At 56.9% G+C, this 50,280-nt stretch carries 46 protein-coding genes and 1 tRNA gene (1 of these 47 cut by a window edge); 28 read left to right on the forward strand and 19 right to left on the reverse strand.

Going from position 1 to position 50,280, the window contains the following annotated elements; all coding sequences use genetic code 11:
- Positions 1–520, reverse strand: partial view of a bifunctional alpha,alpha-trehalose-phosphate synthase (UDP-forming)/trehalose-phosphatase gene (locus tag HMPREF0183_RS01020; protein ID WP_005881829.1) — the 5' portion only. It extends 1,754 nt beyond the left edge of the window; 520 of the gene's 2,274 nt are visible here — the first part of the coding sequence; its start codon is at positions 518–520; the stop codon falls past the left edge of the window.
- Between the two features lie 61 nt (positions 521–581).
- Here HMPREF0183_RS01020 and HMPREF0183_RS01025 point away from each other — a divergent pair, with 61 nt between their 5' ends.
- The 5 genes from HMPREF0183_RS01025 (at position 582) to HMPREF0183_RS01045 (ending at position 6,221) form a co-directional block, all read left to right on the forward strand.
- Positions 582–2,357: a serine/threonine-protein kinase gene (locus tag HMPREF0183_RS01025; RefSeq protein ID WP_005881831.1), complete on the forward strand. Its 1,776-nt coding sequence runs from the start codon at positions 582–584 to the stop codon at positions 2,355–2,357.
- Positions 2,358–2,441: 84 nt separating this feature from the next.
- On the forward strand, positions 2,442–3,323 hold the full coding sequence (locus HMPREF0183_RS01030) for a DsbA family protein (protein ID WP_005881833.1): 882 nt from the start codon (positions 2,442–2,444) through the stop codon (positions 3,321–3,323).
- An 89-nt stretch (positions 3,324–3,412) separates the two neighbouring features.
- Positions 3,413–3,486, forward strand: a tRNA-Thr gene (locus HMPREF0183_RS01035).
- Between the two features lie 192 nt (positions 3,487–3,678).
- Positions 3,679–4,719, forward strand: coding sequence for an SPFH domain-containing protein (locus HMPREF0183_RS01040; RefSeq protein ID WP_005881835.1), 1,041 nt, complete (start codon positions 3,679–3,681; stop codon positions 4,717–4,719).
- A gap of 50 nt (positions 4,720–4,769) precedes the next feature.
- A complete protein-coding gene (locus HMPREF0183_RS01045) occupies positions 4,770–6,221 on the forward strand; it encodes an NCS2 family permease (RefSeq protein ID WP_005881837.1) in 1,452 nt (483 codons plus the stop codon).
- Between the two features lie 28 nt (positions 6,222–6,249).
- Here the strand turns inward: HMPREF0183_RS01045 and HMPREF0183_RS01050 are convergent, their stop codons facing one another.
- Positions 6,250–7,077, reverse strand: coding sequence for an SGNH/GDSL hydrolase family protein (locus tag HMPREF0183_RS01050; protein WP_005881839.1), 828 nt, complete (start codon positions 7,075–7,077; stop codon positions 6,250–6,252).
- 280 nt (positions 7,078–7,357) lie between these two features.
- Here HMPREF0183_RS01050 and HMPREF0183_RS01055 point away from each other — a divergent pair, with 280 nt between their 5' ends.
- Complete coding sequence (locus HMPREF0183_RS01055) at positions 7,358–8,956, forward strand: threonine/serine exporter family protein (RefSeq protein WP_005881841.1); 1,599 nt, start codon at positions 7,358–7,360, stop codon at positions 8,954–8,956.
- Here the strand turns inward: HMPREF0183_RS01055 and HMPREF0183_RS12375 are convergent.
- Positions 8,883–9,560, reverse strand: coding sequence for a uracil-DNA glycosylase (locus tag HMPREF0183_RS12375; RefSeq protein WP_005881843.1), 678 nt, complete (start codon positions 9,558–9,560; stop codon positions 8,883–8,885). The two genes, HMPREF0183_RS01055 and HMPREF0183_RS12375, sit on opposite strands and share 74 nt — an antisense overlap.
- Before the next feature lie 130 nt (positions 9,561–9,690).
- On the opposite strand from HMPREF0183_RS12375, the gene HMPREF0183_RS01060 reads away from it, so the two are divergent.
- The 8 genes from HMPREF0183_RS01060 to HMPREF0183_RS01095 all read left to right on the forward strand — a co-directional run bounded on the left by HMPREF0183_RS01060 (position 9,691) and on the right by HMPREF0183_RS01095 (position 16,450).
- Positions 9,691–11,157: an aldehyde dehydrogenase family protein gene (locus tag HMPREF0183_RS01060; protein WP_005881845.1), complete on the forward strand. Its 1,467-nt coding sequence runs from the start codon at positions 9,691–9,693 to the stop codon at positions 11,155–11,157.
- Positions 11,158–11,317: 160 nt separating this feature from the next.
- Positions 11,318–11,569, forward strand: a complete 252-nt coding sequence (locus HMPREF0183_RS01065; protein ID WP_005881847.1) for a DUF3263 domain-containing protein — start codon at positions 11,318–11,320, stop codon at positions 11,567–11,569.
- A 3-nt stretch (positions 11,570–11,572) separates the two neighbouring features.
- Entirely contained in the window at positions 11,573–12,181 is a 609-nt protein-coding gene (locus tag HMPREF0183_RS01070) for a LytR C-terminal domain-containing protein (protein ID WP_005881849.1), read from the forward strand.
- Positions 12,182–12,462: 281 nt separating this feature from the next.
- Positions 12,463–12,666, forward strand: coding sequence for a cold-shock protein (locus tag HMPREF0183_RS01075; protein WP_005881851.1), 204 nt, complete (start codon positions 12,463–12,465; stop codon positions 12,664–12,666).
- A gap of 194 nt (positions 12,667–12,860) precedes the next feature.
- Positions 12,861–14,489: a chaperonin GroEL gene (gene groL / locus HMPREF0183_RS01080; RefSeq protein WP_040347628.1), complete on the forward strand. Its 1,629-nt coding sequence runs from the start codon at positions 12,861–12,863 to the stop codon at positions 14,487–14,489.
- Between the two features lie 69 nt (positions 14,490–14,558).
- Positions 14,559–15,311, forward strand: coding sequence for a sulfite exporter TauE/SafE family protein (locus HMPREF0183_RS01085; protein ID WP_040347591.1), 753 nt, complete (start codon positions 14,559–14,561; stop codon positions 15,309–15,311).
- Between the two features lie 111 nt (positions 15,312–15,422).
- The gene (locus HMPREF0183_RS01090) at positions 15,423–16,235 is read left to right on the forward strand and encodes a hypothetical protein (protein WP_005881858.1); all 813 of its coding nucleotides are present in this window, start codon (positions 15,423–15,425) and stop codon (positions 16,233–16,235) included.
- Positions 16,235–16,450, forward strand: a complete 216-nt coding sequence (locus HMPREF0183_RS01095; protein ID WP_005881860.1) for an RNA-binding S4 domain-containing protein — start codon at positions 16,235–16,237, stop codon at positions 16,448–16,450. The genes HMPREF0183_RS01090 and HMPREF0183_RS01095 overlap by 1 nt, the downstream gene beginning before the upstream one ends.
- On the opposite strand, the gene pspAB is transcribed toward HMPREF0183_RS01095, so the two are convergent.
- From pspAB to HMPREF0183_RS01135, 8 genes are all read right to left on the reverse strand, one after another.
- The gene (gene pspAB, locus HMPREF0183_RS01100; protein ID WP_005881862.1) at positions 16,447–17,025 is read right to left on the reverse strand and encodes a PspA-associated protein PspAB; all 579 of its coding nucleotides are present in this window, start codon (positions 17,023–17,025) and stop codon (positions 16,447–16,449) included. The two genes, HMPREF0183_RS01095 and pspAB, sit on opposite strands and share 4 nt — an antisense overlap.
- A gap of 69 nt (positions 17,026–17,094) precedes the next feature.
- A complete protein-coding gene (htpX, locus tag HMPREF0183_RS01105) occupies positions 17,095–18,006 on the reverse strand; it encodes a zinc metalloprotease HtpX (protein ID WP_005881864.1) in 912 nt (303 codons plus the stop codon).
- 21 nt (positions 18,007–18,027) lie between these two features.
- The gene (pspAA, locus tag HMPREF0183_RS01110; RefSeq protein ID WP_005881866.1) at positions 18,028–18,312 is read right to left on the reverse strand and encodes a PspA-associated protein PspAA; all 285 of its coding nucleotides are present in this window, start codon (positions 18,310–18,312) and stop codon (positions 18,028–18,030) included.
- Positions 18,309–19,085: a PspA/IM30 family protein gene (locus HMPREF0183_RS01115; RefSeq protein ID WP_005881868.1), complete on the reverse strand. Its 777-nt coding sequence runs from the start codon at positions 19,083–19,085 to the stop codon at positions 18,309–18,311. The genes pspAA and HMPREF0183_RS01115 overlap by 4 nt, the downstream gene beginning before the upstream one ends.
- A gap of 135 nt (positions 19,086–19,220) precedes the next feature.
- Positions 19,221–19,511 (reverse strand): WXG100 family type VII secretion target, encoded by a 291-nt coding sequence (locus HMPREF0183_RS01120; protein WP_005881870.1) that lies wholly within the window; start codon positions 19,509–19,511, stop codon positions 19,221–19,223.
- A 164-nt stretch (positions 19,512–19,675) separates the two neighbouring features.
- Entirely contained in the window at positions 19,676–21,115 is a 1,440-nt protein-coding gene (locus HMPREF0183_RS01125) for a S1C family serine protease (RefSeq protein WP_005881871.1), read from the reverse strand.
- On the reverse strand, positions 21,112–22,755 hold the full coding sequence (locus HMPREF0183_RS01130; RefSeq protein ID WP_005881873.1) for a sensor histidine kinase: 1,644 nt from the start codon (positions 22,753–22,755) through the stop codon (positions 21,112–21,114). The genes HMPREF0183_RS01125 and HMPREF0183_RS01130 overlap by 4 nt, the downstream gene beginning before the upstream one ends.
- Before the next feature lie 95 nt (positions 22,756–22,850).
- On the reverse strand, positions 22,851–23,609 hold the full coding sequence (locus HMPREF0183_RS01135; RefSeq protein ID WP_005881875.1) for a response regulator transcription factor: 759 nt from the start codon (positions 23,607–23,609) through the stop codon (positions 22,851–22,853).
- Between the two features lie 171 nt (positions 23,610–23,780).
- Between HMPREF0183_RS01135 and HMPREF0183_RS01140 the strand changes: the two genes are divergently transcribed.
- Positions 23,781–24,863 (forward strand): EamA family transporter, encoded by a 1,083-nt coding sequence (locus tag HMPREF0183_RS01140; RefSeq protein WP_005881877.1) that lies wholly within the window; start codon positions 23,781–23,783, stop codon positions 24,861–24,863.
- A 12-nt stretch (positions 24,864–24,875) separates the two neighbouring features.
- On the opposite strand, the gene HMPREF0183_RS01145 is transcribed toward HMPREF0183_RS01140, so the two are convergent.
- Both HMPREF0183_RS01145 and HMPREF0183_RS01150 read right to left on the reverse strand, forming a co-directional pair.
- Positions 24,876–26,504 carry a DNA repair helicase XPB gene (locus tag HMPREF0183_RS01145; protein ID WP_005881878.1) on the reverse strand — a complete coding sequence of 543 codons (1,629 nt, stop codon included), beginning with the start codon at positions 26,502–26,504 and terminating at the stop codon, positions 24,876–24,878.
- Positions 26,501–28,501, reverse strand: a complete 2,001-nt coding sequence (locus HMPREF0183_RS01150) for a helicase-associated domain-containing protein (protein WP_005881880.1) — start codon at positions 28,499–28,501, stop codon at positions 26,501–26,503. Before HMPREF0183_RS01150 ends, HMPREF0183_RS01145 begins: the two co-directional genes overlap by 4 nt.
- A 227-nt stretch (positions 28,502–28,728) precedes the next feature.
- Between HMPREF0183_RS01150 and HMPREF0183_RS01155 the strand changes: the two genes are divergently transcribed.
- The 5 genes from HMPREF0183_RS01155 to HMPREF0183_RS01175 all read left to right on the forward strand — a co-directional run bounded on the left by HMPREF0183_RS01155 (position 28,729) and on the right by HMPREF0183_RS01175 (position 32,155).
- Positions 28,729–28,983: a hypothetical protein gene (locus tag HMPREF0183_RS01155; protein ID WP_005881882.1), complete on the forward strand. Its 255-nt coding sequence runs from the start codon at positions 28,729–28,731 to the stop codon at positions 28,981–28,983.
- 55 nt (positions 28,984–29,038) lie between these two features.
- Positions 29,039–29,401, forward strand: a complete 363-nt coding sequence (locus HMPREF0183_RS01160) for a cold-shock protein (protein WP_005881884.1) — start codon at positions 29,039–29,041, stop codon at positions 29,399–29,401.
- Positions 29,401–30,261: a DUF3027 domain-containing protein gene (locus HMPREF0183_RS01165; protein ID WP_005881886.1), complete on the forward strand. Its 861-nt coding sequence runs from the start codon at positions 29,401–29,403 to the stop codon at positions 30,259–30,261. The genes HMPREF0183_RS01160 and HMPREF0183_RS01165 overlap by 1 nt, the downstream gene beginning before the upstream one ends.
- Before the next feature lie 81 nt (positions 30,262–30,342).
- Entirely contained in the window at positions 30,343–31,617 is a 1,275-nt protein-coding gene (locus HMPREF0183_RS01170) for an MFS transporter (RefSeq protein ID WP_005881888.1), read from the forward strand.
- 43 nt (positions 31,618–31,660) lie between these two features.
- The gene (locus tag HMPREF0183_RS01175) at positions 31,661–32,155 is read left to right on the forward strand and encodes a DUF456 domain-containing protein (RefSeq protein WP_005881889.1); all 495 of its coding nucleotides are present in this window, start codon (positions 31,661–31,663) and stop codon (positions 32,153–32,155) included.
- A 44-nt stretch (positions 32,156–32,199) separates the two neighbouring features.
- On the opposite strand, the gene serC is transcribed toward HMPREF0183_RS01175, so the two are convergent.
- Positions 32,200–33,327, reverse strand: coding sequence for a phosphoserine transaminase (gene serC, locus HMPREF0183_RS01180; RefSeq protein ID WP_005881891.1), 1,128 nt, complete (start codon positions 33,325–33,327; stop codon positions 32,200–32,202).
- Between the two features lie 81 nt (positions 33,328–33,408).
- Between serC and pdxH the strand changes: the two genes are divergently transcribed.
- Together pdxH and HMPREF0183_RS01190 are read left to right on the forward strand one after the other, a co-directional pair.
- Positions 33,409–34,062, forward strand: coding sequence for a pyridoxamine 5'-phosphate oxidase (pdxH, locus tag HMPREF0183_RS01185; RefSeq protein WP_005881893.1), 654 nt, complete (start codon positions 33,409–33,411; stop codon positions 34,060–34,062).
- A gap of 107 nt (positions 34,063–34,169) precedes the next feature.
- Positions 34,170–34,856, forward strand: a complete 687-nt coding sequence (locus HMPREF0183_RS01190) for an iron-dependent transcriptional repressor DtxR (protein WP_040347599.1) — start codon at positions 34,170–34,172, stop codon at positions 34,854–34,856.
- Here HMPREF0183_RS01190 and HMPREF0183_RS01195 read toward each other — a convergent pair.
- Genes HMPREF0183_RS01195 through HMPREF0183_RS01210 form a run of 4 tightly spaced genes read right to left on the reverse strand, consistent with a single transcriptional unit; the run spans position 34,843 to position 41,635 of the window.
- Positions 34,843–37,938 carry an acetyl-CoA carboxylase family protein gene (locus HMPREF0183_RS01195; protein ID WP_005881896.1) on the reverse strand — a complete coding sequence of 1,032 codons (3,096 nt, stop codon included), beginning with the start codon at positions 37,936–37,938 and terminating at the stop codon, positions 34,843–34,845. The genes HMPREF0183_RS01190 and HMPREF0183_RS01195 overlap by 14 nt on opposite strands.
- Positions 37,938–39,620 (reverse strand): AMP-binding protein, encoded by a 1,683-nt coding sequence (locus HMPREF0183_RS01200; protein WP_005881898.1) that lies wholly within the window; start codon positions 39,618–39,620, stop codon positions 37,938–37,940. The genes HMPREF0183_RS01195 and HMPREF0183_RS01200 overlap by 1 nt, the downstream gene beginning before the upstream one ends.
- Positions 39,621–39,628: 8 nt before the next feature.
- Positions 39,629–40,831, reverse strand: coding sequence for an acyl-CoA dehydrogenase family protein (locus tag HMPREF0183_RS01205; RefSeq protein WP_005881900.1), 1,203 nt, complete (start codon positions 40,829–40,831; stop codon positions 39,629–39,631).
- A gap of 3 nt (positions 40,832–40,834) precedes the next feature.
- Positions 40,835–41,635, reverse strand: a complete 801-nt coding sequence (locus HMPREF0183_RS01210) for an SDR family oxidoreductase (protein ID WP_005881902.1) — start codon at positions 41,633–41,635, stop codon at positions 40,835–40,837.
- Between the two features lie 116 nt (positions 41,636–41,751).
- Here HMPREF0183_RS01210 and HMPREF0183_RS01215 point away from each other — a divergent pair, with 116 nt between their 5' ends.
- On the forward strand, positions 41,752–43,266 hold the full coding sequence (locus HMPREF0183_RS01215; protein ID WP_169309646.1) for an AMP-binding protein: 1,515 nt from the start codon (positions 41,752–41,754) through the stop codon (positions 43,264–43,266).
- Between the two features lie 96 nt (positions 43,267–43,362).
- Here HMPREF0183_RS01215 and HMPREF0183_RS01220 read toward each other — a convergent pair whose 3' ends face one another.
- Entirely contained in the window at positions 43,363–44,787 is a 1,425-nt protein-coding gene (locus tag HMPREF0183_RS01220) for an MFS transporter (protein WP_005881905.1), read from the reverse strand.
- Positions 44,788–45,228: 441 nt separating this feature from the next.
- On the opposite strand from HMPREF0183_RS01220, the gene HMPREF0183_RS01225 reads away from it, so the two are divergent.
- From HMPREF0183_RS01225 to HMPREF0183_RS01245, 5 genes are all read left to right on the forward strand, one after another.
- On the forward strand, positions 45,229–46,053 hold the full coding sequence (locus tag HMPREF0183_RS01225) for a C40 family peptidase (RefSeq protein ID WP_005881907.1): 825 nt from the start codon (positions 45,229–45,231) through the stop codon (positions 46,051–46,053).
- A gap of 366 nt (positions 46,054–46,419) precedes the next feature.
- Complete coding sequence (locus HMPREF0183_RS01230) at positions 46,420–46,941, forward strand: HNH endonuclease (protein ID WP_005881909.1); 522 nt, start codon at positions 46,420–46,422, stop codon at positions 46,939–46,941.
- Between the two features lie 201 nt (positions 46,942–47,142).
- The gene (locus HMPREF0183_RS01235) at positions 47,143–48,150 is read left to right on the forward strand and encodes a universal stress protein (protein WP_245527074.1); all 1,008 of its coding nucleotides are present in this window, start codon (positions 47,143–47,145) and stop codon (positions 48,148–48,150) included.
- 101 nt (positions 48,151–48,251) lie between these two features.
- Complete coding sequence (locus HMPREF0183_RS11935) at positions 48,252–49,811, forward strand: polysaccharide deacetylase family protein (protein WP_156798025.1); 1,560 nt, start codon at positions 48,252–48,254, stop codon at positions 49,809–49,811.
- Positions 49,812–49,955: 144 nt separating this feature from the next.
- Complete coding sequence (locus HMPREF0183_RS01245; protein WP_005881914.1) at positions 49,956–50,243, forward strand: GlsB/YeaQ/YmgE family stress response membrane protein; 288 nt, start codon at positions 49,956–49,958, stop codon at positions 50,241–50,243.
- Positions 50,244–50,280: the final 37 nt, after the last annotated feature.

Here is a 50,280-nt window from a genome sequence, read left to right on the forward strand (position 1 = left end):
CAATTTTGAGGTCCGGGCGTTTCGCCCGTAATAGAAGGGGAACTAACAAGAGCTGGTAGTCGTTGACCCAGACGGTTGCACCTTCAGCTGCGACTTCAGCTGCCCGGTAGGCAAAGCGTTCATTGACGTCGCGATACGCGTCCCACCACGTGCGGTGGTATTCGGGAGGCACAATGACATCGTGAAACAAGGGCCACAAAGTGGCGTTGGAGAACCCTTCGTAATAGCGTCGGACCTCGGTTGCTGTAAGAGTCACGGGAACAATGTGGATTCCGTCTTTGTCGAACGGGTCGAGATCTTCATCTGGTTGACCAGCCCATCCGACCCATGCACCATGGGTGCGTGACATGACGGGGTCCAGCGCTGTGACGAGCCCGCCGGGGGACGTGCGCCACGCAGGCGGATCGACCGAGGTATCCCGGTCGACCGGAAGGCGGTTGGCAATGACGACAAAGTCAGGGCCAGACTGGGGCGGGTCGATACGTTTTGATTGATACTTACCTTCAGCTAACCGTTCCATGTGTCCCTTTCGGAAAGTACGCTCAAAACTTATTTTAAGGTGTTGGCTTAGGCTGGTATGGATGGCTGTTGAACAGTTAGGCAAATATCGCCTAGTAGAGGAACTTGGTTCAGGCGGCATGGGCGTGGTCTACCTTGCGGTAGATCCGGACAACAGGCCCGTTGCCGTCAAGGTGTTGCACCCTTCTATCGCTAATGACCAAACAGCCAGAATGCGCCTTGCGCGTGAGGTGCGCACCCTTCGCCGGATCCAGCACCCGCGTATCGCCGCAGTGCTCGACGCGGAGTTGGAAACCGAAACACCCTACGTGGTGACCGAGTTTGTGGACGGTCTCACGCTGTCCGACGACGTGCGGGAGAACGGTCCGTTTGCCGAAGACGAACTTGTCCACTTTGGCCACGCACTTCTTGACGCCCTGACTGCGGTCCACAACGCCGGTGTGGTGCACCGCGACCTCAAACCGGCCAACGTCATGATCATGGACGGCGAACCCATGGTGATCGACTTTGGTATCGCCCAAGCAGCCGACGAAGTCAAGGTGACAGTCACCGGCTTGGTCATGGGAACGCCGGGGTACTTGAGCCCTGAAATTGTGGACGGTAAGCAGTCCAATGAAAAGACCGACTGGTGGGGATGGGCCGCCACCATGGCCTTTGCAGCAACCGGGCACAACCCATACGGATCAGGCGGCATCGAAGCTGTTATTGCACGCGTTGCTTCTGGGCGCGCCAACCTGCAAGGTGTCCCGGAACGATTCGTACCACTTCTTCGCGCTTGCCTAGACCCCAAACCTGAACGCCGTCCGTCGGGTCAGATGATCCTGGAAGCGCTTGTTGAAATCGAATCGGGCCAAATGCCCAGCCTGGGTGGCGCCGTCCCGGCACCTCCACCCGCGCCCCACCTCGGCGACACCATGGTAGGTGGGCCAAATGTGCCGGCCCCTCCTGACAACAACATTGCCGGTTATGCCGGGCAACCAGCGTTCGAGAACGGGCCCGCGCTTGCTGGCATCGACCTCGGCGCACATAGCCAAGACCGGCACTCTGCTATGGGGCTTATGGGGAGCCCACGGCCAGGAGGGCATCCGGTTCAACAGCACGTGCCACCGGCGAACATTCAGCCACCCCCGCAAGATTTCACCCAGCAGCCCGCATACATGTCGGGACCGGTGGGCACGCCGTATCCTCAGTACGGCTCGCAACACCACTACGAACATTATGAACAGCCCGTAACGCTGGGACCACCAGCTGGTGCGTCCAAGCTGTCGGCTCTGACTGTGCTTGCTTTGGTGCTTCTGTCCATTGCGCTAACCGCTTTGGCGCCGCTGATCACTTTGGGCGCGGTAGTTGTGTGGCAGATTGTTGCGCGCACGGTGGGAACCATGGTGAGGAGTCACCGTGAACGCCTTGTGGCGACTGGAAAAGCGAGCACGTCAGGCACTGTCGCGCGCACGCCCGTTGCGATTGTGACAGCTGTGCTGTTCACTGCTGTGGGGCTTATTTTGCCGTTGATCGCAGCCTGTGCTGTGGCGCTTATGACGTGGTTGGACGTCGCCGGGATCGTGCCGCGGGGTTATCGCGAAGAAACGGCCTTGATCGCTGCTGCCTGTGCAGGTGCAGTTGTCATGTGGTTTGGTCCCACGTCGTCCAATCTACGCCGAGGTTCGCGCCAGATTGCGGCCGTGGCAGTTGGCAAATCGACAGTGGGGCATTGGTTGGCGATCGGGTTGCTGAGCGTGCTCGCCCTGTTAGCGTTTTTGACGGTTGTTGGGGGAGTCGGCGTCACGTGGTGGCCGGCCCAAGACAGTCCGCTTGATCTTTTGCCGGTAAGTGACTAACTCGAGAAGTTGAGCCTTCAACCGTTGTGATAATGTGCCCACGAGAAAACGTGACCTCCTGGGCAAAACCATAGAAGAGGAAAAATGGCCAAAGACCAAGTTGAACGCAGGCAAGCTGCGCGCGAAAAAGCTCGTCAGATTGCACAAGCGCAGGCCAACCGAGAGAAGCGTGCCAAGACCATCCTCTGGTCCGGAATCGCTGTTGTTGTGGTTGCCGTTATCGCAGTGATCGTTGTGTTGATTGTGCATTCGTCGCGACCTGCTGTTGGCCCGGCCACTATGGTCAACGGTGGGGTTACGTTAACGCAGGGCGAAAAGGGAACCACAGTCGTTGCCCACCCATCAGATAAAGAAAACGTCCCAGACGGCCTGCCGGCATATGATTCTGGAAAACAAAAAGAGAACGCAGCTCACGTAGACGTGTACCTGGATTTCCAGTGTCCGGCGTGCAAGAGCTTTGAAGACACCAACGGTGCCGCGCTCACCAAACTCATGGAATCTGGCGACATCACCGTGACGTACCATCCCGTTTCTATCCTCGATGGAGCTTCGGGAGGAAACAAATTCGCGACCCGTGCCGCTAACGCTTTTATGTGTGTCGCTGATGCGAAGAACGATGACAAGCTCGTCGACGTGATCCAGAATATCTTTGCGCAGCAGCCTGAAGAAGGTGGCAGCGGAATGGAAGACGATCAGCTTCTGGGCATTCTCGAAAAGTCCGGAGTTGACTTGGACGCTAAGACGACAGTTCTTGAGGAACAGCCCACTGTGCGCGACTGTGTAACGAATGTGTCGTTTGAGAAATATGTGCAACAGGCCACCAAAACTGCACAAGACCGTGATCTGAAGGGCACACCACGCATTCAGGTTAACGGCAAGGACGTAGAGCCCAAAGTGTGGGCCAACCCTCAGTCGTTTGGGCGGACCTTGCTTGAGGCGACCGGCCAGATCGGTGGCCAAAAGTAGTGCCAGGTTGAACGAGGAGCCAAATGTGACTTTGGGACCGGTATTCGGCTAGACTGAATTGGCTTCAGATCGATGAGGTCTGAAGCAGTGCCTCCTTAGCTCAGATGGCCAGAGCATCCGCCTTGTAAGCGGAGGGTCGTCGGTTCGAATCCGACAGGGGGCTCTCTCAAAGCCCTTCACCAGAAACACCCTCCCTGGTGAAGGGCTTCTGCGTTCTTGAAATGAGTGCTTGTGTTATAACCCGTGCGTGGCCTGTGAACCGTTACAGAACCGGCACACGGTTAATCCCTAGATCAGACGGCCGAATCGTTAGGATAAGTAGAAGAATCAAACAAACACGAAAGGCCCGACTCACATGGGATTGCTTGAAGGATTGGGGACAGCACTCGTTGTCTTCGTAATTTTCATCATCGTTATTGCGGTTCTTCTTTTTGGTGGCCTTCGCACCAGCATCTTCTTCACCGTGCGAACTCAGGAAGCCGTCATCGTCGAACGATTTGGGCGTTTTAAGAAGGTGTGCGAAGCAGGTCTGAACACCAAGATGCCGTTCATCGAAACCACCACAAAGCCTATTTCACTGCGCGTCCAGCAGCTGGAAGTCAACATTGAAACCAAGACCCAGGACAACGTGTTCGTCATGGTGCCAGTGGCTGTGCAGTACGTGGTGAGCCAACATTCGGTGCGCGAGGCTTACTACAGCCTGGCCAACCCAGAAGAACAAATCCGGTCATACGTCTTCGACACTGTGCGTTCGGCGCTCTCGACTCTGACGCTGGACTCCGCATTCGAATCCAAAGACGACATCGCATACAGCGTTGAACAGCGACTGTCCGAATCCATGGCCCGTTACGGATTCCGCATCGTCAACACGCTCGTCACCGACATCTCACCAGACTCCCGCGTGCGCGACTCCATGAACTCGATCAACGCGGCGCAGCGCGACCGCGAAGCCGCCCAGGCCCTCGCGGAAGCCGACAAGATTAAGCTCGTGACACAGGCAGAAGCCGAAGCCGAGTCCAAGCGCCTCCAAGGTGTGGGTATCGCTGCTCAACGTAAAGCAATCGCAACCGGTATTGCCGAACAGTACGAGCTTCTGCGTGAAGTGGGAATTGAAGACACAGCTGAACAGCTCCTGCTCATGACCCAGTACTTCGATACCATGCAAGACGTGGCACGTAATGGACGCTCAAACGTACTCCTCCTGCCTAACAACCCAGGCCAGTTGGGTAACCTGAGCGAAGAAATCCGCACCACTCTTCTGCAAGTCAACGCAGTACGAGAAGCTAATGAAGACGCAGAGAAGCGCGCACCTCGGACGCGGAAGGAAGTCCGCCAAAAGTGGGAGAACTACTCTGATGACCTTCCCGACCTCCCGCCGTACAACCCAGAGTCGTAGATCACATTAAACTGATCCAGTGACTGTTTCACTGGACTTTAGGAGGGACGTTGGCCCGCGAAGCGCTTGACCGATTTTTTGAGATCTCAGCTCGCGGATCAACGGTAGGTCGTGAAGTGCGTGGAGGACTCTCCACGTTCTTTGCAATGAGCTACATTGTTGTGCTCAACCCGCTCATCATTGGAGCCGCCGCCGACTCCACCGGCAAGTTCCTGGGCGGGGGAGCCGAACCAAACTTCGCAGCGATCGCGGCTGCCACCTCGCTCATATCCGGTGTTCTGACAATCCTCATGGGGCTCATTGGTAACTTCCCCATGGCGGTGTCGTCATCCCTGGGTATGAGCGCTTTTATTACCTTTGGAATCATTGTGATTCCGGGAATGACCTGGGCTGACGCAATGGGGCTCGTGGTCATTGAAGGCATTATTCTTCTGATCCTCGTTCTCACGGGATTTCGGCAAGCGATTTTCAACGCCGTCCCCGATCAACTGAAAACCTCCATTTCAGTTGGTATTGGAATGTTTATCACGCTGATCGGAATGATCAACGCTGGGTTTATCGCCAACGCCGGCGGCAACGCACTGCAACTGGGCAACAACGGCTACCTTGTGGGCTGGCCCATGCTGGTGTTCATCGTCACGCTCTTCGTGCTGTTTGTGTTGCACAGCAAGAAAGTGCGTTCGGCGATCCTTGTGTCGATTCTGGGCGCCACCGCACTCGCCCTCATTGTCGAAGCTATCTTTAAGCCCGGCCCCAAAGTATCCGGTGGTGAAGCCATCAACCCGAACGGGTGGCAACTCACCGTTCCCACGCTTGACCAAGAGTGGCTGAGCCTCCCAGACCTATCGACCCTGGGTCACTTCAACCTGCTGGGCTCCTTCAGCTCCGTGGGCATCATTACGGGAGTGCTTATCGTTTTCACGCTGCTCCTCACCAACTTCTTCGACCTCCTGGGCACCATGATGGCCGTGGCAAACACAAGTGGCCTTGCGAATGAACACGGGCAGATCCCGCACTCCAAACGGATCATGGTCGCCGACGCGATAGGCGCGATCGGCGGTGGGCTGGGGGCCACCTCGGCGAACTCCGGGTTTATCGAGTCAACCGTGGGTGCCGGGGACGGCGCCCGCACCGGGCTGGCAAATGTGGTGACCGGTGTGCTTTTCTTAGCGACGATCGTGCTCTCACCACTGGCCTCAGTGATCCCGTCTGAGGCGGCCGCACCCACCCTGGTGCTCGTGGGCTTCCTCATGATGCAACAAGTGGTCAAGATCGACTGGGCCAATCCTGAAATCGCAATCCCGGCGTTCCTCACGATCGTTCTCATGCCGTTTTCGTACTCGATCACGAACGGTATTGGGGCGGGATTCGTCACGTTTGTGGTGATGAAGGTGGCGCGCGGAAAGTACCGGGACGTTCACCCACTCATGTACCTGACAGCCGGAATGTTTGTGCTGTACTTTGTTTCCGGGCCACTGCAAGACGCCCTCGGTGGCGCGTAAGGATGTCGCGAGAGCGTCGCTTTTGCGCCTACCGGATTTGGGAAACGGGAACGTAGTCAGGGTATTTAGGGGTAACTGAGTCCCCAGAGCTCACGCCCTGAATCCGCCTACCTACCCACGGCACAAAGTGCTCACGAACCCACAAGGCTTCGTGTGCGATTCTTTCGCGCACGGGTTTTGCTGGCTGTTTGGGAATTTTGAAACCGCTCTTCTCCGCGGAACGATTCAGCAGGGTCGACAAGGCTTTTTCCGCTACCACAGCGTGCCCCTCGCTGCTCAAGTGAATTCGATCTTCGGCCCACATCTGTGCCCGGTAGAGCCCGCGCGTTCCCCACAGGTCCAGCATGTAGCACCCGTGGCGCTGGGAAATGGTCCACAAGTGCGAGTTGTAGATGGCAACGCGTGACCGCAATGCGCGTAAAAGAGGGGACGCCGCCGAGGTGTCATACCCGTTGCCCATGAGAACCTGGATGCCTTCCCTACGGAGGGCGACGATCGAGTTTTCAACAACCGATGCGAGCTCATCAACCTTGGCGCCAGGCCGCATACAGTCGTTACCACCGGCAACGAATGACACCAGATCAGGTTTAGTGTCTAGAGCAAACGTCAGCTGCTCGTCTACGACTTGGTGGAGCACCTTTCCCCGTACCGCCAAATTCGCGTACTGCAATTCCGGAGTCGACAGCGGGCTGTCGCTTAACGCGATTGCGAAATGGTCGGCCCACCCTCTAAATGTGTCGCCCTCACCGTCCATCAGGCCTTCGGTAAATGAATCCCCCAGTGCCGCATAGCGGTGGATGAGATCGGCTTGCGGTTCTACTTCGTGTGGAGCAGAGTCACGGGTGGGATCTGACATGTTTCCTCAACCTGTTGGGGCGCGTGTTGTGCCCTCATAATACGACTTTTCAGCAGTAATCTGCCCTCACAGCCTTCCACACATGAGACCCTCATATGATGCTCACCTCCCGTCTAGACCTCGTACAGACAGCGAGTAACGTAGGAGTGTACGATCTGAGGCGAAGACGCTCACACACCCCGCCAATCCACGAAAGGAGCACAGTGAACGCTCACCGTCTGCAACTTATGAGACTCACGCATTCATTGAGCTTCAACGGTGCAGAAAGTGTGGCGGCAGCGTGAGCGAACAGAAGCCAACAACTCAACCAACAACGCGTGGAGCGGCTCTTCCGCAGTCAGCGTTAAAAACCCAACCTGTTCCGCAACCTGAACGAAAGTCCCGGGCCCGGAAACTGTTGGCAACCACCTCGGCGCCTCTTCGTAAATCAACCCGCAAACGCGCAGAGGACATTGCCCGCCGCACTGTCGAAAAAATCGTCTCTGACCCTTCTCCACCCACCCAACCGGTCCCCATTGTGGCCATGCTCAAAGGGACGCCCTACCAGGAACCTGTCGAAGCCCGCGCAAAAACCGAAGCCGAAGCACGTCTCATTTTGGATCTCGCTGTGGACCTGGGGGCAATCATGTTGCGTGCAGGAGCGTCGAGTGCTGAAACTGAGCTCGCCGTTATTGCGACCTGTTCAGCCATGGGACTACCCAACGCTGAAGTTGACCTCACAGCTACTTCGCTGACGGTTCACTACTCCGACCCCGACGGCAAACTCCTCACAGTCATGCGCGTGGTGCGGGCGCTGTCCTTGCACTTTGCCAAACTGTCCTCGGTGCATTCGCTCGTCGCTGAAATGGCCAACGGGAAGATCGACTACGAAGAAGCACGCTCTCGGATCGACGCAATCCGCAACCAGAAACGCCCATACGCCGAATGGGTCGTGACCCTGGCTTGGGGAGTGCTGGTCATGTGCTTCATCAACCTGGTGGGCGGCAACGGAGTCGCTTCAATTCTGGGTTTCGTGATTGCCATTGCTTCTGACTGGTTCGGGAAAGTTCTCTACCGAGTTAACGTCCCGCCATTTTTTGTCATCATGGCTCAGTCGACTGTCGCGACTCTCGTGGCAATGGTGACCTACTCATTTGGCCTGATCTCAAGTCCGCAGTACATGGTCGCCGGGGGAATCGTTTTGTTGCTCCCTACGGTGAGCCTGATTTCTGCTGTCCAAGACGCGCTGACGGACTTCCCGCTCACGGCAGCGGCGAGGTCAGTCACCCTGTTCATGTCCTTTGCGGGAATCGTATCTGGAATTGCTGCGGGCTTGTACATTGGGCGTTTGTTGCACCTGCGTGAAATTGACGTGATTGTCCGCTCCGGTGGGATCGACGCGCTTACAACAATCGTTGCCCTGTTCGCTGCTTTTCTCGTTGCCGCGTGTGGCGCGATTGGGTATCAAGCTGCCAAACGAACCGTTGTGGTTGCCGGGGTTATTGGGCTGGTCGGTTTTGTGATCCTCGTGGGGCTCATGGTGCTGGGCGTGGGAAACATTCTGGCGTGTTTCGTCGCATCAACCGTGGTGGGATTCCTGTGCCGCCCAGCCGCCTTTAAACGCGGTGCACCAGTGATTGTGCTGATGATCCCCACAATTTTCCCGTTGCTCCAAGGCCTGTCGATCTTCTCATCGGTGTACAAAATTGTGGAACCAGAAGAAGCAGTGAGCCTCGCAAACGGTCTGTCTGCCCTGTTTGCGGCGTTAACTGCAAATGCTGCAATAGGTGTGGGGGCGATTCTGGGCGACTTTATTGTGCGCCCGTTTATGAAGCGTCGGGTAAACGCCAAACAACAGGCTCAGAACCCTGATCTCGCAGAATCTGGTTCGCCCGACTAAACGGCTTAGACCCAAAAAATCCGCGAGAAGCTGACAACGGCGACGGGTGCGCCGACTCAATCCGGGGAACCTCGCCAAGCTCTCGTGCCAACGCCTGCGCTTGCCGACCCCACAAAATCGCAACCAGGGGGCCACCTCGGCGTGCCAAAACCCGGATCGCGTGATCCGTGATGTCCTCCCAACCCGCGCCTCTGTGTGACCCAGGGCTACCCGGCGACACCGTGAGAACCCGGTTGAGGAGCATCACCCCCTGGCGCTGCCATGCCCGTAAGTCTCCGTGTGTGGCAGGTCCAACGCCGAGGTCGTCGTAAAGTTCGCGGTAAATGTTGGCAAGTGAACGGGGGAGTGGGCGCACGTCAGGGTTCACAGCGAACGACAGCCCAATGGGATGGCCCACTGTGGGATACGGGTCTTGTCCCACAATGAGGACCTTGACATTAGCCAAAGGCTCTTCAAACGCGCGGAAAACTGCGTTGCCGACAGGCAGATAACCACGACCTTGGGCAATCTCAGCGCGCAAGAAGTCGCCCATGTGCGCAATCTTGTCTGCAACAGGTTCCATCGCTTGTGCCCAGTCGGGGGCCATGATGTCAGTCAGAGCCATAATCCCGAGCCTAGTGCAGGGCGCACAGCCGATGTGCGATTTTTGCATGTGACGGACCATGGACTGATGTGTCGAGCATCACGCAGTATCGCTATGCTGGCTGGGAGGTTTATCCAACGAAAGGATCGACATGGCTGATTTCCCTCAGGCGCAAGACTGGAAGATGTTCATCGGTGGCGAATGGGTTGACGCGGTTGACGGAAGCCGCGCAAACGTCATCACTCCAATCGACCGCAACCAGGTCATCGCAACTGTTCCGAACGGAAAAGCTGAAGACGCTGACGTGGCCGTCAAAGCAGCCCGCGCTGCCTTCCCAGCATGGTCGCAGCTGCACTTCAAGGAACGCCAGAAGTTGCTCACCCAGTGCGCCGATGCACTGGCAGAAGCGTCTGAGGACCTTGCTCAGCTCACTGCCCTGGACACAGGGAACGCGGTCCGCACCCAGGCGCGCCCAGAAACCAACATTCTGGTCGACCTGTTCCGCTACTTTGGTGGAGTCGCGGGTGAAGTGAAAGGCAACACCCTGCCAACCGGGCCAGACCAATTGCAGTTCACCAAGCGCGTGCCACTCGGTGTGGTGGCCGGTATTCTGCCGTGGAACTCACCACTCATGATCGCAGCGTTCAAAACTCCTGCTGCCCTGGCTGCAGGAAACACCATCGTTCTCAAGTGTGCCGAAGACGCGCCGCTCACTATTTTGCGGATGGCCCAGATTATTGGCGACATCCTTCCTGCCGGAGTTCTCAACGTTGTGACCGGTAAGGGATCGGTGATCGGTGAAGCCCTGACCCAGCACCCAGACGTTGACAAGGTGTCGTTCACTGGCTCCACCGGCGTTGGTCGCCACGTGGCCAAGGTGGCAGGCGCCCGGCTCGCTCACTCCTCCATGGAGTTGGGCGGTAAGAGCCCCAACATTGTGTTCCCGGACGCAATGTCTGATGAGGTTCTGGACCAAGTGCTTCTGTCTACCCGGTTTGCACGTCAGGGGCAGTCTTGCACCATGGGGTCGCGTCTGTTCATCCACGCAGCCATTTACGACGAATTTTTGGGCAAGCTCGTTGAGCGCATCAAGGGCATGAAGGTCGGTGACCCACGCGATGAGTCGTCCGACATCGGCTGTGTCATAAACGAAAAGCAGTACAACCAGATTGCGCAGTACATTGAAATCGGCCGCTCCATGGAAGGCGTGGACGTCGCATATGACGGCAGCGATGCCCTCGAAGTTGGGGAACCTGGTTTCTACCACGCACCTGTTGTGTTCGCTAACGCGAAGAACGACTGGCAAACCAGCCGCGAAGAAATCTTTGGTCCAGTTCTTTCGGTGATCCGATTCGAAACCGAAGAAGAAGTCATCGCCATGGCAAACGACTCCGACTACGGCCTTGCCGCATACGTGTTCACCAAGGACATTGACCGCGCACTGCGGGTGGCCAACGCAATCGAATCCGGTTGGGTCCAGGTCAACCAGGGTGGTGGCCAGCAGGTTGGGCAGTCCTACGGTGGTATGAAGACCTCCGGTTTTGGGCGTGAAGCCTCACTGGAAGGAATGCTGGAAGGTTTCACCCAATTCAAACAGATCAACGTAGCGATTCGCTGAACCTGACCCGCGGACACCTGCCCTTTGAGAGGCGGGTGGGAACGACCTCGGCGTGATAGAAACGGGAGTGCACAGCGCTCCCGTTTCTGCTTCCCTCGAAGTGTCTGAAACGCTGGAAGGGTAATGGTGGGTAGAATAGCGCGCAGTGAAGGAAGGTGACATGGAATCTGAACAGCTAAGCGAACTCGAGCAGAAAGTGCTCGAATTTGAGCGGCAGTGGCACACCCTCGGCGGTGTTAAAGAACACGCGATTCGTGAACAGTTCAACCTGAGTTCGACCGGATACTTTCAGATTCTCAACTCGCTTTTAGACAACCCGCATGCCTATGCGCAAGACCCTATTTTGATCAAACGTCTCCGTCGGATCCGTGACGGACGCCAACGTGATCGAGCCCAGAGGATGGCCCGTTAAAACATGACCAAGTACCCACCAGACGAATTCGACTCCATCGTTCCGTCGGGACGTAAAGGAGCGCACCGTCGCCAATCGAGTGGTATGAGTCAGACCGCGGCGATTTCGCTGATCGCCGTTCTGGCGGTCGTTGCTGTTGTTTTAGTGATCGGGGTGGTGCGGATCATTGGATCTTCTGCGGTTGACCCAGAGGAACAGGTCGCTGGTCCTGGAAATAGCGAAACCGCAACCCCACAGCCGTCGGAGACTTCGGTCAATGTGAAGGAGCGTTCGGGAACCGTGCAGGTTCTCAACGCTTCAGGCGTGACCGGAGCGGATACGACGGTTGCAAAGAAAATCGAAGACGCCGGTTGGTCCGATGTGAAGACGGAACGTGGGCGGTCTTCGTCATCTACTTCAGTTGTGTACTACGCGGATGGTTTTAAAGACGAAGCTCAAGCTCTCGCCGAGGTCGTTGGTGCAGAGGACGTGAAGTCTAGTCCCAAGTACAGCACTGACATCACGCTGTTGCTGAACTCTGATATTGCAAAGGGTTTGGCGTCAGATGAGCCCAGTGCCGAGGCGACTGACGGAGCCAGTAAAAACAGCGAAGAAAGTGGCGCTAGCGAATAAACGTCATGGATGTGTGCTGTAGATGCACACGCCGTGTTAAAAAAAGTTTTCCTGTGCATTTTCCTACGAAGATCGGCATTAAATGGTGTGATTGCGTGGAAAATCGTGGTTTTATTGTTGTTTTGCGTCTTTGGTGGTGTGTTTTTTGAGTGCACGCTTATGAGTGCGTGAACTGACGCAACATAAATACGCTGCGACCTGCAAAAACATGCGTCAAAGCTCGGTAGGATCGGGAGTGCTACACATGTACGCAACGATGCAATACACAACTGGAGAAGATAATGACGCAGGGAACGGTCAAGTGGTTCAACGCTGAAAAGGGCTACGGATTTATCACCGTTGACGGCAGTGACCAGGACATCTTCGTGCACTACTCGGAGATCCAGATGGATGGATACCGTTCGTTGCAAGAAGGCCAGCAGGTTGAATTTAATGTGGGCCAGGGAGACAAGGGGCCGCAGGCTGAAGGCGTTACGCCACTCTAAAGAGAATTTCACGCGCCTAAGGCGCTCTGCATTTGCACTCGATGGTGGAGAGTGCTAAATCTAGACGTGGCAAGCACTGAGTGCAGATGAGGGTTTGTTGAACCGAAGAAGGGAATCGGTTGAGTAAGCCCCGCCGTCGCGGGCTCTGTACAACGTGAACACAAGCCACCCGCACAGGGAGGATGCTCGCCACTATGGCAAAGCTCATTGCATTTGACGAAGAAGCTCGTCGTGGCCTCGAGACAGGTTTGAACACCCTGGCTGACGCAGTCAAGGTGACGCTGGGACCTCGCGGCCGCAACGTTGTGCTGGAAAAGAAGTGGGGCGCACCGACGATTACCAACGACGGTGTCTCCATCGCTAAAGAAATCGAGCTCGAAGACGCGTACGAAAAGATCGGCGCCGAGCTGGTTAAAGAAGTAGCTAAGAAGACTGACGACATTGCCGGTGACGGAACCACTACCGCTACCGTTCTCGCTCAGGCTCTGGTTCGCGAAGGTCTGCGCAACGTCGCAGCCGGTGCTGACCCACTGAGCCTCAAGCGCGGAATCGAAAAGGCTGTCGACGCAGTTACCTCGGTTCTTCTTGAAAACGCTAAGGACGTCGAAACCAAGGAGCAGATCGCTGCTACCGCTGGTATTTCGGCTGGTGACCCTGCAATCGGTGAACTGATCGCTGAAGCTATCGACAAGGTCGGTAAAGAAGGCGTTGTCACCGTTGAAGAATCCAACACCTTTGGTCTTGAGCTCGAACTCACTGAAGGTATGCGCTTCGACAAGGGATACATCTCCGGATACTTCGTCACTGACGCTGAACGTCAGGAAACGGTCTTGGAAGACCCGTACATCCTGATCGTCAACTCCAAGATCTCGAACGTGAAGGACCTCTTGCCGGTTCTCGAGAAGATCCAGCAGTCCGGTAAGCCACTGCTGATCATCGCCGAGGACGTTGAAGGTGAAGCGCTCGCAGTTCTGGTTGTGAACAAGATCCGCGGGACCTTCAAGTCGGTTGCTGTTAAGGCTCCTGGCTTTGGTGACCGTCGTAAGGCTCAGCTGGCTGACATTGCGATCCTGACCGGTGGTCAGGTCATCGCAGAAGAAGTGGGCCTCAAGCTCGAAAACGCAACCCTGGACCTCCTGGGTACCGCACGCAAGGTTGTTGTCACCAAGGACGAAACCACCATTGTGGAAGGTGCCGGAGACTCCGACGAAATTGCTGGTCGCGTAGCTCAGATCCGCCAGGAGATCGAAAACTCGGACTCCGACTACGACCGCGAGAAGCTGCAGGAACGTCTGGCGAAGCTCGCTGGCGGTGTTGCAGTTATCAAGGCTGGCGCTGCTACCGAGGTTGAGCTCAAGGAACGTAAGCACCGCATTGAGGACGCTGTCCGCAACGCAAAGGCTGCCGTTGACGAAGGTATCGTCGCCGGTGGTGGTGTTGCTCTGATCCAGGCCGGCAAGAAGGCGTTTGACTCGCTCTCACTGGAAGGTGACGAAGCAACCGGTGCGAACATTGTGAAGGTTGCTATTGACGCGCCTCTCAAGCAGATCGCAACCAACGCAGGTCTGGAACCAGGCGTTGTAGCTGAAAAGGTCCGCGGTCTGGAAGACGGCCACGGCCTCAACGCAGCAACCGGCGAATACGTCGACTTGCTCGCTGAAGGAATTAACGACCCTGTCAAGGTGACGCGTTCGGCACTGCAGAACGCTGCATCGATTGCAGGTCTGTTCCTCACCACCGAAGCAGTTGTGGCTGACAAGCCTGAACCGGCTCCTGCGGTTCCGGCTGACCCAACCGGTGGCATGGGCGGCATGGATTTCTAATCTAGTCGCTTAGCTCAAATGTGGCCCTCTGCCGTACGGCAGAGGGCCACATTGGGTTACAGTGGGCAAATGACTCTCGCCATATTTGTGATCTGCACTACCGCTTTTGTGGGTGCTCTTCTACAGCGGATGGCAGGTATGGGATTTGCGCTAGTTTCTGGACCTTTTATTGTTCTTGTTTTGGCGCCGATTCCCGGTGTTGTCCTGGTGAATATTTTGGGCGCGGTGTCGTCCGTGATTGTTTTTGCCCGTACGTGGCGCAATGTGCATTGGAAACAGGCAGGCGTGCTCATTGCTGGGGCTTTAGCGGGCACGTTTCCGGGTGCTCTGTTGGCGAGTAGCATGCCCACTGCGTGGCTCAACGTATTCATTGGCGTGCTGATCGTGGGGTCGCTTGCGACGTCCTTGTATTTAAGTCGGATCTTTGACCCCATCAAGTTTTGTTCTCGCAATGCGTTCCTGTTTGGGCTGGGCTCGGGTGTCATGAATGCGTCGGCCGGCATGGGCGGGCCGTTTTTGAGTTCGTACGCAGTTCTCTCCAGGTGGCAACAGGTGGCGTTTGCCGCGTCAATCCAGCCAGTTTTCATCACGATTGGAGCAGCTTCGGTTGCGAGCAAACTGGTTTTGGAAGAGGCAGCGTGGCCGCAAATGGCGCCCGAGGTGTGGGTTGCGGTGGCTGTGTCTTTGCTGGCGGGTCAGGTGGCAGGTGATTTCGGTGCGCGTAAGGTTCCGGTGCAGCTTTCTCGTGTGGTCATGTTGTCATTGGCGATGCTGGGCGGAATTCTCACGATCATTAAGGGCGTGAGCGAGTTAGCGGGCTAGGCCGCACAGTCAGCTACTAGGCGAGACTTCCGGTGGGACTCAGCTGGTATTCAGAGTGATTCGCGATAATGGTGGCGCTCAACAAGGGTTTTACCCCGTGAAAGGTTTTGAATGCTTTTCGTGTTTCTTATCGTGCTTGCTGTGACTTTTGCAGGCGCGTTTATGATCCAAAAATCCAATAGACAGCAGGAACAGGCTCGTGCGCAGGCAGCTTTAGAAGCAGTAAAGAAAACAGCTCACGAAGATGTGACTGAGTTTGGTGAAGAAGTGGCGTACTTGGACACTATTACTGCTGGTGTTGAGTTAGATGAAGGCGGTCGTCAGGACTACCAACGCGCTTTGAACGCGTATGAAACGGCAAAAGAAACCTTGGACCGGGTGAAGGATCCGGACGCGATTAAACATGTCACGGAAGCACTCGAAGACGGCCGGTACGCGGCTAGTTGCGTGCGGGCGCGCGTTGATGGGAAGCCTCTTCCTACCCGCACCCCGCCATGCTTTTTCAACCCCCAACATGGCCCCAGCGTCGAGAACGTCGATTGGGCGCCCGTGGGAGGGCAACCTCGGCCTGTTCCGGTGTGCGCCGCTGATGCAGAACGTGTTGCGGTGGGCGCGGAGCCTGCAGCTCGCAAGGTCACCACGGCAGATGGCTACACGCGCCGGAACTACTGGGAAGCTGGTCCGTCTTATGTCGCGTATAACCGGGGGTACTTCAATTCTTATGCGGGTTCCGGGTTGCTTCCGGGAATGCTCTTGGGTGCTATGATGTTTGGTGGCGCTCATAATTTTGACGGTTCGTACGCGGACGGTTTCAACGACGCGATGAATGGTGACGCCGGTGGCGCAGATGCCGGCAGCGACTTCGGGGGTGGCGACTTCGGAGGAGACTTTGGTGGCGGCGACTTCGGAGGCTTTGACTTCTGATGGAGAAGCTAGAGATTCGCGACGACACCATCAAACTTGGTCAAGCCCTCAAACTGCACGGGGTCGCTGAGGACGGCTTTATGGCCAAAGAGATGATCCAGGGTGGGGACGTGACGGTGAACGGTCAGGTTGATACCCGCCGAGGTGCCACCCTGCGGATCGGCGATGTGGTGAGTGTCGCTGGGGTTGAGTTCGAGATCTCGGGGCGCGGTTAACTGTCTGTCATCCCGGGAGCGTCCCACAGGGGCGACCATTTGGACGTGTCGTTTTCCATGGGAAGATCAGAACCGATTGCCGCTTTGAGGTTGAACTCTACAGCCGTGTCTCGAACGTTTTTCCCTGTTTGGACGAACGGGTAGAAGGTTCCTCGTTTATATAAGTACACGATTGTGGCGTTCTGGCCGTTTGAGTCGCGGAAATACGTGGAAGAGCACAGCAACATGGGCCCGAACCCTTGGTTTTCGAGTGCTGAGTTGATGGCGTGCACGTTTGTCATAAGCCGCGACATGTCACGGTCTTCATCGCGTACCACTTGCCACGTGTACCCGAATTCGTCTGTTTCTTGCCGAACGCTGGTGGCGTTGTCCATTTTGATGAGGTCGACACTTTCGCGTTCTGCTTGCGCAATTGCGGCACCCTCCATGGCGCGGAATGCGACAGCTGCGACGCCAGTGGGTCTGAAGTTGGTTGACACTTCGAGTGTGAGTGCTGCGCCTGGAACTGCGAAGAGGTTGTCGAGCTGTGGCTTTTTGGGCTTGCTGCGGCCCATGAGAGCGTCAAAGAATCCCATATGTTGCCCTTATCTTGGTTGCGATCGAGCGAGTGCTGTGTGCGCTGTTCATGCGGAGCGTGTTCGTGCTTAGTGAGGGCGTGACAGCTGTGTCGAAATCTTGCTCAGCTGTTCAAGGCGCTGTTCAAGTGACGGGTGGGTGGAGAACAGTTGCTTCACCGATTTACCGTTGACCGCCGGCAGGAAGGCCAAGTGGTTCGCGGCTCCTTGCGCACGGAGGTCCTGTGTTGGCACGGTGGTCATCTGTCCACTGAGTTTCGTCAGGGCCGAGGCGAGGGTCGACGGGGCGCCGGTGAGAAGAGCGGCCGCGCGGTCGGCTGCGAGTTCGCGGTATCGGGAAAGAACCCGAATGAGGAAGAAACTGAGCACGTACACGATGGCACCTACGGCCATCAGACCCAGGAGCACTAAAGCGCTGTTGTTGTTATTTGAACCGCGGTAGCGCGTGTAGAAGCCCATGCGGACCAAGAGCCCTGCAACCACACCCGTCACACCTGCGATCGTCATGACGGTGACGTCGCGGTGAGCCACGTGGGACAGTTCGTGAGCTAGAACCACTTCGACTTCTTTGGGTTCAAGTGTTTGTAACAACCCTTGCGTGACACAGACTACGGAGCGTTGTGGGGAGCGCCCTGTAGCGAAGGCGTTGGGCACAGGCGAGTTCGAATATGCGACGCGTGGTTTGGGGGAGTCGGCCAGCTGGCACAGCCGGTCAACGATCGCGTGCAGTTCTGGTGCTTCCTGTTCTGAAACGACGCGTGCGCGCATGGCGCGTAGCGCGATGGAGTCAGAGAAGTACCACTGGAAAAAGAAGGCTCCCACACTGATGACAAGGGCGAATACAACACCGGCTGGGCTACGTCCTAGGACGTACCAGATGCCTAAAATCAGAATGACGTAGATGAGCCCGTTGAGGAACAGTGCCGTGCCCATTCTGAAGTTCAGACCACGGTCTTTGACAAAGCGCCCACGCGCAGACACGGGAGCCTCCTTTATGTGGTTTTAGGACAGGTCGGGGATGAACCCTTCGCCTGTCAGTAGTTCGTCGATGTCTTCGAGGTTTGCGTCGGCGTAAGGAATCACGATGTCAGATGGTCCCAAATAGTCTTCGTCTACTGGGGTGGCGTGTTCCAAAACGAATTCACGCAAGCGTGTGAGCGCGTCCTGCACATGTGCGAGGTCCTTGTCGGCGACTGCTTTTTCTACTTCGTTGTCATAGGTTTGAAGTTGTTCTTCGTCGACGTCGGCCACATTGAACTGGCCTTCGCCCATTACGCGGATAATCACTTCTGTTCTCCCTCAACGTCGTCGACCTGAGCGTCCTGTGCTTCTTCCAACTGCGGGCGTGCCGAGTTGTTGGAAGCTGGCAACGAGTCGCGCATCCGAGCGAGTTCAGATTCGACATCCGAGTCGCTCGACAGCTGAGCAAGCTGACGGTCAATGTCGTCGTTAGGCCCTGCGGTCACGTCGTCGAGGGCACCGCTGGCGATGAGTTCGTCAACGGCTCCAGCCCGCGCCTGCAGTGCTGCCGTCTTGTCTTCAGCGCGCTGAACAGCGAGTCCAACGTCACCGAACTCTTCAGAGATTCCGCTGAATGCTTCACCGATCTTGCTTTGAGCTTCAGCCGCGTTGTAGTTGGCCTTGATGGTTTCTTTGCGGGTGCGGAAGGACTCCACCTTGCTCTGTAGGCGCTGCGATGCGTTGACGAGCTTCTGTTCTTCAGCCTGGAGGTTCTGGTGCTGAGACTGGAGGTCGGCAATTTGCTGGTTGAGGCCAGACTTGCGAGTCAAAGCCTCACGAGCCAAGTCTTCACGACCCATTTCCATCGCCTTTTGCGCCTGGCCCTGCAGTTTGTCCTGTTGCTGTTCGAGCTGGCCAATCTGCAGTTCCAAACGCTTACGGCTTGTTGCAACATCGGCTACTCCGCGACGAACCTTTTGGAGCAGTTCGAGCTGTTTTTGGTATGAGTAGTCAAGTGTTTCGTTAGGGTTTTCGGCCTTGTCCAAAGCCTTGTTGGCTTTAGCGCCGAAAATCATCGCGATGCGCTTAAAGATGCTCATGAGTGGATGTCTCCTTGGTCACCAGTTTGACCGTTAATATGGTCGATTCGTCCATCTCTAACCCTACTGGGTTCGGCTGTGAATTTCTTTAGTGAGATGACCAAGAAGACATGCCACAAGCGCATGTAGCACGCGCTAGGCGCTGAACATTCTCATGTTGGAATTTTCCACATCTGAGTACTGGGTTCCTGCTGTTTGGAGTGCGTCGCGAATCTTCCCAAGGGATTCGTGAACGCGTCGCTGAACGCCTTCCCACTCTTTTGCAACCGACTGAAAGTTCTGAGCAGCACCACCCTTCCAGCTGTCTGCAAGAGAGTTCAAATGAGCCATCAGGGCGTCAGTTTCAGTGCTGAGGGTCTCTACACTTTTGTTCGCCATGCCGGCAGCAGAGATGACCCGTTCTGAATCGACTTCGAAGTATGACATTGTGTTCCTTTCTGGAGTTCACGCCTTTGTGAAACCGGCGTCTTTTCACAATGAACCGCAATCGACACAAAAGAAACGGGGGAGAGGAGGCGTGTGGATAAGCGCAAAGCGTCCACAGAACAGTAACCACTCAGTGACGAGCGTTATCCACAGCGCTCCTGCACCTATTTCGAGGCGAGGGTGACGTGAATGTCTGTGGGGTGACCACCTCGGACGATGGTGAGTTTGACCGTGTCACCCTCCTTTTTTGAACGTGTGAGGGCTTGGAGGCTCACCGCCCCGTTGACCGGGGTGTCGTCGAAAGCAACGATGTGATCACCCTTGTTGAGCCCACCTTGGTCAGCTGGAGACCCGCTTTCCACATCGTCAACGACAGCTGAACCAACCGTCACACCGCTCCTGGACACCTCGCCGGAAGTAATTTTGACGCCCAAGAACGCGTGTTGTGCATGACCCGATTCAATGAGTTGGTCAGCAATCCAGGTAGCCTGGGCAATCGGAATGGCGAACCCAATGCCGATCGAACCTGCCTGACCGCTTTCGGCAGTGCCCGGCAGGGCGGCCGCGGAACTGTTGACGCCAATGACTTTTCCGGCCCCGTTGACCAGCGGACCGCCCGAGTTACCAGGGTTAATCGCCGCGTCGGTTTGGATCGCGTTTGTGATCGTAGCGACTTCAGGCTCGTCGCTCCTGCCAGGGTTGGAGGTGGCTACCGGCCGGTTGAGGGCGGAAACAATCCCTGTTGTCACGGTGTCGGCCAGCCCTAGCGGGTTTCCCAACGCCATAACGGGTTCGCCTACTTTGAGTGCATCCGAATTGCCCACCGGCAGTGCGTCTACACCTCGGGGGACATCTTTCATTTTCAGAACGGCCACGTCGGTTTCTGGGTCGCGACCAACAATGCTTGTGGCGACGGTAGCACCGCTGCGGAATACTGCTTTGACTTCGCCACCTGCGGAGTCTCCGCTTGCAACAACGTGGTTGTTAGTGATGATGAACAGGTCGTCGCTGTTCTTGTGCTTGTACACGAACCCGGAACCAAGCTCGCTGATTTTTCCGTCGCGACCCACCTGAATGGCTACGACACTTTTCGCTGCGTCGGCAGCGATCGTGGCCCAGTCGGGAACTTCGGTGGTCTTGATTTTTTCGTCTGCGGTGGAGGTCTCTTGTGTCGAAGACGAGCTCTGCAACGACTGGAGGGCGTACGTTGCGCCGGCGCCCAGGCCACCAGCAAGAAGGGCCGCTACTGCTGCGATCGCAATAACGCCGCCCCAGGAGGGTCCCTTGCGCTGTTCTTTGGCCGGTGTGGTGGCCGAGGTGGCCCACGGTTGGGGTGTGGGGGCTGTTGGCGCGGGGGTGGGTCCAGTAGCTATGCCGTAGGAGTTCTGGTGACCGTACGTGTCATAGCCGTAGCTTGCAGTTCCAGATCCGTAGGTGTCATAGCCCGAACTCTGCTGAGACGTTGGGGCCTGCTGGGATTGCGGCTCCGTGGGTTGGGGCTGTTGCTGAGGTGCCGTGGGCTGTTGAGGCTGCGGTTCCGCCGGTGGAAACGTGCGCGGGAACGATGGGTCGTCAGAGCCTGAACCGAATTGGTTGTTACTCACTGTTGTTCCTTTCTGGGTTCTTCCGGCGGGATGGGGAGGTCGACGCGGAACGTTGCGCCGCCACCTGGTGTGGGCTGAACCGAAATTTTTCCGTGGTGGGATTCGACGATTGCTTTGACGATCGAGAGCCCTAGGCCGGACCCTCCTGTGTCGCGGGTGCGAGAAGCGTCGAGACGGTAGAACCGTTCAAAGATGCGTGGAACGTCCTCTGAGTCGATTCCGTCGCCGTGGTCTCGGACTTCAAAGCGCACACGCCCGGCTGGGAAGCCCTTGAGGCTGTCGGACACCTGCACGCCCATCGTGTTGACGTCAGGGGTGATGGCGTGGTCGGACTGGTCGGTGAGTGGTTCGCGTTTGAGAATGCGGTTGGTGAGCGCTTTTGTGCGAGCGAGTTGGGTGGGTTTTTCCTTCCCGGTCTTTTCTTTTCCTGCCTTGTCCTTGTTGCCTTTGTCGACGGCGTGTTCGGGGCCGGGCACGGGAATGCCCGCGGTTCCTACAGCGAATTCGATCGCAGTGCCGGGTGGCGTGTGACGGACCGCGTTTCCTGCGAGGTTGACGATGACTTGACGCAGTTTGGATTCTGCGCCGTAGATTTTAGGAACGGGTTTTGCGTCGGTGCCGTCCAAAGCGATGAAACTGATGTCGCGGTCGGGTGCTTGCGCGGCTGCGTCGGCAGCCGCGTCGCGCACAATATCGCCGAGGTCGACCCAGCCGGTCTCGACCTGTCGCCTTTCGTCGAGGCGGGCCAGCGTGACTAGGTCTTCGACGAGAACCCCCATGCGTTTGGCTTCAGCTTCGATTCGGCTCATGGCCTGGCCAATCATTTCGGGATCTGTCACGGCACCTTGTCGGTACAGTTCGGCATATCCGCGAATTGTGACGAGCGGGGTGCGTAGTTCGTGGGAAGCGTCAGAGACGAATTGGCGGATTCGGTTTTCGCTCCGGCGACGACTGTCGAACGAGTCTTCGATGTGCCCCAGCATGGTGTTGAGGGCAGCGGAGAGGCGCCCCACCTCGGTGTTGCGAGGATATTCGGGAACACGTTGGGAGAGGTCCCCGTCAGCGATGCGTGAAGCTGTTTTTTCGATTTCTTTAAGAGGCCGGAACGTATTGGTGATGGCGAAGTAGCCCACGCCGGCCACAATTGCTAGCGCCAGCATGCCGATACCCACGATCGTGTTCTGAGTGTATTCGCTAATGCCGTCAATGTCGCGGTCAAAGGGCACAGCAATTGCTACGACAATGTCGGAGTCTTGGACATGAAGAGCCAGGACACGCCACTGTGACTGAGTGCCCGGAACGCTGAACGGTTGGCCCTGCATTTCGCTGACTTTTTGCTCATCGATGGTGGGCAGGATGGGCACATTGGTTTCGGACGGCGCTAGGGGTGATCCGATTTCTTGACCGTCGTGGGTAAAGAACTGCACGTAGTAACTACCTGGCAGGAGTTTGCGAACTGACTCGCTCGTTTCTGACCGGGGTTTGATGGGAGATGGCGTCAACACCTGTTCGGCGGCCTGAATGGCAAGGGCCTGCGAGGCGTTGACGAGCCTCTCATCTGTGCGTTCAATAAGGCTGGCGCGCAAGTTCTCTAGGGTCCACGCCCCTGTTCCCGTGAGGACAAGGGTCATGAGGGTCATCATGATGGTGAGCAGTTTGGTCGTGAGTGACCAACTGTCCCAGAAGGGCGCTTTGCCTGAGGTGCTGTGGCGTGCCGTGGGAGACGGTGCCACGTTTATTTAGATTCGGGTGTCCGAAGCATGTAGCCGACCCCACGTTTGGTCTGGATCATGGGGGTCCATTCCATGTCGATAGGGTTGCCAGCTTCGTCGGTTTCTGGCGCGACGTCGATCTTGCGGCGCAGGTACGAAATGTAGGATTCGACGATTCCGGTGTCTCCGCCGAAGTCGTATTCCCACACGTGGTCCAGAATCTGTGACTTGGAAAGCACGCGGTTGGCGTTGAGCATGAGGTAGCGCAACAGCTTGAATTCGGTGGGGGAGAGGTCGATGTAGATGCCTGCGCGTCGAACTTCGTGTGTGTCGTCATCGAGTTCGAGGTCTCCAGCGTTGAGGACAGCGTCATCTTCTTCGTCGAGTGCGTGGGTGCGGCGAAGGACAGCGCGAATGCGTGCGACAACCTCTTCGAGGCTGAACGGTTTGGTGACGTAGTCGTCGCCACCTACCGTGAGCCCGGTGATCTTGTCCGAGGTGTCATCGCGTGCGGTGAGGAAAACAACCGGCATGTGCTTGCCGGCTTGGCGCAAGCGCCGTGTGACGGTGAATCCGTCCATGTCGGGGAGCATGACGTCGAGAACCAGAAGATCTGGGTCGTTTTGTTCGGCCAGGCGCAGCGCGTCTGCACCGTTGGCGGCTGAAACAACATCGAAGCCTGCAAACCGCAGGCTGGTGGAAAGAAGTTCGCGAATGTTTGGTTCGTCGTCAACGACGAGCAGGGTAGCTTCGACGTCGGAGTTGTCATGCTGAGTTGTCATGCATCCAGTGTGCGCTTCAATTCTGGATGTTTCCTGGATTTAACCTGCATGTGAAAGTGGCATTCATCACACTTAGCGATTGTGGCTGCGAGACGCTCTTGACCTTATAAATAGCGGTCTGCTCCAATATCGCTAGGCTTTTGCTTTCTTTTACACGTGAGGGGGTATGCGATGACGACACGACCAACGCTGTGGGGTTTTATTCTCACTCTTATTTCTGTTGTGGCCTTTGCCTTGGCGGCACCAATTGCTAAGACCATGTATGCGTCTGATTGGTCGGCTGGTGGTGTGACGTTTGCGCGTCTGACCGGGTGTTCGGTCCTCCTCATGGTCCCCGCTCTGTGGGCTATGCGCGGAAAGTGGCATAACCTCAAGGGCAATTACATGCGCGTCATCATGTACGGCGTGATCACCATGGCAGGTGTGCAACTGTTGTTCTTCCTGGCGGTTGAGCGTCTCAAGCCGTCCATTGCCCTGCTCTTAGAGATGACTGCTCCCATTCTGATCGTGCTCTTTTTGTGGATTCGAACTCGCGTGAACCCTGCCATTGCCACTCTGGTGGGAATGGTAGTGGCCATGGCAGGTGTGGTCATTGTGTTGGACCCCCGAGGTGCCACCTTGGACATGCTGGGTGTTCTGTATGCGCTGGCTGCAGCAGGGTGTTTGGCAACGTTCTTTGTAATGTCCGCCCGTTCCGATATGGGTATCTCTCCTGTCCCGCTCTTGGCATTTGGAATGGGAGTAGGCGCAATCGTCGTTGGAATTGTGTGCGCGGTGGGTCTCGTGCCGTTCAAGGTTGCCTATGATCCGGTGACGGTCGCGCATTTCACGATTCCGTGGTGGGCGGGAGTTCTTGCAATTGTGGCCGTGACCATTCTTGCGTATGTGACTGGTGTGATTGGGTTGCAACTGATCGGTGCCACGGTGGGTAGTTTCTTGAACCTGCTGGAAGTTCCAGCGTCAGTTGTGGCTTCGTGGTGGATGCTGGGCGACCTGCCCACATATGTGCAGCTGTGCGGTGGAATTGTTGTTTTGGCTGGAGTCGTGTTCGTTAAGTTGGGCGAAAACCAGCAAACGAAACGCGAACGTGTACGGATCGAAGACATCGACCCTGCGACCGGTCAAATCCCGGTGATCGTGGAAGAGCCAGACGAGGAGCAGTCGCGCCCTTCCGCCGCCACCTCCCCTTCGCAGGCCAACCCTGCTGACACCTCGGCCGAGGTGGCTTGTAAGAGTCCGTGCACCGAAAGTTAGTCCCGGGAAGAGTTAATCCTGGGGGAAGTTTTCGATCGTGTAGGAATACCCCTGTTCGGTGAGGAAGCGCCGGCGGTGCTGGGCGAAGTCTTCGTCAACGGTATTCGCCGTGACGATCGTGTAGAAGGTTGCGGGGAGCGCGTTTTCTTTTGGTCGCAGGATCCTGCCTAAGCGCTGGGCTTCTTCCTGCCGGGAGCCAAAAGAGCCGGACACCTGAATGGCGACGGAGGCCTGCGGAAGGTCAACGGAAAAGTTAGCGACCTTTGACACGACAAGAACACGAACCTCCCCGTTGCGGAAGTCCTCGTACAGACGTTCACGTTCAGACTCGGGAGTTTTTCCAGTCAGAACGGGAGCGTTGAGGGCTTCGCCCAGCTCCTCGAGCTGGTCAAGGTACTGCCCAATCACCAGAAGCTGGGCGTCTGGGTGTTCCTTGACGATGTGCTTTGTAGCCCGCACTTTAGCTTCACAGCTGGCAGCTAAGCGGTAGCGGTTTTCGCCTTCTGCGCTCGCGTATGTGGAACGCAAGTCCCGGTCGAGTTTGACGCGTACTTCGTGGCACGTCGCAGTGGCGATGTGGCCGGCCGCTTCGATTTCTTTCCATGGAACGTCGAACTGTTTGGGGCCAATGAGGGAGAACACTTCTTCTTCTCGCCCGTCTTCGCGCACCAGGGTGGCGGTGAGCCCTAACCGGCGTCTCGCTTGGAGGCCCGCCGTGAGTCGGAAAATGGGGGCGGGCAGCAGGTGGACCTCGTCGTAAATCACCAGTCCCCAGTTGCGCGCATCCAGGAGTTCTAAGTGTAAATAGGACCCTTTTCTGCGGGTGGTGAGCACTTGGTAGGTGGCGATTGTGACTGGGCGAATCTGTTTGAGGTTCCCGGAGTATTCCCCGATCTCTTCTGGCGTCAAACTGGTTCTGCGCAACAGCTCAGCTTTCCACTGTTTTGCAGAAACTGAGTTTGTCACCAGGATCAGAGTTGTCGTTTGCACGCGGGACATGGTTGCTGCACCCACCACAGTTTTGCCCGCCCCGCACGGAAGCACGACAACCCCTGATTCGCCTTGCACAAACGCGTCGACTGCGCGCTCTTGGTAGTCGCGCAGGTGCCACGAATCAGTCAGTCCAATGGTGTGGGCTTCACCGCTGATATAACCGGCCCGGTCGGCTACGGGGTGTCCCAACTTGAGGAGACGGTGCTTGAGTTCACCTCGTTCTGACGGGTACACCTCGGTAGACTCGTCGTCGATCTTTTGCCCCAGAATGCCTTGCATGTCCGGGTGTTCTCGCAGTTTCTCAAGCAGTGCGGTGTCCGTGGACTGGAGGGTCAATCCGTGCGTGGGGTGGTCGATCAGGGTGAGGACTCCAAAGCGGTCCATCGTGTCAACAATGTCGACCAACAGTTCATGTGGCACGGGAAACTTGGCGAACTCGATAAGCGTGTTGACCACGGACTCCGCGTCATAACCACTCGCGCGAGCATTCCACAGTCCCAACGGGGTGATGGTGTAGGTGTGAATGTACTCGGGCGTCTTCGACAGTTGGGCGAACGGCGCAATGGCAACGGCAGCGACTTGCGCATCTGGGTGCCCGGACTCTAAAAGAAGCGTGCGGTCCGACTGAACAATAAGTGGTCCGGTCATGACACCTCCTTGCTTGGTTGTGCTGCGATCACTCTTACCAGCGGAACGGTCACGTCTCCGGAACTGCGACGACCTCGGACCAGGCCACCGGCTACCGCGATGGGGGTGAGCGTGACTGCTTGGCGGCCACCGGTTGCGGTTGCAACGGTGAGCGTGAGAGGGGTACGTGAGTCGATTGCTTCGCGGATTGTGTCCGCAATTGTGATGGGTGCGCCCTGGGCGTCGCCGGTGTGGGATGTGAGCATGTGATAGAACGCGCCGAGGTCGTTCATCCGGGTGGTTCGAGTGCGGACAGTGCGCGTGTTGGTGGGTACGCGGGCTCGTGCTGGGGCTGGAGGTGAGGATTTCATGACGTCGATTCCGTGGGTAGACAGGAGCACGCCCAAACGTTCAGGACCCACGCTGGAAATGGCCACGGTGGGTGCGACTCGGGTGAGTTTCGCGGCTGCGAACAGGGGGTCGGCGATGAGCGGGTCGAGTTCTTCGGGGTCGTTTACCACAATGACGCCGCGTGCTGCTGACACGGTGACTCGACCAAGTTTCGCTGCCGTGTCACGAATGAGGAAGTCCAGGGGGCCGGGCACCTCGGTTGAGGACACACGTTCGATCAGCTCAAGGATCGCTGCTGTTGAAAGGCCCGATTCTAGTGCGCGGGTGATTGACGCCGCGGTGAACCGGTACACGGTTCCTTGGCCCCTGGTTTCAACGGTCGCCACTTGATCCAGGGCCGCTGCGGTCTCCGGGTGCAGGGGGCCGGTGGCAATCGCGGTGAGATCGGATTGGGTGATGACCGTGCGTTCGAGTTCAGGCAGCAGCGGGGTGACTAGGTGGGCGAATTCGTCCGGAGCGGCTAAGCGGTCGCGGTCAAAGCACAGGGGGCTGAGTTCAGCGGTCATGCGCGACTGTATGTGTTCAACGAGTGCTGCGCCCAAGTGTGTGAGCCCGGACGAGTCGGTTGCGTGAAATGGGGTGAATGTGAGCCCTAAGTGTTCTGCTTCAGTGAGTATCTGTCGAACTGTGGGCTCATCGAACCCGAGTGTGAGCGGGTGGTGGAACTGCGCGTGAGCCACGAGGTCCGCGGTGGGGATGGTCTGCTGATCACGGGCGAGTTCGTTGAGCAGGGTCAGCACCCGGTAGCGCGCAAACGGCATGACTGGTCGAGGCGCAGGAGGTGGTCGATGTGTGCCTAGAACGTGTGTTTTTTGGTCGTTCCAGGTGGTTCCGGTAGCCACGTGAAGCGTGTTGGGAACAAGAGTGAGCCAGCTGCCCACCGCTGCTACGTACGCTGTCGCACGGTCGTCGTGAAATGCATCCCATGCGACGGTGGGCACCCACTGCGGGTCATCGGGGGAGTCGCTCACGCCGATGAGTCCCAGCGCGCGGGCAAGTTCCAGCAAGAACACCACTGTGGAAACGTCCGCCGAGGTGCGCGTCGCCAAGGTGGACACGTCCCTTTTGCCTATCCCACCTCGGACTAATTGGGAAGGTTTCAGAGCTGCGAGCGCTTCTACAACGGCACCCAGATCAGTGAGTACCTGGTTGACGGCTGCCGCGGCAGCGTTTGTGGACACGGAGTCTGGAACGGTATGTGTTTCAGGTGAGACTGGGGTGTCCAGAGTGGTCCAGTGAGGTGGTGTCGCTACCGCGGACGCAGTTGTGGGCAGGAGCGCAATGGCTTCTGGCTGGATGCGGTGGCCGTCGCCGGAGGGCCATACGAGGGCAGCGTCGATAAGTGCGTTAAGGTCGGGGCTTTCTGGCAGGCCGGTGATGAGCGGGCCGGTGCGTGCGCTGCGAGCCATCTTCCACGCCAGTTGAAGTTGTTGCGCGTTAAGTGACTCCAGGCCTACGGCTACCGCGGCGCGGGAAGACGCGAGTCCAGCTAAGCGTTGAAAAGAAGCGGTGTCGGAACGGACCAGGTCACGGCGACACTCCAGGATCGCTATGAGCGTTTCCTTGGGGGCGGAACTGATCCATGACGCAAATGACACAGTAGACATCTCGAACCAGTGTAGTACCCGGAGTTGTGCCTGAAGGCGTGCCCGAGGTGTGGCTGGAGTCAGGGCTGAAGATGGTTTCCGAGGTGGGGAGGTATCCAGAGTGAGAGAAGCCCTGTATAATATTCGAACAATACACGTATTTGTGGGCTTGCCTGTGGGCGCTCGCCACTGCGTTTAACACCGGCCCCCAATGTGGGCCATTGTTTTTGTTGAAAGGAGGAAGCCGTATGACCGGGGAAAGACCAGACCGCGTACCGCAGCGCGCGTCGACCATGTCGGGAACGGACTTCCTTCTGGCTGTGTTAGCGCTTTTATTTTCAGTTGTGGGGGCGCTTTCGGTGGCCGCTGTCGTGTTCATGGGAGTACGTGACCACACGCCGCCCACATTTCTGATGGCCTGTGCGTATATTGCCTCACCAGTTGCAATTCTTTTGCTGGGTGTGCTGTGGGTTCGCATGGTCATCAAACGTCGTAAAGCATAAGTTTTTTCTTCCTTATCGCTCTAGTTTTTTATCTCATCTCCGAAAGGAAACAATCATGCCTGTTGGTCGTGTTAAGTGGTTTGATCAAGAAAAAGGGTTCGGCTTTGTCACAAGCGATGAAGGCGACATGTTTTTGCACCAGACTGCTCTTCCCGACGGTGTCAAGGTAGCGCCGGGAACACGGCTGGAGTTCGACGTAGTTGACGGGCGCCGCGGAAAGCAGGTTCTCAAGGCTCGTCTCATCGATGCGGTCAAGCGCAACCGTGACCCCAAAAAGACTGCGGATATGATCGATGATGTCATTACACTGCTTGAAGATACTTCGGCGGGACTTCGTCAGGGCCGGTTCCCTGACCCTGTGTTCTCGAACAAGGTCGCTGAAGTGCTCAGGCACATCGCAGACGACCTGGAGGGCTAATGAGCGGGCTCTTTACCGCATGGCTCGAATCGGTGGACCCCGGTTCTACCTTGGAGCTGGACCCAGTTCTTGAAAACGCTGTCGACATTGCACGGCGGGCACTTCTTGATGTTGTTCCCGCCGAGGTCGTGGGGAGACACCTCGGTGTTTCGTGCGAAGCGCGGTGCAGTGCCACCCACACCTTTGCGTGTCTGGACCCGGCGTACCCCGGTTGGGCGTGGACGGCCGTGATTGCACGTGCCCCGGAAGATGACGCTCCTGTCACCGTGTGTGAAACTGCTTTGCTACCTGGCGAGGAAGCTCTGACAGCGCCCAAGTGGGTTCCCTGGCAAGACCGTATTCAGCCAGGTGACCTGGGTACCCGCGATGTCTTGCCAAAGAAAGACTTTGACGACAACTTAGAAGGTGGCTTCGAGCAGGTCGAGGTTGTCGCTGGTGACAACGTGGACCAGATCCCTAACTACGAACTGGGCCTTGGGCGGGTGCGCGTTTTGTCGTCTACTGGCTTGTCGCGTGCGGCGACGCGGTGGGAGCGTTCGGAATCTGGGTCCGACGGAGACTATTCACGCCACGCATCTGCGCACTGCTCCACATGTGGTTACCTGCTACCGATTGCAGGTTCACTGCGCATGCAGTTTGGAGTATGTGCGAACGAATGGTCACCTTTTGATGGTCGTGTGGTGTCACTCGATTCGGGATGTGGCGCACACTCGGAAACTGATGTGCGTAAACGTCGCGAAGAAACTCCGCAGGCCGTCATTGATGACAAAGTCGAACATTTCGACATGGTGGATACAACAGAATCAGAAAACACCGGTGGTTCAGATGACACCACCGAACACAACCAGTCAGAACACTGACGTAGAGTACATTCGTCAACGGTTGTGTACGACCGCTTAAAGGTGAGCGGGTAGGAGGACACGCACAATGGGGGCGGGCACATGAGCTCGACATTCCGCTCATTGAGCGAACCCAATTACCGGAACTGGTTCGCTGCAGCACTCACGTCCAACACCGGCATGTGGATGCAGCGAACGGCCCAAGACTGGCTGGTGCTCACGGAACTAACTGACCACAACGCGGCCGCTCTGGGAATCGGTATGGCGTTGCAGTTGGGACCGCAACTTCTCTTATTTCCGTTTGCTGGAGCGATTGCTGACCGCTTTAGTAAGCGCGGGGTCCTCATGATCACTCAAGCGCTTCAAGGTGCCAGTGGTTTTGTGCTATTGACCCTGTATTTGACGGGCGCGCTGAATATCTGGTGGGTGTACGGCATGTCCTTGTTTTTGGGACTCGTGATGTGCCTTGACGCACCCACGCGCCAATCCTTTGTTTCAGAGTTGGTAGGTGACCGGCTCTTACCCAACGCAGTCTCGCTCAACTCGGCGTCCTTTAACGGGGCACGTCTCTTAGGGCCCGGAATTGCGGGTCTCCTGACCGCCTCGGTAGGGGCTGCGGTGGTCTTCGCGATCAGCGGACTGGGATACATTGCCACCCTGGCAGTGCTGATTGGTTTGGATAAATCTCGCCTGCACCCTTCGCCCAGGTCCAAGGCTCACGGTTTGAAATCGGTCCTGGGTGGTTTCACGTACATCAAAACACGCCCAGACATTGTGGTGGTCCTGTCGATTCTGTTTGTTATCTCCACCCTGGGTTTCAACTTCAACATCTTTACGGCCACTATGGCGCGCGTCGAGTTCGGAAAAGATGCGGCAGGCTTTGGGCTACTGTCCTCAATTATCGCGATTGGGTCAGTCGCTGGTGCTTTGCGTTCGGCCAGCCGTGAAAAGCCGAGACTCCGTTACGTTTTCTGGGCCGCTGGAGGGTTTGGTTTTGTGGGGATTCTGGCTGCAGTTGCGCCCACGTATGAACTGTTCGCAATCACGCTTGTAGGCGTGGGCTTTGCCACCATCACCATGCTCACGGCAGCAAACGGTTTTGTTCAGACCACCATTCCCGCGCATGTGCGTGGCCGTGTCATGTCCATGTACACAGCAGTCCTCATGGGTGGGGGAGCAGTGGGTGCTCCTATCTCAGGTTTTATCGCTAACACCTATGGTCCACGTATTGCGTTGCTGGTAGCTGGGACGTCCGGGATCATCGGGATAACCATTGGTACTTTGTGGATGATGACCGCAAAGAATCTTCGAGTCCACCGGGCCCGTTCACGCAGATTGGTGTTCTTCACGTACGACGGGAAAACTCCGCGCAAATAGGCCCGCACACACCCCGTAGACTGTGTGCGACGAAAGGACCCAAATGACCACGATCATTGTTGTGACCGTACTGTGCGCATTGGCCATATGTGTGGGGTTGTTAGGGATTGTGATCCCGGTGCTGCCCGGGTCGATCCTCATATGGATTAGCAGTTTGGTGTGGGCAATTTTTGCTAACACCACACCAACCTGGATCGTCTTTGCAATTATCACGGTGTGTGTTGCAGCAGGAATGGCTTCTTCGTGGGTGCTCACCGGTCGCAAACTATCAACCATGAAAATCCCTAAGTCCACCCTGTTGGTTTCGGGTGCGCTTGCTTTGGTGGGCTTCTTCTTAATCCCAGTCGTGGGACTTCTTTTGGGCTTTGTTGTGGGTCTGTTCGTGATGGAATACCAACGGTTAAAAGACGCATCAACAGCCTGGGCGTCGTCCTGGGCGATCATCAAAACAGCTGCACTGGGCATTGTGGTTGAGCTCAGCTTCGCCTCAATTGCCGCGTTGGCGTTCGCCGTTGGGTGTTTCGTTTACTTCACATAAACGCGCGGCCGGTTCGCCTAGGCGCAGGGCCGCGCGTTTGTCAGCTAACGGTTGTCCAGCACGTAATCGATGCACGCAAGGAGTGCTTCGACGTCTTCCGGTGGCACTGACACGAACGTGGCAATCCGCAATTGGTTACGTCCCAGTTTGCGGTACGGTTCAACATCGACAACTCCGGAGGCGCGCAAGGTCTTTGCCACCTCGGCGGCGTCCACCGAGTCATCGAAATCCACGGTGCACACAACGGCGGAACGGTCCTGCACCTCGGTCACAAACGGGGTGGTTTCAGTGCGCTTTTCTGCCCAGTCATACACCAGTTGCGAGGATGCGCGGGTGCGTTCGGTAGCCCAGGCCAGGCCGCCCTGGGCGTTGATCCATTCGATCTGTTCGGCCAAGAGCAACAGGGTAGCAACCGCAGGAGTGTTGTACGTCTGGTTCTTGCGCGAATTGTCGATGGCCGTCACCAGGTCCAGGGAGGCCGGAATCCAGCGACCAGAATCCTTGATTTCCTGTGCGCGCTGGAGGGCGCGCGGGCTCATGACGGCTACCCACAGGCCACCGTCGGAGCCCATGTTCTTTTGAGGTGCGAAGTAGTAGACATCGGTCTGGGAGAGGCCTACCGGCAGGCCACCGGCGGCCGAGGTCGCGTCGATGACGACCAGAGCGTCGTCGTCAATGCCGTGGGGGCGGGTGATGGTGGTTGCCACGCCTGTTGAGGTTTCGTTGTGAGGCCACGCGTACACGTCAACCCCGTCGGTTGCCTGCGGGATAGTCGCAGTGCCTGGCTGGGCGTCAAAAATGACCGAGTCTTCCAGGAACGGGGCTTGTGCGGTGGCTTTTGCGAACTTGGAACCGAACTCGCCAAACTGCGCGTGAGCTGCACGTGAACGCACCAGGGAGAACGTAGCGACGTCCCAAAAACAGGTGGACCCACCGTTGCCCAAGACCACTTCGTAGCCTTCGGGGAGTGAAAACAGCTGGTGGAGGCCTTCGCGGACGCGCTTGACCAGGTTCTTCACGGGGGCTTGGCGGTGCGAGGTGCCCAAAACCGTGCGTCCGGCTTGCATGAGCGCGGTGATCTGTTCGTCGCGGATACGAGCAGGGCCGGCACCAAAGCGGCCATCGCGGGGAAGCAGTTCAGACGGAATGGGTGCGTAAGTAGTCTCAGTCACATGTGCAAGTGTAGGGAATGCGGGTAGAGAGAGTGCGGGCGGGTCAAGATGTGTACTTCTTGCCGGCGGTACTATTGGCCTATGAGCCATCTTGAATCGCTTGCTACGACTCGAACCGAGTACCAGGGAAACTCATCTGATGTGGTAGGTGAGAACCCGTTTGAACAGTTCAGTCGGTGGTATGAGGAAGTGGCTGAACACGTGCATGAACCCAATGCGATGGTGGTGTCGACTGTCGATGAGGACGGTCCGGATTCGCGCATTGTTCTGCTCAAGGAGTTCAGCCCGGAAGGGTTCGTGTTTTTCACTAATTACGACTCGATGAAGGGTCGTCAGATCGCTGAGCACCCACACGTGGCGTTGGTTTTTCCGTGGCATGCGGCGCACCGTCAGGTGCGTGTGCGTGGTGTCGCTGAGCGGGTTCCCGCCCAGCAGTCCGATGCGTATTTTGCGGTGAGGCCACGGGGATCGCAGATCGGGGCGATTGCGTCCCGGCAGTCCCAGCCGGTGGGTAGCCGCGAAGAGTTGGATGAGGCGTATGCCCGCGCCGAGGCGGCAGCCGGTGCCCCTGTAGTGCGGCCTGACAACTGGGGTGGGTATGTGGTGCGCGCTCACACGTTGGAGTTTTGGCACGGGAGTGAAAGTCGCATGCATGACCGTTTTCAGGTGAAGGCTTCTCAGGTGTCGCGTTTGGATGATGCGGCGGCGTGGACGGTGCAACGGCTGTTCCCGTGAGTCGCCCAGTAGTTTGGCAAGTGAAAGATGCCTAGCCATTTATTGGATTGTTAATAGAATGATGAATGGGCCACTGGCCAACTGGACGTCATGAGCTGAGGGGTAATGTGAAGGACCTGATCGACACCACCGAAATGTACCTCAAGACCATTGTGGAGCTTGAGGAGCAAGGGGTCAGGCCGTTGCGTGCACGTATTGCAGAGCGCCTCGAGCATTCTGGTCCTACTGTGTCTCAAACAGTTGCGCGTATGGAACGCGACGAACTCTTGATCGTGGATTCGGACAGGAGTCTTGAACTCACAGAATCGGGGCGTGAGTTGGCTACGTCGGTGATGCGTAAGCACCGGTTGGCTGAGAGGCTCCTGTCTGATGTGATCGGGCTGGATTGGGAACTGGTTCACGACGAAGCGTGTAGGTGGGAACACGTGATGAGCCAGCAGGTCGAAGAACGCTTGGTGAAAATCCTTCCCACAACGAGCACCAGTCCATATGGCAACCCCATTCCGGGGTTGGAAGAACTGGGGCTTGAACCTGAAACTGGGCCACAAGCACGGGCGCTGACCGATGTCGCTACCACTGACAAAGACCTCACTGTGAAGATTCAGTGGCTGGGCGAACCACTTCAGGTGGACACGTTTTTGTTGGGGCAGTTCAAGCGCACCGGCGTCGTGCCGGGGGCAGTGGCTTCTCTGCGGGTCAACGGAGAGTACTTGACCTTGACTGTTGAAGGTGAACCGGAAGTTTTGGACCTGCCACCTGAGACTGCGGACAACGTGTTCGTCACTGTGGTGTGATGAGCGACGCGATCCATTCGCGCGTGTGCACCGGGTCAATCACATCGTCAATATCAAAGACTTCAGCGGCTGAAAGCGCCCTGCCTTGAGCGTACAGTTCGTCAAGGAGTCGCGAATAGAGTTGTTCGCGTTCTTCGCCTTCTACTTGCGCAAGCTCTTTTGCGTACCCCAGTCGCACAGCACCCTCTAAGCCCATGGGTCCCATTTCGCCTGCAGGCCATGCGATGCAGAAATCGGTAGCGTGCAGGTATCCCATGGTCATTGCCATGGCTCCAAGGCCATACGCCTTGCGGATGATTACTACACCTGTGCTGCCTGTGAAATGCGCGCCTGCAACGAACAAGTCACCAAAAGCGCGCATGCCAGGTTCTTTTTCTGCCTCCGGTCCCACAATAAAACCAGGGGTGTCGACAAAGCTGATGAGTGGGAGGCCCAGGTTCTCAACACACGCAATGTGCTGGGCGAAAGACCTGGCTGCATCAACATCGATCGCCCCGCCTAAATGGTGGTTGTTGTTGGCGATAAATCCGAAACTGTGCCCGTGAACCCGCATGAAACCAACAATTGCACCAGAAGCGTAGTCAGTACGGAGTTCAAGAAACGTGCCGTCGTCGGCCACGTTTGTGATCACGTCACGCATATCAAACGCGCGGAGGCGATCAGCCGGAACAGTGTTTTGGGGTTCACCAGTGTGTTCGTATTCAATGACATGCTGAGACAGCCCCAGGACCTCTTGAACGGCTTTCACGGCCGCTTGATCGTCTGGAACAACAATGTCAACGGCCCCTGAACGGCGGTGCACCGCCGTGGGACCTACTTCGCTGACGTCAAACGTGCCCAGTCCACCTCCTGCGATCATCTGAGGACCGCCCATCCCAATGTTCGCGTCTTCGTGCGCAATGATGATGTCGCACACTCCTGCGAGAGCCGCGTTGCCGGCGAATGTGCGGCCGGCTGCGACCGCAATAAGCGGGACCACACCTCGGAGGCGTGCCAGGGCGGCAAACGTGGAAACGTTGAGCTGGGTTCCTGGTGCAATATCGGTGTCACCGGGCCTGCCTCCGCCACCTTCGACGAAGAACACAACGGGGAGTTTCTTCCGGTGAGCCAGTTCAAGAAGCCGGTCAGTTTTGGCGTGGTTGCGTGCTCCCTGGGTTCCAGCAAGCACCATGTACTCATAGCTCATGATGACAGCGCTGACCGGGCCCGAGGTCGTTTTTACCTGTCCGATTCCGCCCACCAGTCCGTCGGCGGGCGTCTTAGTAATCAATTCTTCGAGGCTTCGTCGCTTACGCTGTGCTGCGATTGCCAGTGCCCCGTATTCGACAAATGTTCCTGGAACTATCAGATCGGCCAGATTTTCGCGGGCGGTGCGGCGGTTCTGTCCGTGACGTTTGACGACCGCTTCTGGGCGGGCTTCGTCGTGTGTGACAGCGTGGCGGTCATTCACTTCTTGAATACCGGGGTGCGGCTGGCTGGTCGCTCGTGTGGCATTGTCATGCGCCACGTTTGCGCCCTGAACAATCCACAGTGGTTGCCCCTTCACGACCGTGTCTCCCACGTTCACAAGTGGGCGGGCGTTGACGTGCGGGGGTGCCACAATGGGGTGATGCATTTTGAGGGCTTCAATGAGCCCAAGTTCGCCTTCATTGGGTTCAAGCGAAACCACAGTTCCCGAAACCGGGGCCAGGATAGCTTCTTCACCGTCTGCAAGATCTGTAGGGACGCTGTGCTCGTCGGCTTCGACTAAGGCTTCCGGGGTAGCTTCGACGATGCGTGCAAACTGGGTGTCGATTGTCGATGTCGTGGCGTCTACGGCGTAGGGGAGAAGAGCCTGTAAGAAGCTCACATTGGTATTGACTCCACGAACCTGTGTGCGGGCGAGCGCTTTCTTGCAATTGCTGAGCGCGGAGTCAAGATCGTGGCCCGTGCAGATCACTTTTGCTACAAGCGAGTCATAGGCCGTGCCAACTTCTGTGCCTGAACGAATCCAGGTGTCGACGCGGACTCCAGCATCGTGCGGTGCGTCAAAGGTATCGACAGTCCCCGTCATGGGAACGATGTCGCCATCTTCTGTAAACCGTTCCGCACATACTCGCGCCTGCACCGCAACTCTTTGAGAAGGAGTAGGCGAGATTTCTACACCAGTACCCATCGCCTCGTGCAGCTGGAGTTCAACCAGGTCGAGTCCTGTTACGCACTCTGTGACCGTGTGCTCAACTTGGATGCGGGGGTTGACCTCCATGAGATACCAGCCGGAATCTGTGACCAGGAATTCGACGGTTGCAAGGGATGTGTAATTGACGTGTTCAAGAAGAGTGCGGGCGGCGTCGTGAAGTTCTTTACGCACGTTCTCTGCGAGCATTGCTGGGGCAATCTCAATGACCTTTTGGCGTCGACGCTGCAGGGAACAGTCCCTGTCGCCCAGAATGTGTACGCCTGTAGACGCGCCAAGAGCCTGCGCCTCAACGTGGCGTGCATTCTGAACCCACTGTTCAGCAAAAACTCTGTCGTCACCGAACCCCACGCGAGCTTCATGCGCGCATTGCGAAAGGGCTTGAACCACGTCATTGTGGTTCGTCACGACGCGAATGCCACGGCCCCCACCGCCAGCTACGGCCTTAATCGCTATTCCATCTGGCGATTCTTCGAGGAGCTGAACCGCTTGGGCAACCCCGGCATCACCACTCAATAGACCCGTGGACTGGGTGACTGAGATGCCCAGTGTGTTCGCCAGCGACTTCGTTCGTTCCTTGTCTCCGACAGCTTCAAGCGCCTGCGGTGTTGGTCCAACAAAAGTTAGGCCGCGATCACGTACCTTGCGGGCGAACTCAGCGGATTCGGCAAAGAAGCCATAGCCCGGGTGAACAAGAGTTGCTCCGTTCTTCACCCCAGCATCGAGGATAGCCTCGGCGTCCAAGTAGCTAAGAATTTCCACGGCGGTATCGCATGCGTCGACATGCAAACTGGTGACATCTTCAGGGGTGTACACGCCCACCGTTGGTATCCCCATGAGTCGAGCAGTGGAAGCAATTCGCACCGCAATTTCGCCACGGTTAGCAATGAGCAGAGTGTGTGTCATCAGTCCTCTTGGTTAAGTGCGGCTACAAGGTCGACTTTTCTGATCTTGCCGGTCGCGGTCATCGGCATCGCTTCTACGAAGGTGATTTCTGGAATCTTGTATTCCGCGATGTTTGTGTGTGCCCACTCAGTAAGTTCATCTGCTGTGATCTGCGAGCCTTCTGCGCGCACAATGAATGCGACGGGAACCTGTCCGCGTTTGTTGTCTTCGCGTGGTGCAACTGCAACACTGCCGACCTCAGGGTGTTGCTTAAAGAACGACTCCAGTTCAGCAGGGAACACACTCATTCCGTTGACCTTGATCATTTCTTTTGTGCGAGCAAGGTAAGTCAGCCCACCGTGATCATCAAAACGACCCGTGTCACCAGTGAGCAACCACCCTTCAATAAGACTGTCTTCAGTTGCTTCGGGGCGGTTGAAATACCTGGTGAGAACCGAAGGCGAATGGACCAAAATCTGACCGATTTCGCCAAGCTTGACCGGTTTGAGATCGTGATCGACAACAACAATCTGGGTTCCCGGCACGGGGTAGCCCGTGTAGATCGGTTCGGCCTGGAGATCTTGGTTGTTTTCGTGAAGTCCAAACGTGGACGTGTCCATCGTGTGGGTTTCGGTCATTCCGTATGAAGCCTCACACAATAGTGAACCAGTAGCTTTCATCCACTGTTCGCGTAGATCAACCGTGAGCTTGCGGACGAACGACACCGCTAGCACCTGGTCAAGGACGAGTGAACGTGATGCCACGTCTTTAGCGAGCAACTCATAGTAGACATCTGCCGGAGCCACCATGAACGTGACTTTCTGATCTTCGAGCAGTTCCAGCACAGCATCAGGGTGATAGCGAGTCAGCAGGACAACGGTCGACCCGTCGACCAGCGGGTTGAGGATGCCGGCGTTTTCTCCAGCGATCCAAAAGATGGGTAGGAAACAGAGGTAGACCTCGGGCTTATCACCCGGGCGCATTCCACGCACAGCCAGCGTACTCAGTGCGGTATACACCATGTGTTCGTGAGTGTGCTCGCACCCTTTTGGTAGTCCAGTGGTGCCACCCGTGTAGTTGAGAGCGGCCAGCGAAGCTGGGTCGACCTCGGGACGCTGCGCAAGCGGGGCAGTGCTCGTGATCTCCTGCCAGTCCGCGCTCACTTCTTCACGCTCAAATGGGGCGCGGGGCTGAGGTGTTGCCGTCAGCGTGTCACTCAACCGGGTGTAGGCAACATGAGGAACAGAATCGAGGTCGGCGCGGCTCGCTTCGACAACCTCGCGCAGTTCCTCTTGGGCAACAACAACTTTGGGTGACGAATCGTTGATTTCGTACGTGAAATCGCTGGCGCGGAACATGGGGTTCACTGGGACTAGCACCGCACCCAGGCGCATGATCGCAACAAAAAGAATGAGGTACTGAGGGCAGTTGCCCATGTACATGGCAACCCGGTCACCCGTGTTGACCCCGTGTAAGCGCAACCATTCAGCAGCACGGTCAGCTAGATTGTCCAGTTCCGAGTATGTAATGTCGCGGCCGTAAAAATGCACCGCTGTGGTTTCGGGGCGTGTGAGTGCCCAATGCGCTACCCAGGTTGCAACGGTTCCGTCAACAGAATCGATCTGCGACTGAGTTTCAGCGGGGCGGTTACGGAGCTCCTCAAGTTCACGAGCAGCCGATTCCCACAGCGGTGCATACGACATGATTTCCTCTACTTCCGGTACTTCTTGAGTTCGTGGCGGGCAATGGTCATCTTGTGAACCTCGTCTGGTCCATCAGCAAGGCGCAGGGTACGCATGTGCGCGTACATCGAAGCCAGCGGGAAGTCGTTCGTGACACCGCCACCTCCGTGCACCTGGATCGCACGGTCAATGACCTTCAACGCCATGACAGGGGCTGCGACCTTAATTTCTGAAATGAGCGTGCGCGCCACCTTGTTGCCCACCGTGTCCATGAGGTGAGCCGCGTGCAAGGTCAGCAGGCGAGCCTGGTCGATCTCAATACGCGACTCAGCGATCCAGTCCTGAATGTTCGCGCGCTGCGACAGCTTCTGACCAAAGGTCACGCGCTCTTCTGCACGCTTACACATGAGTTCCAGCGCACGTTCGGCACATCCAATCGCACGCATGCAGTGGTGGATACGGCCGGGTCCCAGGCGGGCCTGACTGATCGCGAACCCTTCGCCCTCGCCCTTAAGAACATCCTTAGCCGGCACGCGCACCTGGTCGAAAATGACCTCGGCGTGGCCCTCACGGTCGTCATACCCAAACACGGGCAGGTTGCGCACAATGGTGACGCCGGGAGCGTCAGCTGGCACCACCATCATGGACTGCTGGCGGTGAGTGTCAGCGTTAGGGTCGGTCTTGCCCATCACGATGAACACGCCCAGGTTGGGGTGCATTGCGTTAGACGCGAACCACTTGCGCCCGTCCAGAATGTACTCGTCGCCGTCCTTCTTCATGAGCAACTCGATGTTGGTCGCATCCGAGCTGGCCACGGCAGGCTCAGTCATCGCGAAAGCCGAAGCCATGGTCCCGTCAAGCAGGGGCTTGAGGTACTTTTCCTTGTGCTCATCGGTTCCGAACAGCGTGAACACTTCCATGTTCCCGGTGTCAGGAGCGTTACAGTTGATCGCTTCAGGCGCGATCTCAATCGAACGGCCGGTGATTTCGGCCAGCGGCGCGTACTCTGAGTTGGTTAAGCCCGGGCCCCACTCTGGGTGTGGGTGGAACAGGTTCCACAGGCCCTGCGACTTTGCTTCTGCCTTGAGGTCCTCCAGAACCTGCGGCATGCCGTGCGGGCCCACTTCGCGCATCTGTTCGTGGTACACCGGTTCGGCCGGGTACACGAATTCGTCCATAAACGCGTTGAGGCGTCCTTCGTAGTCTTTTCCACGTTCCGTCTGTTCAAACATGTTTTACTCCTTGTGTTGGTTGGTGAGGGTGGTTTGGTAACGCTGCATTCCGGAAATCCAACGCTGGTAGTCGGACCCCTTCATGCGGTACATATCGAGAACTTCAGGGTGGGGGAGCACTAAGAATTCGTTGTTCTCGACCCCGTCGAGCACAATCTGTGCCACGTGCTGCGGTTCGTGGACCGGCCCGGCTTGTGTCACGGCCGCGGCTGCGACTTTTTCCGTGACATTCTGCGCGGTTGTGCCTGCTTGCAACATTGCGGTGTTGACTCCCATGGGGCACACGCACGTGACGTTGATGCCGTCACCGCCGTAAGTGATGGCCAGCCATTCGGCGAATCCAACCGCCGCGTGTTTAGTCACGGAGTATTCCGCCTGCCCCAGTTGGGTGAGAAGGCCCGCCGCCGAGGCCGTCGACACAAAGTGCCCCCGTCCCCTTTCCTGCCAGCCAGGTATCAGGAGTTTGGCGGCGCGGATGTGCGCTCGCAGGTTCACGTCGATGGCCGTGTCCCACGTTTCCTCGTCGCCGAGCCCAGACTGCCCCATGATTCCTGCGTTTGCGAAGAACAGGTCGACGGGGCCGTATTTTTTTTCGGTTTCAGCGATGAGCGCTTCGATTCCGGCGACTGTTGACACGTCGCCCTGCCAACCGTGGCAGCCTAACTTTTCTGCCACCTCGGTTACCGCCTCGGCGGCATCCGCCACAACCACGCGGGCACCTCGGCTGACGAGCTCCGCGGCCAGGGCCTGCCCAATTCCGCCGGCGCCCCCGGTGACGACTGCTACGTTTCCGTTCACTTCCATGTGATCTCCTCTTCGAGCCCAATGAAGTTTATAAAACATCTTCACCGATCGATCGCTCGGGAGCAAATGTTGTTTTAGTATGTGAGTACGTAACCGCCATGTTTCAAAGGAGAATCGTGGAATTTTCACCGCTGAATCTTGCAACGCCGGTTTTCGACTTCGCTCGTAAAGACCCTGATCGCATGCAACTGCGCGGGCCCCTGACAGAGCCGCGAGTTGAAATCACCCGTGGACAGTTGGCCAGCCTGGTTGCGCGTCGCGCGCAACAGTTAGCGCCCCAGGTGAGCGAGGGGGACCGGATGCTCCTCATCGCCCCCACCACACCGGAATTTGTGGTCGAATTCTTTGCCGCCCAAGCAATCGGGCTCACAATCGTGGCCATCAACCCGCTGGCCACCACGCGTGAAATCGACTATTTCCTTGAAGACTCCGGAGCTAGCCGCGTCGTGGCACACCCGGCCGTGGCCCAAGCCGGCCAAGAGTCCGCCCAGAAAGCCGGCGTGACGTTCGAAACATGCCAACTGATCACCCCGGCTGACCTGGCTGACCTTCCCCCGTTTGACGACTTCACCCCGGTCGAACGCAAAGGTGAGGACGTCGCGGTGCTGTTGTACACCTCGGGCACCACGGGCCGCCCAAAGGGCGCCATGCTCACGGTCAGCAACCTCACCAACGCGGCCCGGATCGGTGGCATCGACTCGAAGATGACAGAAGACGACCGAGGTGGTACCTCCCTCCCGCTATTCCATGTGTTTGGGCTGTCGTCAATCCTCATGGTGGCGGTCGCGCACGGCACGCAGCTGACGCTGTTGCCCCGGTTTGACCCGGTTGAACAGCTGAAAGTCATGAGCCATGACAAGCTCACGGTAGTGTCCGGAGTTCCAACGATGTGGAACGCGATCGTGCACGCGCCAGAAGGTGACTACGACTTCTCCCACATGCGGTTCGCGCTCTCAGGTGGGGCGTCAGCAGCAGTTGAGCTCATTCGCAAGTTCGAAGAACGCTTTGGCGCGGCACTCACTGAAGGGTATGGGCTGACGGAAACCTCGGCGATGGTGAGTATGAACCCGCTGGACGGTGTGCGTAAACCAGGGTCGGTGGGAGTGCCGCTGCCGGAACTGGAATTCTGCATTAAGGACCCCACCGGCGCCGAGGTGCCAGTAGGTGAGGTCGGTGAAGTATGTTCGCGTGGTCCGGTGAACATGCCCGGTTATTGGAAGCGGGAAGACGCAACGGCCCAAGTGATTGACGAAGACGGCTGGTTCCACACCGGTGACCTGGGCCGGGTTGATGAGGACGGATACCTATATATCGTGGACCGGCTCAAGGACCTGATCATTCACGGTGGCTACAACGTGTACCCGCGTGAGATCGAAGAAGCGATGTACGAACACCCAGGCGTTCTTGAGGCAGCCGTGCTGGGAACGGACGACGAGCACTACGGGCAGATCGTTACGGCTGTTATTACTCCTATGCCAGGGGTGACGCTGACGGAAGAAGAAATTGAGGCGTTTGCTAGGGAACGGCTTTCGGCGTACAAGATTCCTCGGATCATTAAGTTCGTAGAGGCGTTGCCTAAGGGGCCAAGCGGGAAGATCCTTAAGCGCGCGATCGATGTGTCTCAGTTGTAAAGTTCGGATGTTTACAACATAAAGGTGGCCGGTAGCAGTGTTGCTACCGGCCACCTTTAGTACAGCCCTGTTGTCGACTAGGACTGTGTGACGAGGTTACGCGACTGGTTCCGGGTCCTCTTCGGAAGCTGTCTGGAAACTAGCTGACTGAACTGCCTTCTGTTCGTAAAGGAACTCACCAGGAACCGCGTGAGGGTCTTCCCGGACCCATTTGGGGTTCGTTTCTTTCAACAGCAAAGCACTGACAACCGTGATGACACCCATGATCATGACCATGATGGTCACGCCGTGTGTGTTACCCGAAGACGCGATGAGTGAGGTCATGAGGATCGGTGTTGCGCCCGAGATCAAAATAGCTGCCAGCTGGTAGGCAAGTGAAGCGCCAGAGAACCGTACTTCAGGTTCGAACAGTTCACCCAGGTACGCTGCCAGTGGAGCGTAGACCGCGCACTGGAACACCGACGAAACGCACACTGCTACTCCGAACAGGACAATGTTTCCGGTGTTGATCAGCATGAAGTAAATCGGTACAAACAGGAAGATTCCTGCTCCTCCAACGATGATGACGGGTCGGCGGCCGATTCGGTCTGACCATAGGGCTAGTAGGGGTGTGGTCACAATACCTATGACGCACGCCAGCGCTCCTGCGATCAGCATGTGGGTGCGGTCCAAGCCCAGGTAGTTTGCGCCGTAGCTGAGTACACCTGCGATGGAGATGTAGAAGATGCAGTTGGTCGAAGCGAGAAGTCCGCAACCCAGAAGGATGGTCTTCCAGTGCTTCTTCACTGCGACCCACAGGGGTGCTTTGACGATTTGCGACTGAGTTTCAGACGTCTTCTTTTCAAGTTCGCGGAACTCTGGGCTGTCTTCAACTTTGTGGTGGATAAACAACACAACAGGGAAGAGGACTGCAGTGAACCAGAACGGAATGCGCCAGCCCCATGAGATGAACTGTTCTTGTGTAAGGGCATAGGTTGCGGTGATGAACACGACGTTGCCTAGGAATGCTCCTGCTGGAACACCGATCTGGTTAAATGAACCGGAGTATGCGCGGTTCTTAGGGCCAGCTGATTCAGTAAGAAGGAGCGCAAGCCCGCCCCACTGGCCACCTGCTGCAAGACCTTGGGCAAAGCGACAAAGGCCAAGGGCAATAGGTGCCGCTAAGCCAATGCTCGCCGCGCCTGGAAGGCACCCGATGACAAACGTTGCTATGCCCATAACGATGAGAGAAACAACGACGACGGGCTTGCGACCAAGCTTGTCGCCGTAGTGACCGGCAATCACGCCACCCAGAGGGCGGGCAATGAACCCTGCCCAAAACGTAGCGAAACTCAAAAGGGTCGCAACCAGTGGTCCTTCCGATGGGAAAAACACGTGTGGGAACACCAACGCGGCTGCCGTGCCGTAGAGGAAAAAGTCGTACCACTCAATCGAGGACCCGACGACACCGGATGCCAAGAGCTTTCGGTGTTTCAGGTGGTGGTGGGCCTGTGTGGGGTCAATTGCTGATGATGCGGTCATGAAAGCTCCTATCGCCTTTGATGAAAGCTTGAACCGATCGTTTGATCGGTTCGAATAAGTGTGTCGTACACCACTGCGTGAGTCAAGAGTTGTTCAGGTTGTGGCGTGAGGAAAATGTGTGGCTATACGCAGTGGACCTGGCGGACGAGTGTCGAAGTGGGCTTGTGAAGGGCGAAAATAGGGCCTGGGTCATGCAAATATAACCGAGGATCAAAATTCGTTATAAACTTTTTTATGCCAGCTGACCTGGGGTGATGCAGTAAAACGCGCCTAATGTGTGCCTGAGTTGTAACTGAAATGTGACATTGGGATTCCGTTCGGTTACAGTTTTCACTGTTGGATTTTGAACTGATCCACTCACGGGTTGCTACCGCTAGTCACACAGCCCAGTGAGAGTACCGATGAACGTGGCGGCCGCAGGCTGGTAGATGGAGGAATCTCGTGGCTGGAAAGAAGATGGGGCGTCACGCGTCTGACGCACGTGTCAAGACACCACTGACTGAACTCACTGAAGCGCTGAACGCTAACTCTGGTGCAATGGGTAAGCGCGCTGCTGTTGTTGCAGCTGCTGGTGGTCTGCTTGTGACTGCAACCCTTCCGTCAACTGCCGACGCTAAGGATGACGCAACCGTCTCCGCGGATGCTGCAAAGGCTGACGAAGCTGAAACTTTCACCGCTCAGAAGGCAACCGCGGTTGCAGAAGCTGACGTCGCTGACATTGCAACTGGTGTGGCTGCAAACGTCACCGCTAAGAAAGCTCCTGAGCCAGTTGCGGAACCAACTTCAGAAGATTCAGAAGCTAACGCTTCCACTTCGAACAGCCGCTCCGGAGCTCCAGCAGCATCTTCGTCCAGCTCATCATCTTCATCCAAGAAGAGCTCCAAGTCTGAAGCTAACGAAGACGTTGCGCTGCCAAGCGGATCCAAGGCTCAGCAGGTTCTTGCAATTGCTCGTCAGTACGTCGGAACCCCTTATGTATCCGGTGGAACCTCCCCAAGTGGTTGGGACTGCTCCGGCTACACCTCATACGTGTACGGCAAGGTGGGCGTGAAGCTGCCTCGCACCTCGGGTGCTCAGCGCAACGCTGGAAAGACCGTGTCGCGTGCACAGGCTCAGCCTGGTGACATTATCTGGTCGCCCGGACACGTTGGTATCTACGCTGGTAACGGCATGATGTACGACGCAGGTAACCCACGCGTTGACACCTCTTACCGCTCCATCGACTGGATGGTCCGTTCAGGAGCCAAGTTCATTCGCGTTCTGTAAGACTTCTTAAACTTAAGAACACTTAAGTTGAGACCCCCGCGCAAATCGGTACAGCGCGGGGGTTTCGTGCATTCATAGGCCTGCATGGTGAACATTTGACAAACAGTGCATAATTCTCGCTAAAACCGGCCTATGTGCGGGTGAATCGGTGGATGCGCCCGGTAATCTTGACTGTATTGACATTGCTCACTGCTCACGATGTAAGGAGACCAGCATGCACAACAGCAGTGGTGAACTTATATCGTTTGCAGAACCCATACATTCGATAGGTGTGGAGTCTGTGAGTGGCTCATGTCTGTCTTTAACGAGGCGTCGCGCTTATGCGCGGCGCCTCGCGCGTTTTCCTACCCGCCTCAGGAGAAAAAAGTGAAAACACTGGTTCTAAACGCTGGCTACGAGCCCATGTCGATCGTGTCATTTAGGCGTGCGATCGCCCTGGTTTTGGCGGGCAAAGCTACAGTCTTAGCAAGCGAGGGCTTGCTGATCCGTAGCGCACACGTATCCATTGATCAGCCTTCAGTTATTCTGCTCAACCGGTACGTGCAACCACCTCGGGGGCGGACGACAGCGCTTTCCCGCAGGGGAGTACTGCGACGCGACAAGCACTTGTGCGCATATTGCGGAGAAGGTGCAAATACGGTTGACCATGTACTTCCTCGTAGCCGGGGTGGGCAGAACACATGGACAAACCTGGTGGCATGTTGCCGGTCGTGCAACAACGTGAAAGGGAACCGCACGCCAGACGAGATGGGGTGGAAGTTGCTGTTCACTCCCGTTGCCCCACAGACGGGCCACTGGTGGTTGCGTGACATTGAAAACCCTGCCAAGCGTTGGTTGCCTTTTCTTCAGTTGGCACGCTCGCCCGAAGTTGCGGCGAAATCCGCGTAGGGGCTCACTTTTGAGTGCTGCGGCTCGTGCGACGTGGCTCGTGCGACATGGTTTGCAGTATCAAGGCAGGTTTATCGGTGTGCAACACAAGTGCAACAGTCGCCGGGTAACCGTTGCCGTTTCGTAGCGGGTCAAATGCCGTGGCAAAAAGGGGCAGGAGTAGACTGAAAGATAAGCGGTTTCGATCTGTAAGGAGTACCCGTGGCAGAGGAACAGATGACTACCGAAGTTGCCGACCCTGAAGCAATCATCGTTGGAATTGACGGTTCAAGTGCCAGCCGTAATGCGCTAATGTGGGCGATTGATGAGGCCCGCGCTCAGAAGAAGTCCATTCGTCTTGTTGGCGCTTACACAGTGCCTAGCGTTGCGTCTGCAACGGTAGACGTGTCATATGTTCCTGTCGACGACAGTGCGGTGCGCGCGGCTGTTTCGGATTCGCTTAGGGAAGCGGCGTCGCTGGTGAAAGAAGCGGGCGTCGAAGTTGAGGCGATTATCGAGATTGGTGACGCTGCCGGGGTTTTGGTTGAAGAATCCAAGCAAGGGTCGCTGGCGGTTGTTGGATCCCGTGGCCGAGGTGGTTTCGCTGGCCGTCTTTTGGGAACTGTGTCTTCGGCCCTGCCTGCTCACAGCCACTGCCCCACGGTGGTGATACCCGTTGGATGGTCGAACGATTCGAAGCGTACTCCTGAGCAGACAGCCTCACGCCCAATCCGTAATGCCGGTGGTGACTCGTTTGAGGACACTATTGAAGCTGACACGGTTACTGGGCCTGACTACACGGGTCAAGTTGTTGTAGGAATCGACGCTTTGGGTGCTGAATCTCAGGCCCTGTGGCAAGCTGCGGAACTCGCGAACCGCCGAGGCAGCTCCCTGGTGCTTCTGGGCGTCATCACCACCACGGTTGTAGGGCCTGAATGGTTGCCTTCAACGGGTGACATGAAGCGTTACGTTGATAAAGGTGCGGACAAGCTCGCGATTGCTGCGCAGGCAGTGCGTGAGAAGTACCCTGACCTGGACGTGAGCTGGTCGTTGTATGACGGGCAGCCTGCAGAAGCGCTAGTGCGTGCCTCTGACACTGCGTCCGTTTTGGTAATTGGCTCCCGAGGTCGTGGCGGGTTTGCGGGCCTCCTTTTGGGATCGACTTCGCAGTCTGTTTTGCCGTACTCCAGGTGCCCCACCATGGTGGTTCGCGTTAAGCGCGAATCCTGATCCATCTGGTGGCCGGAGCCACGGTCGCGTTTTCGGTTTTAGCCGAGTAGCTTAACTATCATTATGTCTCTATTCGTCGCCTTTTGGCGGGGAGGGTGTTTGTGTTGTTCAAAAAGGTGATGGCGTCGACGGCGCTTGTTGCGACTGTCGTTGCTGGTGGTATCGCTTGTTCCTCCAATGTCAACGATGAAGAACGTGGCAATGGAGGTGCTTCTACTTCTTATGACGGGGTTCCAGACAGCGTTAAGGACCGCTTGCAGCGTTTAGCCATTGTGAAAAACAAAGCGGGTGTTTCGATCGACGCTCAGCTGGTGGCGCTTCAAGGTGCCGCGTCGCTGAACGAAATGGTTGAAGAGTTTGCGCTCGATCAGCTTGGTGAAGGCGGAGCGTTCGATGGCAAAAAAGGATTTACACCAGTTCCTACGCCAGTGAGCAAACAGGCTGAACTTGACACGTTCATTCGTGAACCCGATTCCAAACCCCACGGTTCGGATGACTCCACTGCGCAAGCTGGGGGTCTTACGGAGTCAAACACCACCTCGGGACCCGAGGAATCTGGTTCCTCCTCGGAAGAGGCACCCACCTCGGACGCAACCGCTTCGCCGGAAGGCCAAGAAACAGCGGGGGCGGATGACACCTCGGCGGGAGGGGACGCTGATATCACCCTGCGCAACGAAGTTGTCTTTGCAGGCGGCAAATATGTAGTGAGTCGTGTGGAGGCGCTGGTCAAGGGCGAAAAAACAGTCAAACTGCTGGTTACGGATCTCGAAGCTGACAAAACGATGCCGGCCAAAGATATGTTCACAGGTGAAACGTTGCCGAGCGACGACGACCTTGACGACCTGACTTTCGGCAAGGATGCTCTGCCGTCGTATAAGGGTCAGAAGAAGACATACGACGAGCTTTCTGACCTGGGCAAAAAGGTCGCGGACAACGGGTCGAAAGACGTGGTGAAACTCGACGAGGACAGTGAAGAAGGCCCAGGATTTTCTTGTGCGCTGGCCGCCTGCGTGGCTTTGACGTATGACGATGGTCCCGGCGGGAACGACCTGACTGATCGCCTGATTAAGTCGTATAAGAAACACCACGCGCACGCGACGTTCTTTGTTATTGGTAAGAACGTGAAGGCGTACCCCGAGGAAGTCAAGAAAATGGTTGACGCAGGGCATGAAGTGGGCAATCACTCGTACACGCACCCGATTCTGAGCAAGGTTGGTGCAAAGAAGGCCGAAAAGGAGATCGCCGACACCGACAAGGCGATTGAAGATGCTGGGCTAGAGAAGCCCACGCTGCTGCGGCCACCGTACGGTGCGACCAATCGCAAGGTCGATGATGTTGCAGGTAAGCATGACAAACGAGTGATTATGTGGGATGTGGACACTCTCGACTGGCAGACCAAGTCAAAGCCAAAGACAGTCGCTACCGTTAAGCAGAGCGTGCAGCCTGGTGCGATTGTTCTTATGCACTCGATTCACCAGCCGACCGTTGATGCGACAGATGACATTTTGCAGTATCTGGAGGACCAGGGCTACGCGATGGTGACAATCTCAGAGCTGTATCGGGGCGCGAAGTTTGATGCGGGGAAAGAGTACTTCTGCAAGGGCTCACATATGGGGATGTGCTCAACTCCGGAGCACCCTTACGTTACGAAAAACTCCTAGCCACGAGGTGCGCGAAGCGACTGGGTATGTCTAAACACCTGGGTGTGACGCGCATAATATTGACAAGGTGCCCTTTGGGTTCATGGTGTGCTTAGTGGACGAGTCTGTGGTAACGTTGGGCGCTCCTACAAGGAAAGGACAACAGTGGGACTTTTGTGGTCGATTATTTCGTGGATCATTATTGGTGGTCTGATTGGGCTTATCGCTCGTGCTGTCATGCCAGGTAAACAGGGCATGGGCTTCATGATGACTGTGATTCTAGGTGTTGTTGGTGCCATCGTTGGTGGCTTCATTGGAGGGTTGCTTGGTGGAGATGGCGTCCAGGGAATCATGAACAACCCGTGGAGCCTGGGAACCATCCTGTTGGCTGTTATCGGTGCGTTGATCGTGATGGTTATTTACGGCTTCTTGGCGCGTAAGGCTAATAAGTAGTTTCTTAGCTGACGCACAAAGTGGCCCCGGCATTCAG

It is taken from the genome of Brevibacterium mcbrellneri ATCC 49030 (genome assembly GCF_000178455.1).
Taxonomy (GTDB): domain Bacteria; phylum Actinomycetota; class Actinomycetes; order Actinomycetales; family Brevibacteriaceae; genus Brevibacterium; species Brevibacterium mcbrellneri.

Bases quoted from the DNA above. Each gene is read 5' to 3' on its own strand.
- HMPREF0183_RS01090 (WP_005881858.1), top strand. From the start codon at position 15,423: ATGCTTTTCGTGTTTCTTATCGTGCTTGCTGTGACTTTTGCAGGCGCG.
- HMPREF0183_RS01160 (WP_005881884.1), top strand. From the start codon at position 29,039: ATGCCTGTTGGTCGTGTTAAGTGGTTTGATCAAGAAAAAGGGTTCGGC.
- HMPREF0183_RS01075 (WP_005881851.1), top strand. From the start codon at position 12,463: ATGACGCAGGGAACGGTCAAGTGGTTCAACGCTGAAAAGGGCTACGGA.
- HMPREF0183_RS01115 (WP_005881868.1), bottom strand. From the start codon at position 19,085: ATGAGCATCTTTAAGCGCATCGCGATGATTTTCGGCGCTAAAGCCAAC.
- HMPREF0183_RS01070 (WP_005881849.1), top strand. From the start codon at position 11,573: ATGACCAAGTACCCACCAGACGAATTCGACTCCATCGTTCCGTCGGGA.
- HMPREF0183_RS01050 (WP_005881839.1), bottom strand. From the start codon at position 7,077: ATGTCAGATCCCACCCGTGACTCTGCTCCACACGAAGTAGAACCGCAA.
- HMPREF0183_RS12375 (WP_005881843.1), bottom strand. From the start codon at position 9,560: ATGGCTCTGACTGACATCATGGCCCCCGACTGGGCACAAGCGATGGAA.
- HMPREF0183_RS01140 (WP_005881877.1), top strand. From the start codon at position 23,781: ATGACGACACGACCAACGCTGTGGGGTTTTATTCTCACTCTTATTTCT.
- HMPREF0183_RS01030 (WP_005881833.1), top strand. From the start codon at position 2,442: ATGGCCAAAGACCAAGTTGAACGCAGGCAAGCTGCGCGCGAAAAAGCT.
- HMPREF0183_RS01175 (WP_005881889.1), top strand. From the start codon at position 31,661: ATGACCACGATCATTGTTGTGACCGTACTGTGCGCATTGGCCATATGT.
- HMPREF0183_RS01135 (WP_005881875.1), bottom strand. From the start codon at position 23,609: ATGACAACTCAGCATGACAACTCCGACGTCGAAGCTACCCTGCTCGTC.
- groL (WP_040347628.1), top strand. From the start codon at position 12,861: ATGGCAAAGCTCATTGCATTTGACGAAGAAGCTCGTCGTGGCCTCGAG.
- HMPREF0183_RS01220 (WP_005881905.1), bottom strand. From the start codon at position 44,787: ATGACCGCATCATCAGCAATTGACCCCACACAGGCCCACCACCACCTG.
- HMPREF0183_RS01145 (WP_005881878.1), bottom strand. From the start codon at position 26,504: ATGACCGGACCACTTATTGTTCAGTCGGACCGCACGCTTCTTTTAGAG.
- HMPREF0183_RS01060 (WP_005881845.1), top strand. From the start codon at position 9,691: ATGGCTGATTTCCCTCAGGCGCAAGACTGGAAGATGTTCATCGGTGGC.
- HMPREF0183_RS01130 (WP_005881873.1), bottom strand. From the start codon at position 22,755: ATGACCCTCATGACCCTTGTCCTCACGGGAACAGGGGCGTGGACCCTA.
- HMPREF0183_RS01200 (WP_005881898.1), bottom strand. From the start codon at position 39,620: ATGTCGTATGCACCGCTGTGGGAATCGGCTGCTCGTGAACTTGAGGAG.
- HMPREF0183_RS01085 (WP_040347591.1), top strand. From the start codon at position 14,559: ATGACTCTCGCCATATTTGTGATCTGCACTACCGCTTTTGTGGGTGCT.
- HMPREF0183_RS01095 (WP_005881860.1), top strand. From the start codon at position 16,235: ATGGAGAAGCTAGAGATTCGCGACGACACCATCAAACTTGGTCAAGCC.
- HMPREF0183_RS01040 (WP_005881835.1), top strand. From the start codon at position 3,679: ATGGGATTGCTTGAAGGATTGGGGACAGCACTCGTTGTCTTCGTAATT.
- HMPREF0183_RS01165 (WP_005881886.1), top strand. From the start codon at position 29,401: ATGAGCGGGCTCTTTACCGCATGGCTCGAATCGGTGGACCCCGGTTCT.
- pdxH (WP_005881893.1), top strand. From the start codon at position 33,409: ATGAGCCATCTTGAATCGCTTGCTACGACTCGAACCGAGTACCAGGGA.
- HMPREF0183_RS01210 (WP_005881902.1), bottom strand. From the start codon at position 41,635: ATGGAAGTGAACGGAAACGTAGCAGTCGTCACCGGGGGCGCCGGCGGA.
- HMPREF0183_RS01195 (WP_005881896.1), bottom strand. From the start codon at position 37,938: ATGACACACACTCTGCTCATTGCTAACCGTGGCGAAATTGCGGTGCGA.
- HMPREF0183_RS01155 (WP_005881882.1), top strand. From the start codon at position 28,729: ATGACCGGGGAAAGACCAGACCGCGTACCGCAGCGCGCGTCGACCATG.
- HMPREF0183_RS01150 (WP_005881880.1), bottom strand. From the start codon at position 28,501: ATGTCTACTGTGTCATTTGCGTCATGGATCAGTTCCGCCCCCAAGGAA.
- HMPREF0183_RS01065 (WP_005881847.1), top strand. From the start codon at position 11,318: ATGGAATCTGAACAGCTAAGCGAACTCGAGCAGAAAGTGCTCGAATTT.
- HMPREF0183_RS01025 (WP_005881831.1), top strand. From the start codon at position 582: ATGGCTGTTGAACAGTTAGGCAAATATCGCCTAGTAGAGGAACTTGGT.
- HMPREF0183_RS01205 (WP_005881900.1), bottom strand. From the start codon at position 40,831: ATGTTTGAACAGACGGAACGTGGAAAAGACTACGAAGGACGCCTCAAC.
- HMPREF0183_RS01170 (WP_005881888.1), top strand. From the start codon at position 30,343: ATGAGCTCGACATTCCGCTCATTGAGCGAACCCAATTACCGGAACTGG.
- pspAB (WP_005881862.1), bottom strand. From the start codon at position 17,025: ATGGGATTCTTTGACGCTCTCATGGGCCGCAGCAAGCCCAAAAAGCCA.
- HMPREF0183_RS01120 (WP_005881870.1), bottom strand. From the start codon at position 19,511: ATGTCATACTTCGAAGTCGATTCAGAACGGGTCATCTCTGCTGCCGGC.